At 67.5% G+C, this 47,917-nt stretch carries 5 protein-coding genes and 2 pseudogenes (1 of these 7 running past the window's edge); 5 read left to right on the forward strand and 2 right to left on the reverse strand.

Annotation, left to right across the window (positions count from 1 at the left end; all coding sequences use genetic code 11):
- A protein-coding gene (locus EV191_RS30695) for a type I polyketide synthase (protein ID WP_243659241.1) crosses the window boundary here: on the forward strand, positions 1-10,363 show its 3' portion. The gene continues 5,348 nt to the left of window position 1, outside the view; only the last 10,363 of its 15,711 coding nucleotides appear in the window; its start codon lies off the left edge, out of view; the stop codon is at positions 10,361-10,363.
- Positions 10,364-10,464: 101 nt separating this feature from the next.
- Positions 10,465-17,523: pseudogene (locus EV191_RS26250) on the forward strand (SDR family NAD(P)-dependent oxidoreductase); the annotation flags it as partial.
- Between the two features lie 62 nt (positions 17,524-17,585).
- Here the strand turns inward: EV191_RS26250 and EV191_RS26255 are convergent.
- On the reverse strand, positions 17,586-18,779 hold the full coding sequence (locus EV191_RS26255; protein WP_132880316.1) for a cytochrome P450: 1,194 nt from the start codon (positions 18,777-18,779) through the stop codon (positions 17,586-17,588).
- A gap of 59 nt (positions 18,780-18,838) precedes the next feature.
- The gene (locus EV191_RS26260; RefSeq protein WP_132880318.1) at positions 18,839-19,171 is read right to left on the reverse strand and encodes a hypothetical protein; all 333 of its coding nucleotides are present in this window, start codon (positions 19,169-19,171) and stop codon (positions 18,839-18,841) included.
- 218 nt (positions 19,172-19,389) lie between these two features.
- Here EV191_RS26260 and EV191_RS31045 point away from each other — a divergent pair.
- The 3 genes and pseudogenes from EV191_RS31045 to EV191_RS26270 form a co-directional block, all read left to right on the forward strand.
- Positions 19,390-19,464, forward strand: a pseudogene (locus EV191_RS31045) (polyketide synthase docking domain-containing protein); the annotation flags it as partial.
- A 30-nt stretch (positions 19,465-19,494) separates the two neighbouring features.
- Entirely contained in the window at positions 19,495-37,194 is a 17,700-nt protein-coding gene (locus EV191_RS26265) for a type I polyketide synthase (protein WP_481557253.1), read from the forward strand.
- Positions 37,195-37,214: 20 nt separating this feature from the next.
- The coding region (locus EV191_RS26270) for a type I polyketide synthase (RefSeq protein WP_132880321.1) at positions 37,215-47,917 on the forward strand (10,703 nt) is incomplete at its 3' end.

Below are 47,917 nucleotides of genomic sequence, written 5' to 3' on the forward strand. Positions count from 1 at the left end.
GGTCATCCACGCGGCGGGGGTCCTCGACGACGGCATACTCCCGGCGATGACGCCGGATCGGGTGGACCAGGTATTCGCCCCGAAGGTGGCCGCGGCCCAGCATCTCGACGAGTTGACTCGTACGGCCGACCTTGCCGCCTTCCTGCTGTACTCCTCGGTCGCCGGCATCATGGGAAGCGCGGGCCAGTCGAACTACGCCGCCGCCAACGCGTACCTGGACGCGCTTGCCACTCGGCGTCGTGCCGAGGGCCTACCTGGCACGGCACTCGCCTGGGGCGCTTGGGATCCCGCGGCGGGCGGCATGACCGCCGCGCTTGCCAGGGCTGCCAGGGAACGGACCGAGGAGGTGATCCTGCCGGCGCTGACGGTGTCCCAAGGGCTCGCCTTGTTCGATGCGGCGCTAGGGGCGGAGAAGGCCGTACTGGTGCCGGTTGCGACCCGAACTGGCCGGCCTAGTGAGCCGGTACCGCCGATCCTGCGGGGCATCTTCGGAGCCGGCCGGCGTTTTGCCGCGACCCGCGGTGCGGATTCGACGGATCTCGCCACACGGCTGAGCGCCCTTGCCGACGGTGAACCATTGCGGTTCCTGGTCGACTTGGTCCGAGGCGAAACCGCGACCGTACTTGGACATGACTCCACGGAAGGAGTCGCGGGGGACCGCGAATTCCGCCAGCTGGGTATCGATTCGTTGACCGCGGTCGAGCTGTACAACCGGCTCAAAGCGCGCACCGGACTGCGGTTGAGCGCGACCGTGGTCTACGACTATCCGACACCCATGGCGCTCGCCGAGTCGCTGCTGACCGAATTGCTTGGTGACGAGGTGCCGACCCAAGTCGGCGGGCAGGCGCGTACCGCCGACGATGAGCAGATCGCGATCGTTGGTATCGGCTGCCGGTTCCCCGGCGGCATCGCATCCCCGGACGATCTGTGGCAACTCCTCACCGAGGGGCGCGATACGCTCAGTCAGTTCCCTACCGACCGGAACTGGGCCGAACTGTGGTACGACGGCCAGCAGCCACCGGCGGACGCGCGGGCCGGATTCCTCCACGACGCGGCCATGTTCGACGCCGCCTTCTTCGGCATCTCACCGCGCGAAGCGGTAGCCATGGACCCGCAACAACGAGTGTTGCTCGAGATCGCCTGGGAAGCGCTCGAGCGGGCGCGGATCAACCCAACCTCACTGCGCGGCAGCAGGACCGGCGTGTACATCGGCTCTAACAGTCAGGACTACAGCCACGTCATCGTCCGAGCTACCGAGGACGTGGAGGGGCACGCCAGCACCGGGCTGCCGGGCTCGATCGTGTCCGGCAGGATCGCCTATACCTTTGGCCTGGAAGGTCCGGCGATGACCGTCGATACGGCCTGTTCCTCCTCGCTGGTGTCAATGCATATGGCCGCGAACGCGCTGCGCGCGGGGGAGTGCACGCTCGCGCTTGCCGGCGGCGTGACCATCATGGCGACCCCGATGACGTTCGGTGGCTTTGACCGGCAGGGCGGGCTTGCGGCCGACGGCCGGTGTAAGGCGTTCTCCGATGCGGCCGACGGCACCAACTGGTCGGAGGGTGCCGCGGTTTTCGTCCTGGAACGCCTGTCCGACGCGGTGGCCAACGGACACGAGGTTCTTGCCACCGTGCGCGGTTCGGCGGTGAACTCCGATGGCGCGTCGAACGGTCTTTCCGCGCCGAATGGTCCCTCGCAGCAGCGGGTGATTCGAGCGGCGCTCGCAGACGCCGGACTGTCTACACAGGACGTATCGGTAGTCGAGGCACACGGTACCGGTACGACCTTGGGTGATCCGATCGAGGCCACAGCACTCCTTGCCACATACGGGCAGGATCGTGACCGGCCAGTGCTGCTTGGGTCGGTGAAGTCCAACCTGGGGCATACTCAGGCCGCGGCGGGTGCGGCCGGCGTCATCAAATCAATCTTGGCGATGCGGCATGGCACCGTGCCGCGCACCCTGCACGTCGGCACGCCCTCCTCGCATGTGGATTGGGCAGCGGGTTCGGTTGAGCTGGTCACCGAGGCAACGGACTGGCCGACCGTGGATGGGCCGCGCCGGGCCGGCATCTCGTCCTTCGGTATCAGCGGCACAAACGCGCATGTGATCATCGAACAGGGCACGATGATCACGACTGATGAGCAGACCGAGCCCACTGGTGCGTTGCCATGGGTGGTATCAGCATCCGATCCAGCCGCGCTGGACGCGCATATCGCACGGTTGAACGCGGCGGAAACGCCGTCCTCGCAGGTAGCCCGCGCCCTGTTGAACCGAGCGACGCTGGACCATCGCGCGGTTCTGTTGTGTACGGCGGATGGTGTAGGCGAGTTGGCTCGTGGTGTTGTTGGCGAGCCTGGCCGGTTGGTGTTGGTGTTTGCGGGTCAGGGTGCGCAGCGGCTTGGTATGGGTCGTGGGTTGTATGGGCGTTTCCCGGTGTTTGCGGCCGCGTTTGATGACGTTGTCAGTCGGTTTGATGGTTTGCGTGGGGTGGTGTGGGGTTCGGATGAAGAGGTACTAGCTGAGACTGGGTGGGCGCAGCCGGCGTTGTTTGCGTTGGAAGTGGCGTTGTTCCGGCTGGTGGAGTCCTTCGGTGTTCGGCCGAGTGTGTTGGTGGGTCATTCGATCGGTGAGATCGCGGCCGCGCATGTGGCGGGTGTGTTCTCGCTCGACGATGCCTGCACTCTGGTGGGGGCGCGGGCTCGGTTGATGCAGGCGTTGCCTGAGGGTGGTGCGATGGTCGCCGTACGCGCCACCGAGGATGAGTTGATGCTCTCGGAGGGTGTGTCGGTTGCTGCGGTGAACGGTCCGGACAGTGTGGTGCTGTCGGGTGTGGAGGAGGAAGTGTTTGCTGTGGTGGGGGAGCGCAAGTACACGCGGCTGAAGGTGTCGCATGCGTTTCATTCCCCGTTGATGGACCCGATGCTGGATGAGTTCCGCGAGGCTATTGCTGGGATCGAGTTCGGTGAGCCGACGATTCCGTTGGTGAAGGATGTTGGTTCGGTTGACTATTGGGTGAATCATGTGCGGGATACGGTGCGGTTCGCCGACGACATTGCCGCTTCTGATGCCGATAGGTTCCTCGAGATCGGACCAGACGGCACCCTCTCCGCACTGGTAGACGGAATCCCGACACTGCGCAAAGACCAAGACGAAGAAACCGCTCTACTGACCGCCTTGGCCCGCCTGCACGTCACCGGCGTCACCATCAACTGGCACGAGCTGATCCCCGTCGGGCAGGCCGCCGACATCCCTACCTACCCGTTCCAACGTGAGCGCTACTGGCCACGTACCGGCGACACCGCCGCGATCACCGGCGATCCCGCCGACGACGAGTTCTGGCAGGCGGTCGACAGGGACGACACCGCGGACCTCGCCGCCACGCTCGGTCTGGAAGCCTCCGCACTCGAGAACGTCCTTCCCGCGCTATCCGCATGGCGAAACCGCCGCCGCGCGCAGTCCACAATAGAATCCTGGCGCTACCGGGAGGACTGGGTCGGCCTGCAACCACCAGCCGCCACGCTCACCGGAAGCTGGCTGGTGGCCATCCCGGACGAGCTGGCCAACCAAGAATGGCTGAACTCGCTGATCACGGCGCTCGGTCCAGCCGTGATACCCGTCGAAATGCCATGTACCGCGGCGACTCTCGCCTGGGCGAACCCGGTACTGCGCGACCTGATGGTCGGAGAAGGCGAACCGCTGCGGTCGTTGCACGCCGAACGCCTTGCTGGCTTGCCTCGGCCGATCACCGGCGTCCTGTCGCTGCTCGGTCTCGTGCAGACCATCGCCGGAGCCGTCCCCACCGGACTCGACGCCAGCCTGGCGCTCACCCAGGCACTCGGTGACGCCGGAATCGACGCGCCACTCTGGACAGTGACAAGCGGGGCGGTGTGTGTTGGCGATGACCAGGCAGCCGACCCGACGCAAGCGGCCGTATGGGGTATGGGCCGGGTGGCGGCAATGGAACAGCCGCACCGCTGGGGCGGACTGGTTGATCTGCCTACCGAACTGGACGAACTCGCGATCCGCCGGCTGGTCTCCGTGCTCGCGAACGGCAACGAAGACCAGGTGGCGATCCGCCGCACCGGAGTATTCGGCCGACGCCTCGTACCGGCGCCGCCCGCGCCGAGCGAACCGTGGCAGTCACACGGCACGGTGCTCATCACCGGCGGAACCGGAGCACTCGGCCGCCACCTAGCCCGCGATATCGCCAAGCGCGGCGCCGCGCGCATCGTGCTGGTCAGCCGGTCCGGGCAGCACGCCGAGGGCGCGGTCGAACTGCGCGACGAACTCACCGCGCTCGGTGCGACGGTGATCATCGAAGCTGCCGACGTGGCCGACCGGGACGCGATATCCGCCGTGCTCGCCACCATCCCGGAGGAGAGCCCGCTCACCGCCGTCGTGCACGCCGCGGGGGTACTGGACGACGGCGTACTCGACAACCTGACACCCGAACGGTTCCAAGAAGTCTTCCGGACCAAGGTCACCTCCGCACGGGTTCTCGACGAGCTGACCGCCGGCCGCGACCTGGACGTCTTCGCCCTGTTTGCCTCCACCGCGGGCGCGGTAGGAAACCCAGGGCAGGCAAGCTATGCGGCCGCCAATGCGGCACTGGACGCGCTGGCGCAGCGCCGGGCCGCGCGTGGTGACCGGGCCACCTCCATCGCCTGGGGCGCCTGGGCAGGCGAGGGCATGGCCGCCGGTGTTCGGGCCGCTGGCGGCGGGCGCACCGCGATGCTCGACCCCGCGCTCGCCGTTGCCGCCCTATGGCAGGTGGTCACCGAACCAAATCCCACGGTGGTGCTCGCCGACCTGCAACAACCGCACCTGCTGACCTCCTTACTCACCTTGCGGCCCAGTCCGCTGCTCTCCGCCCTCCCCGCTGCGGCTGAAGCGGCCGAACGTGCCGCCGAGGCACGGGAAGAATCCGCATCCGCGGCGGCGGATCTGGTGGCGCGGATGCGCGCGCTACCCGAAACCGAACGCGCCGAGGCACTACTGGCCCGCGTGCGCGACGAAGCCGCCGCCGTCCTCGGGCACAGCTCCCGAGATGTCGTCTCCGCGGGGAAAGCCTTCCGCGAACTCGGCTTTGACTCACTGACCGCGGTTGAGCTTCGCGACAAGCTGTACGCGGCGACCGGTCTGACACTGCCAGCGTCACTGGTATTCGACTACCCGACGCCACAGGCGCTTGCCGAACACCTGTCCGACGTGTTGTACGGCGCCGGCGGCCCCGTCGAGGCGGGCGGCGTGACCGCCGTGGATACTGAGGACCCCATCGTCATCGTCGGGATGAGCTGCCGATTCCCCGGCGGGGTGAACTCGGTCAGCGAGCTGTGGTCGCTGCTCGCCGACGGCCGGCACGCCATCGGCACGTTTCCCACGGATCGCGGTTGGGACCTCGAAGGGCTCGCCGGCGACGGGCCCGGCCGCAGCGCTACCCGGCACGGCGGATTCCTCGACGGCGCCGCCGAGTTCGACGCGACACTCTTCGGTATCTCGCCGCGCGAGGCACTCGCGATGGATCCCCAGCAGCGCCTCCTACTGGAAACCTCGTGGGAGGCGGTGGAGAGCGCGGGCATCAACCCCGAATCGCTGCGCGGCAGTAAGACCGGCGTGTTCGTCGGTACCAACGGCCAGGACTACCAGCACCTCGTGCTGGAGGCGGGCACGGACGTAGCTGGCCACGCCGGCACCGGACTGGCTGCCAGCGTCATCTCCGGCCGGTTGTCCTACACCTTCGGGCTGGAAGGCCCCTCGGCCACGGTGGACACCGCCTGCTCGTCCTCGCTCGTCGCGATGCACTGGGCGGCCCAAGCGCTACGCGGCGGTGAATGTGACTATGCGCTCGTAGGTGCCGCGACCGTCATGGCCACGCCCATGAACTTCGCTGGCTTCACCATCCAAGGTGGACTCGCGCCCGACGGGCTGTGCAAGGCTTTCGGTGATGACGCGGACGGCACCGGCTGGTCCGAAGGGGCCGGTATGTTGCTGCTCGCGCGGCGCTCCGACGCCGAGCGCGACGGGCGCCCGATTCTGGCGGTACTGCGCGGTTCCGCGGTGAACTCCGACGGCGCGTCCAACGGGCTCACCGCGCCGAACGGGCCTTCCCAGCAGCGAGTGATCCGGGCCGCGCTCACCGCGGCCGGACTGTCTACACAGGACGTTGACCTGGTGGAGGCGCACGGTACTGGGACACCCTTGGGTGATCCGATCGAGGCGCAGGCGTTGCTGGCAACCTATGGTCAGGACAGGGAGTCGCCGCTACTGCTTGGTTCGGTCAAATCGAACCTGGGGCACACACAGGCCGCTGCTGGCGTCGCGGGGCTACTCAAGGCCATCCTCGCGCTGCGCCACGCCGAGACACCGCGCACTCTGCACGTCGCCGAGCCGTCCTCGCAGGTGGACTGGAGCAGTGGCGATATTCGCCTGCTCACCGAGCACGGAGCCTGGCCGACCACGAACCACCCGCGCCGAGCCGGTGTGTCATCGTTCGGAATCAGTGGTACGAACGCGCATGTCATCCTCGAGCAGGCTCCCGAACCGGCGAACCCGACCGAATCCGCCGAACCAGCTCAGTCCAGCCCGCCTGCCATCGTGGCCCTGCCGGTATCCGCCGCCAGCCCAGCGGCACTGGACGGACAGCTGGGCCGGCTACGCGATTTCCTTGCCGACAACCCGGAGACCACCCGGGCAGCCATCGCGCGCACCCTGGTCACCGGCCGCGCGGCACTGGAACATCGCGCGGTGCTCCTCGCCGACGACGACGGGCTCACCGAAATCGCCCGCGGTCAGGTCGGCGAACACGGAGTCGCGGTCCTATTCGCGGGGCAGGGTTCCCAGCGACTCGGGATGGGCCGCGAGCTCTACCACCGGTTCCCGGTATTCGCCGCCGCTTTTGACGAGACAGCGGCACGCTTTCCCGGGCTGCGCGACGTTGTCTGGGGCGCGGACCAGACCGAGCTGGATCGGACCGGCTGGGCACAGCCAGCACTGTTCACCCTCGAGGTAGCGCTGTTCCGACTGCTCGAATCGACCGGTACGAGGGTGGATTTCCTCGCGGGACACTCCATCGGCGAGATCGCGGCGGCCCATGTGGCCGGGGTGCTGTCCCTGGACGATGCCGGCACCCTCGTCGCCGCGCGGGCCCGACTGATGCAGGCACTCCCCGAGGGCGGCGCGATGGTCGCGCTTCGGGTCAGCGAGTCGGAGATAGCGCCACTGCTCACCGACGGCGTGTCCGTTGCCGCGGTGAACGGGCCGGAGTCAGTGGTCATCGCCGGCGTCGAGGACGAGGTGATGGCGGTGGTCGGGCAGCGGGAGCACACCCGGCTGCGCGTTTCGCACGCGTTCCACTCGCCGCTGATGGAACCCATGCTGGACGAGTTCCGCGTGGCCATCGCGAACCTCAATTACCAGAAGCCGACCATCCCGATGTTCGGCGAAGTGACCGATCCCGAGTACTGGGTGGCGCACGTCCGGAACACCGTGCGGTTCGCCGATACGGTCAGCGGCCTGCGCGCCGGTGGTACCAATGTGTTCCTCGAACTCGGCCCGGATGGCACGCTGTCCGCGCTCACCGGCGCGATAGCCGAGGAAGCCGTGACCATACCGGTGCTCCGCAAGGAACGCGCCGAAGAGGCCACCTTCCTGACCGCCCTTGCCCAGCTGCACACCATCGGCTCCCGGGTGGACTGGACCACGCTGCTCGAGGGCGCCGACGCGCGGCAGGTCGAGCTGCCAACCTACGCGTTCGCCAGGCAACGCTACTGGCCCACGGCGGTAGCGCCCGCGGCGGATGCCTCGGCGCTGGGCATGACAGGTACCGGTCATCCGGTGCTTGGCGTGGCGGTACCGGTCGCCGGAGTCGACGAGGTGCTCTCGCTTGGATCGCTTTCGGCGGCCACCCAACCGTGGTGGGACACCCAGGCGGTGCTCCCTGCCGCCGTGCTCGTCGAAATCGCCACACATATCGCTGATCAAGCCGGTTGCGCGGAGATCGCCGAGTTGACGATCGAACGGTCGTTCGCCGCCACCGATGGCGAACTACGGCTACAGGTTCGAGCGGGGGAACCGGACGCGGACGGCAACCGCGCCATCGACGTGCATGCTCGCGCCGCGTCATCCGAACAGGACTGGCATCGGCACGCCACCGGGGTGCTTGCCGCCATGTCCACGGACTTCGACATGGACCCAATAGGACAGTGGCCGCCGGCAGAAGCCACCGCCGACGGCGATGGTCGATGGGTACGGGGCAGCGAAATCTTCGTCGCCGTGGCACTCGACCCAGCCACCTCGGACACTGACGACAGTCGCTTCGCGCTGCACCCAGAGCTACTGACCGCCGTGTTCGCCAAGGCGGGACTCGCCGGTCAACCGATATCCGCGCGCGGCTGGCGACTGTATGCCACTGGTGCCAACGCGCTACGGGCACGGCTGACCCGTACCGGCCCCGATACCGTCGCGCTCACCGCCGTCGACCTCGCCGACGAACCGGTGTTGACCGTCGACGCGATCACCATTGGAGAACTCGACGACACCCCCGAGCAGCGGACGGCGTCGTTGCTCGGGCTGGACTGGGTCGCGATACCTGACCTGAATCCGACGAACGACCAGCTGCCCGTGTTGCGGACCGTGCCGGAACTGGCCGCAGCGCCACCGCCACTGGTGATCGTCCCGATCAGCTCCGAAGGGCCACTGGTGCAAGCCGTGGGCGATGTGCTCGAGCTACTGCAGTGGCTGCTCGCCGAACCCGCGTTGGCGGACACGCGGTTCGTCCTGCACACCAATGGTGCGACCACCGGCGCCGATCTTTCCGCCGCGGCGGCCTGGGGCATCGCTCGGTCGGCGCAGGCGGAGAACCCGGACCGCATCCTGCTGGTTGACACCGAAGCAGGCGGTGATCCCGGTGCCTACGCCGAGGCACTGTTTGACGCGGGCGAAACCCAGGTGCGCATCGTGGACGGAGTACCGCTGGCGCCCCGGCTCGCGAACCTGAACCCGGGCTTCGGCAGCAGCTGGAACCCGGCGGGCACCGTGCTGATCACCGGCGGGACGGGTGGCCTTGGCGGGCAACTGGCCCGGCACCTGGTCGCCGAGCACGGCGTGCGGCACCTGGTGTTGACCAGCCGCCGCGGCCCCGAGGCTGCTGGCGCGGACGAACTGCGCGCCGAACTGGTCGCGGCCGGGGCATCAGTAGACGTGCTTGCCTGCGATATCGCGGTGCGCGAGCAGGCGGCTGAACTCCTTGCCGGCATCTCGCCGGAACACCCACTCACCGCCGTGGTGCACGCCGCCGGCGTCCTCGACGACGGCGTGCTCAGTTCGCTCACCCGCGCCCGACTGCGTGCGGTGCTCGAACCCAAGGCGCTCGGCGCGTGGCACCTGCACGAGCTGACGCTGGACACCGAACTTGCCGCGTTCGTGCTGTACTCCTCGGTATCCGGGATCGGTGGAACACCAGGTCAGGCCAACTACGCCGCGGCGAACACGTATCTGGACGCGCTCGCCGCGCACCGGGTATCGCGTGGCCTGCCAGCCCAATCGTTGGCCTGGGGCCCGTGGGCCGAGGGCGGCGGCATGACCGGCACCCTGACCGATGAGCAGCTGGCCAGGATTACCCGGGGCGGGATGCCTCCGCTGTCGCTCACCGAAGGGCTCACCCTGTTCGACGCGGCGATAGCCAGCGACGCGAACTATGTCTACGCCGCTCGGCTCGCCGGGACCGGCAGCACCGCCCGACCCGGGCCCGTAGCCCCTGCCGAGGAAGTACCGCCACTGCTCCGCGGAATGATCCGGGTCGGCCGCCGCCGTTCGACCGGGGCGCCTGCCGCGGTGGGGTTGGTCGAACAGCTCGCAAGGTTGGATCCGACCGGTCGGGATCGGCTGCTACTCGACCTGGTGCGCGACACCGCTGCGACCGTACTCGGGCATCCGAGCACCGAGGCGATCACCGCCGATCGAGAGTTTCGCCAGGTCGGCTTCGATTCGCTGACCGCGGTGGAGATGCGCAACCGACTGGTCGGCACTACGGGACTGAAGCTTCCGGCGACACTGGTGTTCGACTATCCGACCCCGAAGGTGCTTGCCGACTATCTTGGCGTCGAACTACAGGGCGAAGCCAGCGCCGCGGCCAGTACGGCGTTGTTCGCGGATCTGGACCGGATCGAGGCGGCGGTCACGTCTGGTGAACCGGATGAAGCCACCAAGGCGGGACTTGCTACGCGGCTGCGGACCCTGCTTGCCGCGGTGACCGCGGCGGAGGCAACGGGAGACACCGGGCTCGCGGATCGGCTCAGCTCGGCAAGCGCGGACGAAGTCCTCGCGTTTATCGACAACGAGCTCGGTCGGCGGCCAGACCGCTGATCCGCCGAGGTAACCAACGCCGGAGGCCGTAGGCCGGACAGTAAGCCACATAGTTTGTGATCCCCGAGAAAGGCTGGTTGATCGAGGTGCCGGAGGAAGGCGAACTCGTCGAATACCTCAAGTGGGTGACGGCTGACCTGCACCGGACCCGACAGCGTCTGGAAGATCTCGAGTCAGGTAGGCAAGAGCCAGTCGCCATTGTCGGTATGGGCTGCCGGTTCCCTGGCGGTGTGCGCACTCCCCGAGAGCTGTGGCAGCTGCTCTCCCAGGGGCAGCACGGGATCGGCGCCTTTCCCACCGACCGGGGCTGGGATCTGGACACGCTGGCCGGTGATGGTGCCGGGCACAGCGCCAGTGTGCGCGGTGGCTTCCTGACCGACGCCGCCGAGTTCGACCCCGGATTCTTCGGCGTATCGCCCCGTGAGGCGGTGGCGATGGATCCACAGCAGCGGTTGCTGCTCACCACATCCTGGGAGGCGATGGAGCGCGCCCATATCGACCCGCGTTCGTTGCGCGGCAGCCGGACCGGGGTGTTCGTCGGTACCAACGGCCAGGACTACGTACACCTGCTGCTGAAATCCGGCGAACATCGGGAAGCACATGCCGGAACCGGGGTGGCGGCCAGCGTGATCTCTGGCCGGCTGTCGTACACGTTTGGTCTTGAGGGTCCCTCGGTCACGGTGGACACCGCATGCTCAGCTTCGCTGGTGACCCTGCATCTGGCGGCCAAGGCGTTGCGGGACGGGGAATGCACGCTGGCATTGGCCGGCGGTGCGACGGTGATGGCCACCTCGGCCGCGTTCTCCGGGTTCACGCAGCAGGGCGGTCTCGCACCTGACGGGTTGTGCAAGGCCTTTTCCGCCGATGCGGACGGCACCAGCTGGTCGGAAGGCGCTGGGGTGCTCGTCCTGGAAAAGCTTTCCGACGCGCGGCGCCATGGGCATCCGGTGCTCGCCGTGCTGCGCGGCTCAGCGGTGAACTCGGACGGCGCGTCCAACGGGCTCACCGCGCCCAACGGGCCTTCCCAGCAGCGCGTGATTCGCGCGGCGCTGGCCGGTGCTGGACTGGCCGGTGCCGATGTGGACTTGGTCGAAGCCCATGGCACCGGTACCACTCTGGGTGATCCGATCGAGGCGCAGGCTCTGCTGGCCACCTATGGCCAGGATCGCGCGGCGCCGGTATTGGTCGGCTCGGTCAAGTCGAACCTCGGCCACACCCAGGCGGCCGCAGGTGTCGCAGGCGTGATGAAGGCGGTACTGGCGATCGAAGCCGGCATCGTGCCGCCCACGCTGCATGTGACCAGCCCGTCCAGCCATGTCGATTGGCAGGCCGGCGCGGTAACCCTGGCGACCGAGCGCACCAGCTGGCCGGCGGCGGACAGACCACGCAGGGCAGCGGTATCGGCCTTCGGAATCAGCGGCACCAACGCGCACGTGATCCTGGAACAGGCGCCGGAAGTCGAAGCGGCTGAGCAACCGCCGGCCGTACTCGCACCCTCGGTCATCCCGTTCGTGGTATCCGGTCGTAGCGCCCGTGCCCTGGACGCGCAGCTCGATCGGCTGCTCGAGTTCGCGGCAGCCGAGCCAGCACATCCATCGCTGGATCTTGGCGCCTCGCTCGCCGGGACACGCTCGGCGTTCGAACACCGCGCGGTGCTCTACCCAACCCACGATGGCTACACCGAGATCGCCCGCGGGCAGGCAACACCGCGTTCGCTCGCGATCCTCTTCTCCGGCCAGGGCAGCCAGCACCTCGGGATGGGCCGCGAACTGGCCACGCGCTTCCCGGTGTTCACGGCGGCACTCGACGAGGTCATGGCGCATTTCCCCGGGCTGCGCGCGGTGATGTGGGGGCAGGACCAGGAACTGCTCAACCGCACTGGTAATGCCCAGCCGGCGCTGTTCGCCACCGAAATCGCGCTGTACCGGCTACTCGAGTCATGTGGGCTGCGTGCCGAGCAGCTGGCCGGGCACTCCATCGGCGAGGTGACCGCCGCCGCGCTCGCCGGGGTCCTCTCGCTCGACGACGCCTGTCGACTGGTTGCCGCGCGAGCACGACTGATGGACGCGTTACCGCCAGGCGGGGCGATGATCGCGGTCAACGCGTCCGAAGTGGAGGTTGAGCCACTACTGGCCGGCCAGGAAACCACCGTGTCAATCGCGGCGGTCAACGGGCCGTCCTCGGTCGTGGTCTCCGGTGCCGAGTCCGCTGTCCTGGCCGTTGCCGAGCACTTTGCCGCGTTGGGCCGTAAAACTGCTCGCCTGCCGGTATCGCATGCCTTTCACTCGCCATTGGTCGAGCCGATCCTCGAGGAGTTCCGTGCCGTCGTCGCCGGGCTGACCTTCGCCCCACCCAGAATCCCGATTGTGTCCACCGTGACCGGTTCGCTGGCCAGCCCGGAGGAGTTGGCCGAACCCGACTACTGGGTACGGCAGTTGCGCCAGCCGGTTCGGTTTGCCCAAGGAGTCGCCGCGCTACACGAGGCGGGCGCGAACACCTTTCTCGAAGTCGGCCCGGAGGCATCACTGGTTGCCGCCGTACCGGATGTCCTCGACGAAACGCGGGATGCCGCGACTCCGGTGATCGCGGTCGGTGCCCAGCGACGGGGGAGAGGTGAGGAGCTGGCGTTCATCACCGCACTTGCCCGAATGCATACCGCCGGTCTCAATGTCGACTGGGCGGGCGTGTTCGCCGATACCGGTGCGCGGATCGTGGAACTACCTACCTACGCGTTCCAGAACGAGCGCAACTGGCCGGCCGTCGAAGACGGCGGACTGCCCGACCCCGCGGCGCTCGGGCTCCGAGCCACCGAGCACCCGTTGCTACACGCCGCGGTCGCGGTGGCCGGCACCGATCGAGTAGTGCTTTCCGGACAGATCTCCCCGGGAACCAGTGCGTGGCTAGCCGAACATCGGGTTGGCGGTGCCGTCCTGTTTCCCGGTACCGGGTTCCTCGAGCTTGCCGTGCTCGCCGGGGACCACGTCGGCTACGCCACCGTGGAGGAGCTGACGTTGCTCGTGCCACTGGTGTTCACCGGTACCGAATCCGTCACGGTGCAGACGGTCGTCGGCGAACCAGCCGACGACGGACGTCGCTCGGTGGACGTGTACTCGCGCCCGAGCAATGACCAGGACGCCGCGTGGACCCAGCACGCCACCGGCTCGTTGACCGCCGCCCCAACCGAGCCCGTGCTGTCCGTCGCCGAATGGCCGCCGGCCGGCGCCGAGCCCATCGACCTCACCGATTTCTACCCTCGTCTCACCGAGCGCGGATTGGCCTACGGGACGGTGTTTCAGGGATTGCGGGCCGCGTGGCGGCTCGACGACGCGGTCTATGCGGAAGTGGTGCTTCCCGAGCAGGCCGAGGACACCGAATGGTTCGGCCTGCACCCGGCGCTGCTGGATGCCGCGCTACACGCCTCGGTGTTCGTGCCGGACCTGTCCGGTGGGCTACTGCCGTTCGAATGGGCAGGGATGTCCCTACACGCCTCGGGCGCGCGAGCGCTGCGGGTGCGGCTTGCCAGCGTGGGCACCGATACGGTGTCGGTCGCGGCGAGCGACGTGGCGGGGAAGCCAGTCGCCACGGTGACCGCGTTGTCGTTGCGTGGCGCGAACTCCGAAGCATCGACCGTTACCAGGCAGGCCCCGAGCAGCGCGGAGTCGCCGTTTCTGCCCACGTGGGTGCCCGTCCAGATCGAGGCCCCGGCCAGCGGACTACGCTGGGCGGTCGTCGGCGGTGATCAGTTCGACCTTGCCAACCTCCTGCACCTGTACGGCGAACAGCTCGCCGGCTACGTGGACGAGCTGGCTCAGCCAAGCACCGCGCCGGACGTTTACCTGGTTCCGCTCGCCACCGAGATGCAGGGGCCAGAGCAGGTACGCGAGCTCACCGAACGCGCCCTGAAGCTGGTCACGGATCTGCTTGCCGATCCGGAACTGGCCGCCTCCCGGATCCTGTTCGTGACCAGTGGCGCGGTGTCCGTGGCGGGTGAACCGGTACGCGACCTGGCCGCGGCCGCGGCCGCGGGGCTGATTCGCTCCGCACAGGCGGAAAACCCGGAGCGCATGGTGCTGCTGGACCTCGATGCCGCGGCCGCCGCACCGGATGCGCTGCTTGCGGCGCTGGACGCGGCGGAACAGCAGCTGGCGCTACGCGACGGTGTGCTCTACAGCCCACGGCTCACGAAGGAGGGATCCCGGGGTCTCGTCCCGCCCATTGGCCAACCGTGGCGGCTGGACTCCGCTCGCCGAGGCAGCTTGGCTGCCTTGGCGCTGACGCCTTGCCCCGAGGTGACCGAACCGCCCAGGGGCCGCGACGTGCGGATCGCGGTCCGTGCTGGTGGGCTGACCTTTCGAGATGTGCTTTCCGCGCTGGACATGTATCCGGGCGAGCCGTTCCCGTTCGGTGCCGAGGCGACCGGAGAAGTCGCCGAGATCGGGCCCGATGTCGTGGATCTGGCCGTAGGGGACCGGGTAATGGGCATCGTGTACGGCGCCTTCGGCCAGTTCGCGGTCACGGACGAGCGATACCTGGTGCGGGTCCCGGATGGCTGGTCCGACGAGATCGCTGCTTCGGTTCCGCAGGCCTTCCTGACCGCCTACTACGCGCTCGTCGAGCTGGCCGGGGTAAGCAGGGGAGAGCGGGTGCTCGTCCATGCCGGAGCCGGAGGCGTTGGGATGGCGGCGATCCAGCTGGCCCAGCACCTCGGCGCCGAAGTGTTTGCCACCGCCAGTGAGTCGAAGTGGGACACACTGCGCGAGTTGGGTGTGGGGCAATACCAGGTTGCCTCCTCCCGCGAACTCACCTTCGAACGGCATTTCGGTTATGTCACCGAAGACGAGGGTGTTGACGTCGTACTCAACTCGCTTACCGGTGAATTCGTCGACGCATCGCTACGGTTGTTGCGCCCGGGCGGTCGATTCCTCGAGATGGGTAAAACCGACCCACGTGACCAGGACGGTATCCCGGACCGGGTTCGTTACCTGCCATTTGACCTTGGTGACCTGCCACCCGAGCGAATCCAGTCGATGCTTGTCGAGTTGCTGAAACTGTTCGACGAGAACACATTGCGGCCCCTGCCGGTGCGCAGCTGGGACGTGCGTCGGGCCGGCGAGGCGTTCCAGCACATGCGGCAGGCCGAGCACACCGGAAAGATCGTGCTCACCGTGCCGCGTTCCGTTGAACCCACGGGCACGGTACTGATCACCGGCGGAGGTGGGCTTGCCGGTCATCTCGCGCGACATCTGGTGACGGCCAAGGGCCGCCGGCGACTCGTGATCGCCTCCCGGCGCGGAGCTAATGCTCCAGGAGCGGCCGAGTTGCGCGCCGAGCTCAGCCAACTCGGCGCGACGGTGGAGTTCAGCGCCTGTGACCTCACCGACCGGGCCGCGCTGGCGCGGCTGCTCTCCGGTATCAACGATCTCACGTCAGTGGTACATACCGCAGGGGTACTCGATGACGGGCTGGTGACGTCACTGACGGCGGACCGGCTGAACGCGGTGCTGGCGCCCAAAGTGGACGCGGCGTGGCATCTGCACGAACTGACCAGGGACAGGGACGTCACCGAGTTCGTGCTGTTCTCCTCGGTAGCCGGACTGCTTGGTAGTCCCGGCCAAGGCAACTATGCGGCGGCGAATTCCTTTTTGGACGCCTTGGCGAGCCACAGGCGGGTACTCGGGTTGCCGGCGACGGCGCTGGCCTGGGGCTCCTGGGATGCGGCAGCGGGGATGACCGGCGAGCTCAGCGAGGTGGAACGCAAGCGGCTCGGCCGATCCGGCCTACCGCCACTGACTCCCGAGCAGGGCATGGAGCTGTTCGACATCGCGCTCGCCACCGATGCCCCGGTGCTTGCCCCGGTGCGGGTGCTTGCCTCCGCGTTCGGCCCGCAGGTGCCGCCACTGTTGCGCGAACTCAGCCCCACCGTGCAGCGTCGGGCGAACGCGGCAACCGGAGCCGAGCGGGCGGACCAGTCGCTTTCGGAACGGCTGCGCGCGATGACGGAAGGGGAGCGGACCGCGCTGCTGCTGGATATTGTGGTCAACAACGTGGCAGGGCTACTCGGCCATGACGATACCAGCGAGATCGATCCGAACCGTTCGTTCCTGGAGCTCGGCTTCGACTCGTTGATCGCGGTGGAACTACGCAACCAACTGTCCGAAATGGTCGACCTGCGGCTGCAGACGGCGGTGATCTTCGATGCTCGAACTTCGGCGGGTCTCGTCGCGGAACTGAGTACTCAGCTCGCCGCGCAAGGGCCGGCAACCGAGGGGGCCGTGGCCGGCGGGGCGCGGGGACCGGCGACCTCGGCCGAAGGCGAAACCCTCCGCGACATCTTCTTCGGTGCCGTACGGGCTAAGCGACTCCCGCAGGCGATGCGGATGCTCGGTGCCGCCGCGTTGACCAGGCCGATGTTTCACAATCCGGCAGAACTACCGGAGCTGTCCGAACCGGTCATCCTCGCGGAAGGCCCCCGGACACCCCGGTTGATCTGCATCGCCGCGCCGGGGGCAACTGGTGGCGCGCACCAGTACGCGCGGCTGAGCGCGCATTTCCGCGCGGACCGGACGGTGAGTGCGCTGCCACTGATGGGGTTCGCCAGCGGGGAAGCGCTGCCCGCGACAGCGGACGCGGCGATCCGCGTGGTGGCCGAGAGCGCCTTGCATGCCAGCGAAGGCGAGCCGTTTGTCCTTGTCGGGCACTCCTCGGCTGGCGCGCTCGCCTACCTGGCGGCCAACAAGCTGACCAACACCTGGGGGATCCGGCCGGAGGCGGTGATCATGCTCGACACACTCGGGTTCAGCTACGGGCAACCGGGTGATGGTGGGGCGGACGCGTTGAACTTCGCGGATATCGGCGACTTCTACTTCGCCGATATCGACACCCCGACCGTGTCCCTGGACACCGCCCGGCTGACCGCCATGGCGCACTGGCAGTACCGGATCGAGGAGATCACGCCGGAAGATCCGGTGGTACCGACGCTGCTGTTGCAGTGCTCGCGGCTCGCGGATGGCACCAAACTGGATATCTCGGAAGCGCCGGTACCCGCGGATACCGTGATCGTGATGGACACCGACCATATGGGTCTGGCCCAACAGGACTCGGCCACCACGGCAGAGACCATTGTGGACTGGCTCGGCACGGTGGTGCCGGCGGCGCGCTGAGTGCCATCCGGCGGGTTGTCGCCGCTGACCGCCCGTAGGGAGCGGTGGTCAGCAGTGATGCCTCAGTGCGCGGTTTCGGCTGCGCGCCAGCGCACCGGAAGGCCTTCCAACCCGAAGATCACGCCGTCGTAGCGGAACGGCAGCTCGGCTGCCGGCACGGCAAGTTCCAGGTCGGGCAGGCGTTCGAAGAGCGAGCGGTATGCGATATCCAGCTCGGCGCGGACCAGGTTCTGCCCGAGGCACTGGTGAACTCCAAAACCGAAGGCGACATGGTGCCGCGCGGACCGGGTCGGATCGAACGCATGTGGACATTCGAACGTCGAGTCGTCATGGTTCGCCGAGGCGAGCAGTGGCACGATCCCGTCGCCGGCTTTGATCTGCTGGCCGCCGATCTCCAGGTCCTCCGTCGCGACGCGCAGTGCCACGATGTTCGCCACCGAGTAGTAGCGCAGCACTTCCTCGACTACTCGATCGTCACCGATCCACTGCCGGTTGAGCAGCAGCGTGGTCATCCCGAGCGCCATATTGTTCGCGGTGGTTTCCTGGCCGGCGATGAGCAGCAGCAACGCCGCGCCGGACATTTCGATCACGGAGAGGGTGCCTGCTTTGATCAGCACGCTGAGCAGGTCGTCACCTGGGCGGTGTTGTTTGATCTTGATGAGCCGGTTGAGGTAGCGCAGCAGGTATTTGGTGCTGTTCTCACGTTCGTCGTGCGTGGCCGACATGCTGACCAGCGCCCGAATGTGCTCTTCGAAAAAAGGCCGGTCAACCTTGGGCACGCCCAGTAGCGCGGCGATCACGAGCGAGGGCACCGGCCCGGTGAAGTCGCGAACCAGATCGGCCTCGCCGCCCTTGGCCGCCAGGTTGTCCAGCACGTCGTCGACGACTTCCTGAATGGCCGGCCGCAGCTCCCGGATGCGGCGAATAGTGAACTCCGGGATCAGGGCCTTGCGGAACCGGTCGTGTTCGGGTGGGTCGAGCGCGACGAACCAGCCGGGTATCTCGTCCTGCCCTGGTACCCCGCCGGTCCGGCCGGCCGAGGGAAAGCCCTCGTGCTTCGGGTTGGAACTGATTCGCTTGTCGGTAAGGACGGTGCGCACGTCCGCGTAGCGCGTCGCCAGCCACACCTTCGAGCCGGTCGGCATGATCGAGTAGACCATGCCGTTCGCGGAACGGTAGTCCGCGTACTGCGGCGGAGGGAACGGCTCACCTGGCCGCCGCACTGGGAATTCGACAAGCTCCGAGCCGATAGCCATGGGCGTCAGGCTTGCACGGCTCGGTCAGAGTATTCCCTAGTCCTGCCAGAGCCACACCGCTAGGAACGGCCGCGTACGGTGCGGAGCTCCGGGCGCTCACAGGGGCAGCGGTCTTCGGGTATGGGCACGGCCATGAGCGTCGGCCCGGTTTGCAGACCGGTTGTGATGGGCTCGCGCTCGGTAGCGAACTGGTGCCACAGCTGGCCCTCGTCCACCAGCGACATGTCAGGGTTGCTTGCGGCCTTGCGCAGTTCGGATGACAGCCATTCGACGACCTCGTCGGGCCCGTTGAGCGCCGCTTGGAAGTTGGACCGCTGTGCTTCCGAGTCGGCTAGTCGCGCGGCGTCCACATGCCCGTGGTAGTGCGGTTCTTCGGTCTGCTTTCGGGCCACGGTCTCTCCTCATTCTGGCTGTACGCGGTGCCGGAGCTGACGGTCCACGGTACCGCTCGATGGCTTGTGACAGTCCAGTGACTCAGCGCCGTGGTGCGGCGCAGCCGCTCGCCATGGATGACGTCCAGCATCAACCTTCTAGGGGAAACCTCAGCGCGGTCGATCATATGTTTGCCGCGATAACCCTGGTCCGGTGACAGCTTGGGAGCAGAACGAGCATGGCCGACGAGGAAAAGCTGCGGGATTACCTCAGACGTGCCATCGCCGAGGCGCACGAGAGCAAGACACGTCTCCAGGAGGTCACCAGTCGCGCTAGTGAGCCGATCGCGGTAATCGGCATGAGCTGCCGGTTTCCCGGCGGCGCGGACACGCCGGAAGACCTCTGGCGGATCCTCGCCGACGGCGTGGACACCGTCACCGACCCACCGGCGGACCGCGGCTGGGACACCGACGCCCTCCAACACCCCGATCCGGACCACCCCGGCACCGCTTACACCCTGCAAGGCGCCTTCCTCGACCGGGCCGCCGCCTTTGACGCCGACTTCTTCGGTATCTCACCTCGCGAGGCGGTGGCCACCGATCCGCAACAGCGGCTGATGCTGGAGATCGCCTGGGAGGCAGCCGAACGCGCGGGTATCGATCCTCGATCGTTGCACGGCGGCGACACCGGCACCTTCATCGGCGGCTACGACGCCCAGTACGGCGAGGCCCTTGGGCGCCAGCAGCGACTCGAAGGACACGCGGTCACCGGCCTTTCGCCCAGCGTGCTCTCCGGGCGAATCGCTTACCAGCTCGGCCTCGAAGGCCCCAGCGTCACCATCGATTCGGCCTGCTCCTCCTCGCTGGTTGCCATCCACCTGGCGGTACAGGCACTACGCAGGGGCGAATGCGGTCTGGCCTACGCCGGCGGGGTCGCACTACTGCTCAGCCCCGATCTGTTCGTGATGTTCTCCCGGCAACGCGGCATGGCCGCGGACGGCCGGTCCAAGGCGTTCGCGGACGCCGCGGACGGTGTCGGCTGGGGCGAAGGCGCCGGCATGCTCATGCTGGAACGGCTCTCCGACGCGCGGCGCAACAATCACCCTGTATTGGCGGTTGTTCGCGGCAGCGCACTCAACTCGGACGGCGCGTCCAACGGACTCACGGCGCCGAACGGCCCCTCCCAGCAACGGATGATCAGTGCCGCACTGGCTGACGCGGGCCTCAGTCCACGAGAGGTGGACGCGGTCGAGGCGCACGGTACCGGCACCACACTCGGTGACCCGATCGAAGCGCAGGCGCTGCTGGAAACCTACGGCCAGGACCGCACCGAGCCGCTGTACGTCGGCTCGATCAAGTCGAATATCGGCCATACCCAGAACGCCGGTGGTGTCGCGGGCGTCATCAAGATGATCTTGGCGATGCGCAGCGGCGTGCTGCCACCGACCCTGCATGTGGACATGCCGAGCACTCATGTCGACTGGACAGCCGGTTCGGTTTCGCTGCTTACCGAAGCACGGCCGTGGCCGGAAACCGGACGCCCGATGCGCGCCGGGGTATCGGCGTTCGGAATCAGCGGGACCAATGCGCACATCCTTCTCGAGCAGGCGCCTGAGGAAGAGCCAGCCACCGAGCCGGACGAGCCGGTAGCAAGGCCAGAGCCCAGCGTGCTGCCCATTCCACTGTCCGGTCGCACGCCGGAGGTGTTGCGCGCGGTCGCCGCGCGCGCCACCCAACTCGAATCCGATTCCCTCGCCGATGTCGCGTACTCCTACGCGACCACACGGTCGGACTTCGCGCATCGGGCCGTCGTACTTGCGGCCGATATGACCGAGGCGCGGACCGGTATCGCCGCGCTCGCCGCGGGTACGCCCCACTCGACGGTGCTCACCGGCGTCGCGGACGGCGGGCGAACCGCGGCCCTGTTCAGCGGCCAGGGCGCACAGCGGATCGGGATGGGGCGGGAGCTGTACGAGCGTTTCCCGCTCTTTGCCGAAGCGCTTGACGCGGTGCTCGCCGAGTTTCCCGGGTTGCGCGAGGTGATGTGGGGCACCGACGAGACCGCGCTGCACCAGACCGGCTGGGCCCAGCCGGCCCTGTTCGCGGTGGAAGTCGCGCTATACCAGTTACTGACCTCATGGGGTGTCGTTCCCGATCAGCTTGCCGGACATTCCATCGGTGAACTGGCCGCGGCGTACGTCGCTGGCGTGTTCTCGCTGCCGGATGCCTGCCAGCTTGTCGGCGCGCGCGCCCGGCTGATGCAGCAACTGCCCGAGGGCGGCGCGATGGTGGCGGTTCGCGCCACCGAAGACGAAGTGGTGCCGCTCCTTGCCGACCCGCGGTTGCGCGACGGCGTTGCACTGGCCGCCGTGAACGGACCAGAATCTGTGGTGCTGTCCGGCACCGAAGACGCGGTGGCCGAGGTACTCGCAGCCTTCCCAGACCGCAAGACCACCCGACTGCGGGTGAGCCACGCGTTCCACTCGCCACTGATGGACCCGATGCTGGCGGAGTTCCGCCAGGTCGCCGAGGGCATCAGCTACCACCCGCCAGCCATCCCGCTGGTGTCTACCCGTACCGGTGGGCCAGTCTCCGAGGAGATCTGCTCGGCCGAATACTGGGTGAGCCAGGTACGGGACACTGTCCGGTTCGCCGATGCGGTGACCGCGCTACGCGCCGCGGGGACCACGAGGTTCGTGGAAGTCGGCCCAGACGCAGCCTTGTGCGCCTTGTTGCCGGACGATGTACTCGCCGTCGCGCTGCTACGCCGCGACCGCGATGAGGAGCGGACCGCGATCACCGGTCTCGCGCGGTTGTACGTGGCGGGCCTACCGATCCGCGCTGGCCTGTTCGCCGGCCTCGGCGCGCGGACGGTCGAGCTGCCGACCTATCCCTTCCAACACCAGGATTTCTGGCCCGAACCAGTCCGTGCGGCCAGTGCGACACTGACCGGCGACAGCGCCTTCTGGCAGCTCGTTGACGGCAATGTGGAAGCCTTCGCGGACGCCCTAGAACTCAGCTCGACCGCTGCCGCCGAAGTGCTCCCCGCGCTCACCAGCTGGCGCGAGCGACAGCAGGCCGCCGCCCGCACCGACTCGTGGCGCTACCGGGTTGACTGGACCCCGCTGCGAGGCACGACGAGAGCCGAACTCACCGGTCACTGGCTGCTGGTTCATCCGGACAACGAACTCCAGGTCAGTGTCGCGTTGGCAGCCGCGTTGCGTGCTGCCGGCGCCGAGGTGCGGCTGCTCCCGGTGGCGTGTGCTGCCGAGATCATCGCGTCTGATGTGGACGTATCCACTGTGGACGTGGTCGTGTCGTTGCTCGCCCTGGACGCGCGGGCCGAGGAGGGGACCGCGGCGGTTCCCGCCGGCCTCGCGGGCACCGTCCGGTTGCTGCGCGCGTTGGACGCCGAGGTACCGGTGTGGGCGCTCACCACGGGCGCGGTGACGACGGGCAGCCGGGACGTGGTGAGCCAACCGCTACAAGCCACGCTGTGGGGACTTGGCCGGGTCGCGGCGATCGAGCGACCAGCGGCCTGGGCGGGACTGGTCGACCTGCCCGAGACGGTGGACGAGCGCACCATGGAGCGACTGATCGCCGTGCTCGCCGGCGAATTCGCTCCCGAGGACCAACTCGCGGTCCGCTCCTGGGGGGTTTTCGGACGCAGACTGGTGCGTGCGCCAAGCGGTAAGCCGGGTGCGCCGTCGCGAACGCGACTGCGAGGCACCGTCCTGATCACGGGTGGTTCCGGTGGCCTTGGCGGTGTCGTCGCGCGCTGGGCTGCCGATTCCGGAGCGCAGCGTCTGGTGCTGCTCAGCCGGAGCGGCTGTGAACCGCCTGCGAGTATCGACATTCCGGTCTCAATAGTGCGCTGCGATGTGACCGACCGAGAAGCGCTGGCCTCGGTGCTCGATGAGTATCGCCCCAACGCCGTCGTGCACGCCGCCGGCACGGTACTCGGGGATGGCCCGGCCGCCGAGGTCACCCCCGCGCAGCTGGACGAACTGCTCGCCGCCAAGCTCGCCGCGCGGCATCTGCACGAATTGACCGAAGATCTGGACGCGTTCGTACTCTTCGGCTCCGCCGCGGGCGTGTGGGGCTCGGCGGGCATGGCCGGGTACTCCGCCGGCAACGCGTACCTGGACGCGCTCGCCGAGCACCGGGCTGCCGCTGGCCTACCAGCAACCTCGGTTGGCTGGGGCACCTGGGCCGACGTCGGACTGGCGGCCGAACATCGCGACGCATCCCGAAAACTGGACCGGTTCGGTGTCCGCGAGCTGGACCCTGCGGGCGCGATCGAGGTGCTTGACCAGGTGGTCGTCGAGGGACGACCAACTCTGGTGGTCGCGGAGATCGACTGGACGCGGTTCGCGCCGAGCTTCACCGCACGCCGACCAAGCCCGTTACTCGACGTCCTGTCGGGACCGCAGGAACCGGCTGAGCGTGTCTCGGCGCGGCCGACCCTGCCCGCCGACCCGGACGCGGTGCTGGAGCTGGTTCGCGGGGAAATCGCGGCGGTACTCGGCCACGCGGACACCGAGGCGATCACCCCGAATCGCGCGCTCGCGGAACTCGGTTTCGACTCGTTGACGGCGGTCGAACTGCGCGACCGCCTGGCCGCCACCGTGGGCGCCGCATTGCCCTCGACCATGGTGTTCGACTATCCGAATGCCGGGGCGCTGGCCGCTTTCCTGACCGAAACCCAGGATGACGGGACATCCGCCGAAACCCCGCGGGCGACGCGCCACACCGAGGATCCGGTAGTCATCGTCGGCATGAGCTGCCGCCTGCCAGGCGATATCACGTCGCCAGCAGAACTGTGGCGGATGCTGCTCGCCGAGGAAACCGGGGTGAGCGCGTTCCCCACGGATCGCGGCTGGGACCTGGCCGGGTTGGCCGCGAAGAGCTCTACTACCCAAGGCGGATTTCTCGCCGGCGCGGCGAACTTTGACGCTGAGTTCTTCGGTATCTCACCGCGCGAGGCGATCGCAACCGACCCGCAGCAGCGGTTACTGCTGGAAACAACCTGGGAAGCCATCGAAGCCGCGGGCATCGATCCCACGGAACTACGGGGCACTCGCACCGGCGTGTTCGTCGGCGGCAGCGGCCAGGACTATCTGTCGCTGCTCGGGATGAGCGAGGAGGAGACGGCCGGGCACGCGGGTATCGGTAACGCGGCAAGCGTCCTCTCCGGACGGATCGCCTACCTGCTCGGGCTCGAGGGGCCCGCGGTTACGGTGGACACCGCCTGCTCGTCCTCGCTGGTCGCCTTGCATCTCGCGGCTAGGGCGTTGCGCGACGGTGAATGCGATCGCGCGCTGGTCGGCGGTGTCACCGTAATGTCCACGGCGAACACCTTCGTCGAATTCTCTGTCCAGGGCGGACTAGCCGCGGACGGTCTATGCAAGGCGTTCTCCGACGATGCGGACGGAACCGGCTGGTCCGAAGGTGTCGGCGCGCTGATGCTTACCCGCCGCTCGGACGCGGAACGTGCGGGTTATCCGGTACTCGCGGTTGTTCGCGGCTCGGCGATGAACTCGGACGGCGCATCGAACGGCTTGACCGCGCCGAACGGCCCTTCGCAGCAGCGGGTGATTCGCGCTGCGCTTGCCTCAGCTGGACTGTCCGCGTCGGATGTGGACGTGGTCGAGGCGCATGGCACCGGGACGACGCTGGGCGATCCGATCGAAGCACAGGCGCTGCTGGCGACCTACGGACAGGATCGGGAGATCCCGCTGCTGCTCGGTTCGGTGAAGTCCAATCTCGGGCACACCCAAGCCGCCGCCGGGGTGACCGGCGTGATCAAGGCGGTACTGGCGCTGCGCTCGGGAACCGTGCCAGCCTCACTGCACGCCGCGACCCCGTCCTCGCATGTGGACTGGAACACGGGCGACGTCGAACTTGTCACCACCGCTACACCATGGCCAGCGACTGGCCGGGTCCGCCGCGCGGGCGTTTCCGCCTTTGGGGTAAGCGGCACCAACGCGCATGTGTTGCTCGAACAGGCCACCGATCTCGTGGTCGAGCACGAAGCCTCGCGGCCAACGCTGGTTCCCTGGGTACTGTCCGGGCATACCGCCTCGGCGCTCGCCGACCGGGAGCGGCAGCTCACGACCGTGGCCGCGCCGCCAGCTGAGGTCGGTGCCGCACTCGTGAAGCGGGCCGCCCTCGCGCATCGGTCGGTATTGTTGTCCACATCGGATAGTGTCGTTGCGGCCGCACGGGGTGTTGCCGGCGATCCTGGCCGGTTGGCGCTGCTGTTTGCCGGCCAAGGCGCGCAGCGGCTCGGTATGGGGCGCGAGTTGTATGAGCGATTCCCGGTGTTCGCGACCGCGTTTGACGATGTGGTTGATGCGCTTGACGCGCGGTCGACCGGCTCAGTGCGTGAGATCCTGTGGGGTTCGGACGAGGCTGAGTTGACCAAGACCGGCTGGGCCCAGCCGGCGTTGTTCGCGCTGGAAGTGGCGTTGTTCCGGCTGGTCGAGTCGTTCGGGGTCAGACCAAGTGTGCTGGCGGGGCATTCGATCGGGGAGATCGCCGCCGCTCACGTCGCGGGTGTTTTCTCGCTGGATGACGCTTGCACGCTGGTGTCGGCTCGTGCGCGGTTGATGCAGGCTTTGCCGGACGGCGGCGCGATGGTCGCCGTGCGCGCCGCCGAGGATGAGCTCACGCTGACCGATGGTGTCGCGATAGCGGCGGTGAACGACTCGGACAGTGTGGTGTTGTCCGGTGTGGCGGACGAGGTTCTGACGGCAGTAGGGGAGCGGAAGTACACACGGCTGCGGGTGTCACATGCGTTCCACTCGCCGTTGATGGATCCGATGCTGGACGAGTTCCGCGAGGCTATTACCGGAATCGAGTTCGGCGAGCCGACGATCCAGCTGGTCAAGGATGTTGGTTCGGTCGACTACTGGGTGAACCATGTGCGCGATACCGTGCGGTTCGCCGACGACCTTGCCGCGACCGAAGCCGATACGTTCCTGGAAATCGGACCAGACGCCACACTCTCGGCACTTGCCGATGGAATCCCGACACTCCGCAAGGACCAGGGCGAAGAAACCGCACTGCTCACGGCGCTTGCTCGGCTGCACGTTACCGGCGTGCAAGTCAACTGGAAAGCACTGTTCACCGGTATCCCACCGGCCGAACTACCGCCGTACCCGTTCCAACATCAGCGCTACTGGCCGACCCTGCCAACCACCGAACAGCCCATTGCGTCCTGGACGTACCAGGAAGTCTGGCGCCCGCATCCTGAGCTCGCCGCTGCCCAGCCTGCTGGCACCGCGGTCACGATCGCCGCGGCTGATCACCGGTGGCTCGCCGTCGTGCCGCCCGAGCCAGACGCTTGGACCAGCGCCGTCGCCACGGCACTCGGCGCGGAAACCGTCACTGTCCACGCCGACATGGACCACGCGGAACTGACCGCGGCACTCGCCGCAGCCGCGCCCACGGGCGTGCTCTCGCTACTGGCGACCGGGAGCAGTTCGACAGCCACCCCGTTTGGCGTCACGGCCACCGTGCGTCTGCTGCGCGCGCTCGCCGAAACCAGTTTGGACGCTCCGCTGTGGACACTCACCCGAGCCGCGGTGGCGACCACCCACGGTGAGGTGCCCGGCGAAAACCAGGCCGCCGTACTGGGACTCGGCCGTACCGCGGCGCTCGAATATCCCGTCGAATGGGGTGGCCTCCTCGACCTTCCTGCCGAGCTCACCGCGGGCGCGCTGGCCAACGCGACCGCCGTACTCGCCTCCGGCGGTGCGGAAGACCAGCTGGCAGTGCGCGAATCCGGGGTGTACGTCCGCCGGCTCGTCCCAGCCGAGCTGCCCAGCCCGGAACACTGGCGGCCGGCCGGCACGGTCCTGATTACCGGCGGGACCGGAGCGCTCGGCCGTCGCATCGCCCTTCGGCTCGCCGAACTGGGCGCCGAACATCTGGTACTGGTGAGCCGCAGCGGCCACGGAGCTCCCGGTTCGGCGGAACTACAAGCCGAGTTGGCCGAAACAGGAGTCCAGGTAACCTTGCGTGCCGCCGATGCCGCCGACCGGGAGCAGATGGCGGAGATTCTGGCGGAGCATCCGGTGGACGCAGTCGTGCACGCCGCCGGGGTAGTGCACGACGGCATTATCGACGGCCTCGAGGATGCCGACGTCGAGGCCATGTTCCACGCCAAGGTCAGCGCCGCGCGAGTGCTCGACGAACTCACCGCCGACCGCGATCTCGACGCCTTCGTGCTCTTCTCTTCGGCGGCAGGCATCCTCGGCAAGCTCGGCCAGGCCGGCTACGCCGCGGCTAACGCCGAGCTGTGCGCACTGGCCGCCCGGCGAAGGGCTGCCGGCCGGCCAGCAATCGCGCTTGGCTGGGGCGCCTGGTCCGGTGACGGGATGGCCGCTCACCTGTACGCTGACCTCCCCCTGCTCGACCCCGAAGCGGCCGTCGGCTTCCTCACCGTCGCGGCGCTCGCCGCGCAGCCGGCACTACTGGTACTCGACCTGACCGATCGACGACTGCTCGCGGGTCACCGCCACCACCCACAGTTCGCCGAACTGCCGGACGTGGCCGAGGCGCCACCCGCACCGGTCGCCACCCTGCGCGACCCCGCGGTGCTGCTCGATGCCGTACGGGGCGCGGTGACCCATGTCCTCGGGCACGCCAGCAGCGCCGATATCGACGTCGACAGGCCGTTCCGGGACCTCGGTTTCGACTCACTGACGGCAGTCGAACTACGCAACCAGCTGACCGCCTTGACCGGCATATCGCTCCCAGCAGGGACAGCGTTCGACTTCCCCACCGTGCGCCAGCTGACGGATCACTTGACCGCCCAGCTCAGCGGCGAGGACACGGACACAGCGGTCGCCGCCGCAACCGTGGACGAGCCGATCGCGATCATCGCGATGGCATGCCGGTTCCCCGGTGGCGTCGACAGTCCCGCGCGGTTGTGGCAGCTCCTCGCGGACGGGGTCGACGCGACCGGCCCGTTGCCCACCGACCGCGGCTGGGACCATGCCGAACTGGCCACCGGTGCCGGAGGTTTCCTGGCCGACGTAGCCGGTTTCGACGCTGGCTTCTTCGGTATCTCCCCGCGCGAGGCACTGGCGATGGACCCGCAGCAACGGCTCCTGCTGGAGACCACTTGGGAAGGCTTCGAACGGGCCGGTATTGACCCCGCGGCGGTGCGTGGCAGCCGAACCGGCGTATTCGTCGGAACCAATGGCCAGGACTACTTCGAGCTACTCCGCGCCAGCCCGGACGACACCGATGGGCACGCCGGCACCGGCATGGCAACCAGCGTGCTCGCCGGCCGGATCGCCTACACCTTCGGGCTGGAAGGCCCGGCGATGACGGTCGATACCGCCTGTTCATCATCGCTCGTGGCGCTACACCTGGCCGCCGAATCGCTGCGTCGTGGTGAATGCGACCTGGCCTTCGCCGGCGGTGTCACGGTCATGAGCACCGCGGGACCGCTGACCGAACTCGGCCGGCAGGGCGCGCTGTCCCCAGACGGCCGCTGCAAAGCCTTCGCGGACGGCGCGGACGGTGCCGGATTCGCCGAAGGCATCGGCATGTTGCTGGTGACCCGGCTCTCCGTAGCCCGTCGCGCGGGGTACCCGGTCGCCGCGATCGTCAAAGGCTCAGCCGTCAACCAGGACGGCGCATCCAACGGCCTCACCGCGCCGAACGGTCCCGCGCAGCAGCGGGTGATCAACCAGGCGCTCGCCAACGCCGGATTGTCCGGTTCGGACATTGATGTAGTGGAGGCGCACGGCACCGGAACCGCCCTCGGTGATCCCATCGAGGCCGAAGCCGTACTCAACGCCTACGGCCAGGGGCGGGAAACCCCGCTGTGGCTCGGCTCGGTGAAGTCCAATCTCGGGCACACGCAGGCCGCCGCGGGCGTTGCCGGGGTACTGAAGATCGTACTGGCCATGCGGCACCGGCTGATCCCGCGCACCCTGCATGTGGCCGAGCCGAGCTCGCATGTGGACTGGTCGGCCGGCACGGTCTCCGTGCTCGGCGAGGCCGTGCCATGGGGAACCGCCGACCGGCCGATGCGCGCCGGCGTGTCCTCGTTCGGTATCAGCGGTACCAACGCGCACGTCGTGCTCGAGGAGCCACCACCAGTGGCGAGCACGGAGCAGCCGGTAGATCCGCCCGCCGTGCCGTATCTGCTTTCCGCCCGAACACCCGCCGCGCTGAGCGACCTGGCCGAGCGGCTGTCCGATGTCGCCGAGGACCCGGTTGCGGTTGCCGCCGCACTGGGCAGCCGGACCCAGTTCAGCCACCGAGCGGTGGTGTTGGGTAAAGATACCGCCGAGCTGACCGATGGCCTGCGCGCCCTCGCCGAAGAACGACCCATGAGCGCGGTGGTCACCGGCGAAGCGGTCCCCGAACGTCGGGTGGTACTCGTGTTCCCCGGGCAGGGCGCGCAATGGGCGGGTATGGGTGCGGCGCTGCTCGACCAGGAGCCAGTGTTCGCTGAGGCGATCGAGGAATGCGCCGCGGCCCTCGAACCGTATATCGACTGGTCGCTGCACGGCGCACTTCGCGCCGATGGTGACCTGGATCGAGTGGACGTGGTGCAGCCGGCTTCCTGGGCGATGATGATCGCATTGGCCCGGCTGTGGGCCGCCTATGGCGTGCACCCGGACGCCGTCATCGGTCACTCGCAAGGGGAGATCGCCGCGGCGGTGCTCGCTGGCTCGCTGTCCATCCAGGACGCCGCGCGCGTCGTGGCGCTGCGCAGCAAGGCGATCGCGCGACACCTCGCCGGTCGTGGCGCGATGATATCGATCGCCGAGCCGGTAGAGGCGGTCATCGCACGGCTGAGTCGCTTCGGTGAGCGCGCTTCGATCGCCGCGATCAACGGCCCCACCTCCGTGGTGGTCTCCGGTGAGCCGAGTGCGCTCGCCGAACTGGTAGCCGAATGCGTCGAATCCGGGGTGCGCGCCAAAACCATTCCGGTCGACTATGCCTCCCATTCGGTACACGTCGAAGACATCCGCGACGTACTGCTGGCCGAACTCGCCGACATCACCCCACACGCCGCCGTCGTACCGTTCCGGTCCACGCGAACCGGAGATTGGAACCCAACCGCCGACGCCGAGTACTGGTACGACAACCTGCGCGGCACCGTTGGCCTGCACGACGCGGTCCGCGCGCTGGTCAAGGCCGGGCACGACACCTTCATCGAGGTGAGCCCGCATCCGGTGTTGACCCTGCCGATACAGGACAGCGCGGGTCCAGACGCCGCGGTGTTCGGCACTCTCCGCCGCGACGACGGCGGTGCCGATCGAATGCTGCGCGCACTCGCGGAGGCGCATACACGCGGTGTGCGGGTGGACTGGCCCACGATGCCGGGCGGCGCCAGCGTCATTGGCGACCTACCGACCTACCCGTTCCAGCGGGAGCGGTACTGGCCAACGGCGCCCACGCCAGCGCGGGAACCGGTCGATGGCCTGTGGGCCGCGTTGGACGATCCGACCACTTTCGCTACCGACCTGGGACTTCCCGCCGAGCTGATCACCGAACTGGCGCCCGCGTTGCGGTCCTGGCGAACTCGCCAGCACGCCGAATCCACCGTGAACGACTGGCGCTACCGGGCCGAATGGCGCCCGATCGCCGACACTCGTGCCCAGGTGCCGGATGGCACCTGGCTACTGGTCACCACCGAGTCGCTGGCCGAGGCGGCCGAGGGAACCGAGGTTGTCTCGAGCTTCGCCGACGCGGACGTTCCGCTGCGGGTGCTGCGGCTGGACGAAGCCGACCTCGACCGAACAGCGCTGGCTGACCGACTGCCGCCCCCAGAGGAGATCGCTGGCGTCGTATCCGTGCTCGCCGCCGCCGAGGAACCGAGCACGACCCATCCCGACCTCGCCCTCGGCTTGGCGCTGACCATCACGCTGATCCAGGCGTTCGGCGATGCCGGCTGGGACGCGCCCGTGTGGGCACTCACCCGAGGTGCGGTGTCCACAGGCGACACTGATCCGCTCACCAATCCAATACAGGCGCAGGTACTCGGGGTTGGCTGGACCGCGGCGCTGGAACACCCTCATCGCTGGGGTGGTGTGATCGACCTGCCAGCCGAACTCGACGACCGAGCCGCCAGCCGGCTACTTACCAGCCTTGCCGGCGGAGCCGATGCGGACCAGCTCGCTATTCGCGCAACCGGAATCCACGCTCGCCGCGTGGTGCGCGCTCCGGCAACCGGCGCGCCGCGGGAACGGTGGAGTCCGCAGGGAACGGTGCTGGTCACCGGTGGTACCGGCCAGCTGGGCCCATCGGTGGTGCGCTGGCTACTCGACAATGGCGCCAAGGACATCGTGCTCACCAGCCGCGCGGAACGGGAAGCCGGCTTCGACGAGCGGGTCGAGCTGATTCGTTGTGATATCACTGATCGCGCCGCACTCGCCGAGCTGATCACCGAGCTGGCCGAAACCGGCCGGCCGGTACGCACGGTGGTACACGCCGCCGCGGTGATCGAGCTCGCCGGGTTGGCCGAGACGACCCTGACGGATTTTGCCAGGGTCGTGGCCCCGAAAGTCAGTGGGGCACGAAACCTGCACGAGCTCGCCACCGACGCCGAGACGTTCCTGCTCTACTCGTCCAACGCCGGGCTATGGGGTAGTGGCGAGCATGCCGCGTACGTGGCCGGTAACGCCTACCTGAGCGCGCTGGCACAACACCGGCGGTCGGCCGACCTACCAGCTACCGCGATCCACTGGGGAAAATGGCCGGACAGTCGCGAAGTGCTCGAACAGTTCGGATCGGCCGATCCGTTTGGGGCGCGGCGCACCGGGCTGCGGCATCTGGACACCGAGCTGGCCATGACCGCGCTGCAGCGGGCACTGGACGACCGCGAGACGGCGCTGGCACTGGTCGATGTGGACTGGGCGCGCTACTACCCGGTGTTCAGTTCCGGGCGCTCGACCACGCTCTTCGCGGAGATTCCCGAGGTCGCCGAGCTGGCACGGGAACAGGCGAGCGCCACGCTCACCACGGAACTCGTCGATCGGCTCAGGCCGGTGGGTCCCGCTGAGCGGCGCCAGTTACTGCTCGGCGTGGTTCGGGCGGAAGCGATCGCGGTGCTGGGCTATACCAGTGTGGATGCGCTACCGGAGCGCACCGCCTTCCGAGAGGTCGGGTTCGATTCGGTTACCGCGATCGACCTGCGCAACCGGCTCACCGCGGCGACCGGCGTGCCGCTGCCCGCGACGCTGGTCTTCGATCACCCCAATCCGCTTGCGCTGGCCGACTACCTGTGCGATGAACTGCTTGGCACGACCGAACTCGGTGTCGAGGAGACCACGGGGACGACGCGAGCCGAAGAGTCCGACCCGATCGTCATCGTCTCCACCGCATGCCGCTTTCCCGGCGGTGTCAGCTCCGCCGAGGAGCTGTGGCGGCTCGTTGCCGATGGGGTGGATGCGGTCGGACCAGCCCCGGTCGACCGTGGTTGGGACACGCCCGCCGTCGGCGGTTTCCTCACCGACATCGCTGGTTTCGACGCCACGTTCTTCGGCATCTCGCCCCGCGAAGCACTCGCGATGGACCCGCAGCAGCGGCTGCTGCTGGAGACCACCTGGGAAGCCGTGGAACTGGCCGGGATCGATATGGGCACGCTGCGCGGTACCGCGACCGGCGTGTTCTTCGGGGGCAGCTACCAGGAATACGGTGAGATCGACGCCGACGTGCACTCGGTAACCGGCGTGTCGCCGGCCCTGATGTCGGGCCGAGTTGCCTACCTGTTCGGGCTGGAGGGCCCAGCGGTCACGTTGGACACGGGGTGCTCCTCGGCGCTGACCGCGTTACACCTTGCCTGCCAGTCGCTGCGTTCGGGCGAGAGTTCGCTCGCCCTCGCCGGCGGCGTCACCGTGATGGCCAGCCCGGTCGAGTTCGGTGGCTTCGGCGAGTTGGGCGCGCTCTCCGCGGAAGGCAGGTGCAAGGCCTTTGGCGCGGGCGCGGACGGGATGGGGCTCTCCGAAGGTGTGGGTGTGCTCCTGCTCGAGCGACTGTCCGACGCGCGCCGCAACGGACACCCGGTTCGCGCGGTCGTGCGGGGCAGCGCGATGAACCAGGATGGCGCGTCCAACGGCCTGACCGCGCCGAACGGCCCCTCGCAACAGCGGGTGATCCGGGCAGCGCTCGGCGCCGCCGGACTGTCCGGTTCGGACATTGACGTGGTCGAAGCGCACGGTACCGGAACCGCGCTCGGCGATCCGATCGAGGCGGGCGCGCTTCTCGCCACCTACGGCAGAGACCGCGCCACCCCGCTGTACCTAGGATCGGTGAAATCCAACATCGGACACGCCCAGCTCGCCTCGGGTGCCGCGAGTTTGATCAAGATGATCGAGTCGCTGCGCCATGCCGTGCTACCCCGAACCCTGCACGCCGAGCAGCCGTCACCGCATATCGACTGGTCAACCGGCGCGCTCCAGTTGCTCACCGAGAACACGGCGTGGCCCGACATGGACCGGCCACGCCGGGCAGCCGTTTCCTCGTTCGGGATCAGTGGCACCAATGTGCATGTGATCCTGGAACAGGCCGAGGTCCTGCCTCACACCGAGCCGCCTACCGTGCACACCCCGATACCATGGCCGTTGTCCGGGCATACTGAGGAAGCGATGCGGGCGGTAGCCGCCCTTCTTGCCGACATCGACCAGTCTTGCCCTGCCGATGTCGGCTGGTCACTGGTCACCGGTCGGCAGGACCTCGACCATCGCGCGGTAGTGATTCCAGCAGCCGGAGCCGACATCGACTCGGCAGAGGCCCATACCACCGGATTGCATGCCGTGGCCGAGGGAAAACCCGCGCATGGCGTGGTCACCGGCGCGGCGTTGCCAGGGTCAGCAGGGCCAGTATTCGTCTTTCCCGGCCAGGGCACGCAATGGTGGGGGATGGGGGTGGGTCTGCTGGAGAACTCCCCAGTATTCCGCGAGACGATGACCGAATGCGCCGAGGCGCTGGCACCGTATGTCGACTGGTCCTTGCTCGACGTGGTGACCGGAACTGGTGACGACGATCTACTGTCCAGAGTAGACGTCGTACAGCCGGCGCTGTTCGCCATGATGGTCTCCCTCGCCGCGGTATGGCGCGCTCATGGCGTCGAGCCAGCCGCCGTGGTTGGGCACTCTCAGGGCGAGATCGCGGCCGCCTATGTGGCTGGTGCGCTTTCTCTTGCCGATGCCGCGGCGATCGTGGCACTGCGCAGCAAGGCGTTGTTGCCGCTGTGTGGCCGTGGTGGCATGGTCTCGCTGTCCTGCGGTGTGGACCGTGCCGGCGAGCTGATCGCGCCGTGGGGTAGCGATATCTCCGTGGCCGCCGTCAATGGTCCACAGACCGTGGTGGTCGCCGGCGCCGCGACCGCGCTGGACGAACTCGTACCCGCCTGCGTACGCGCAGGGGTGCGCGCGCGGCGGATCGCGGTGGATTACGCCTCGCACTCCACTCAGGTGGCGGAGATCCACGCCGAACTCGCCGAGGCGCTAGGACGCGTATCGGCAAAAACGGCTGATGTTCCGTTCTACTCCACCGTGCGCGGGGAACGGATCGATACCACGATACTGGACGCCGAATACTGGTACCAGAACCTGCGTTCCGCGGTGCGCTTCGAGGACGCGGTGTCGGCGCTGGTCGTCGCTGGGCACCACACGTTTATCGAAACAAGCCCGCATCCGGTGTTGACCGCGGCGGTCGGCGAGACCCTTGAAGTGACGGGTACCGCGGGCACCACCGTGGGCACCCTTCGCAGGGACCAGGGTGGCCAGGAACGGCTGCTGACCTCGTTCGCCGAGGCATGGGTCAGCGGGGTAGACGTTGACTGGACGTCGGTATACGGCAACGGGCGGCGCCGGATCGACCTGCCGACCTACCCGTTCCAGCGGCGCCGGTACTGGTGGGAGCGTGGCACCACGGAAACCGCCGCACCCGGGGACACCGCGTTCTGGGACCTGGTATCAGCCGCGGATGTGGAATCGCTGGCCACCGCGCTTGACGTGGACATCGAGGTGGCAAGCCAGGTGGCGCCGGGCCTTGCCGCCTGGCGCGACCGCGCGGCCGAACGGGAACTGGTGGACTCCTGGCGCTACCAGGTTCGCTGGACCCAACTGGGCGAACCGACCGGCGGAGAGGACGGGGCCTGGCTAGTCGTACTGCCCGAGGGGCATAGCACCGATGAGTGGGTCTCGTCGGTGCTGGCCGCACTCGGCGACCGGGTGCGGCCGGTAGTAGCCAGTCCGTTGGACCGCGCTGAGTTGACCGCACGGATCGCCGCTGCGGCAGAGGAACTGGCCAGCGCGGACGCGGAAAACCAGCCCAAGGGCGTGGTTTCGCTGCTTGGGATCCAGACGGAGCCGGCCTCCGACGCTGCTGACGTGCCAGTCGGACTGCTCGGCACCCTTGCCGTCATTCAGTCCATGGTGGACGTGGGACTGGCCGCGCCACTGTGGTGTCTCACCCGATGCGCGGTATCCACCGGCGAGCATGATCCGCTACAGAACCCGGTACAGGCCAGCGTATGGGGACTGGGTCGAGTTGCCGGACTGGAACTGCCGTCCTCCTGGGGAGGTCTGATCGACCTACCGGAGACGATCGACGACCGGATCGCCGGTCAGCTGCGCGGTGTCCTTGGTGGCACCGAAGACCAGGTAGCGGTGCGCCCCTCCGGAGCATTCGGCCGGCGGCTCACGCGCGCGCCAGCCGGGCAGACCGAAACAATCCGTACTACTGGAACAATGTTGATCACCGGCGGCACCGGCGGTGTTGGCGGTGAGGTGGCTCGCTGGGCCGCGAAACACGGTGCCGAGCACCTGCTGCTCACCAGCCGACGTGGCCCGGACGCGCCCGGGGCGAGCGAACTAGCCGAGGAGTTGCGCGCCGCCGGCACCCGGGTCACCGTCACGGCCTGCGATATCGCCGATCGTGCCGACGTGACCAGGTTGCTCGCCGCTATCCCCGACGAACTCCCGCTGACGTCGGTGTTCCACGCCGCGGGCGGGGTCGGCCAAGACGCCGAGGTTCGGCAGCTGGGCACCGAAGGTCTCGCTGCGCTGTTCGGCCCGAAGGTCGCGGGCGCGCGGCACCTGCATGAACTGACGAGAGATCTGGCGCACTTCGTACTGTTCTCCTCTGGCGCGGCCGTCTGGGGCAGCGGGCATCAGCCGGGGTATGCGGCAGCCAACGCGTACCTTGATGCTCTCGCCGAATACCGGAACGCGCAGGGTCAGCCAGCTACCTCGGTCGCTTGGGGCGCCTGGGGCAAAGTAGGTATCGCGGCCCGGGCCGAGAACGACGAGCAACTCAGTCGGCGCGGTGTACTCGCGATGGACCCCGCGCACGCGGTGACCGCACTACGTCTCGCGATCGAAGATGGCGCGCCGACCTGTGCGGTTTCCAGTATGGACTGGTCGCGATTCGCGCCCAGTTTCACGGCGCTGCGGTCAAGTCCGCTGCTCGCCGAGCTACCCGAAGTGCGGGCGCTCACCGATCCGATAGCAGATCCGGTGGAAAGCTCCACGGATCGGCACGCGCTGCTCGCCCGGCTCGACGAGCTGTCCATAGCGGAACGTGAACGCGAGCTGCTGGAGATCGTCCGCGCTGAAGCGGGAGTAGTTCTTGGTTTCGCGGCTGGCGATACATTGCCCACATCCCGCCCGTTCCGCGACTTTGGGCTTGACTCGGTGACGGCGGTCGAGCTGCGCAACCGGCTGGGTTCAGTGACCGGGCTGACGCTGCCGGGGGGTGTGGTCTTCGACTACCCGACGGCAAACGCGCTCGCCACACATCTGTGCGGGGAGCTTTACCCCGACGTGACTGGCGAAGCTGACGCGGCCGACCCAGACGCGCACATCCGGTCGTTGCTCACGTCGATCCCGATCAGCAGGCTACGCCAAGCCGGTGTGCTTGATCTGGTGCTGAGCTTGGTACCGGAGGATGGCCAGGCGTCCGAAGGAGACGCCGAGGATGACGATGTCGCGCAGAACGGCGACTCCTTGGACGAACTGGACGGTGAGGACCTGCTGCGCCTCGCCGACGAGATCACGAACTGAAGCTGGAGCCCGGAGCACCTATGACCAACGATCGCTACGTCGAAGCTCTTCGCACCTCGTTGCGGAGGATCGAGCAGCTGGAGCAGCAGAACCAGCAGCTGGTCGCGAGCGCGGTAGAGCCGATCGCGGTGGTCGGGATGGGCTGCCGTTTTCCCGGCGGGGTAGGGACTCCTGAGCAGCTATGGGATCTGGTCGCGGGCGGGCATGATGCGGTGGGCTCGTTTCCTGCCGACCGTGGCTGGGACCTTGATGCGCTCTCGGCGGGCGGAAGCCTGACTGTCGAGGGCGGCTTCATGCCCGAGGCACTGGATTTCGATCCCGGGTTCTTCAATATCTCGCCGCGTGAGGCGACGGCGATGGACCCACAGCAGCGGCTGCTGTTGGAGGTCACCTGGGAAGCGCTGGAGCGGGCCGGCATCGATCCGGATTCGCTACTGGGCAGTCGGACGGGCGTCTTTGCCGGAACTACCGGCGCGGACTACATGACGGTGGTAACGGACACCGACGACGACCTCAAGGTGTACGGCAGCACCGCCTTCGCCGCGAGTGTGATGTCCGGCAGGATCGCCTATGTTCTCGGTCTCGAGGGGCCCGCAGTCACAGTGGACACCGGGTGCTCGTCGTCGCTGGTGGCTATTCACTGGGCGATTCAGGCGTTGCGCTCCGGCGAGTGCTCGGTGGCGCTCGCCGGGGGCGCCACGGTGATGACGACACCTGCCGCTTTCGAAGCGTTTACCACACAAGGAAACGGTCTCGCGGCGGACGGCCGGTGCAAGGCGTTCGCGGAATCCGCCGATGGCACCGGCTGGGGCGAAGGCGCCGGCATGCTGGTGCTTGAAAGGCTCTCCGACGCGCAACGAAACGGGCATCCCGTGGTCGCCGTACTGCGTGGCTCCGCACTGAACTCCGATGGCGCATCCAATGGGCTCACCGCGCCGAACGGGCCCTCCCAGCAGCGAGTTATCCGGGCGGCGCTCGACTCCTGTGGATTGTCCACCCAGGACGTCGACCTGGTTGAGGCACACGGCACCGGTACCACCCTGGGTGATCCGATCGAGGCACAGGCATTGCTGGCGACCTACGGCCAGGACCGCAGTAACCCGCTGCTGCTCGGCACGATCAAGTCCAACATCGGGCACACACAGGCGGCTGCCGGGGTCGCCGGTGTCATCAAGATGATCATGTCCATCCGGCATGGCTTCGCGCCACCCACCCTGCATGTCGACGAGCTGTCTTCGCATGTGGACTGGACCGCTGGTTCGGTTGAGCTGCTACGTTCCGGAATGGATTGGCCAGGTGTCGATCGACCTCGACGCGCCGGTGTCTCGGCGTTCGGGATCAGCGGCACCAATGCGCATGTGATCGTAGAGCAGGCGCCAGAGGCGATTGTGGAGCCGGTTGAGGCCGCCGTGACACCAGCGGTCGTGCCATGGGTGCTCTCCGGGCGGACGGCGAGCGCGCTGGACGTTCAGCGTTCCAGAGTGGAGCGCGCTGCCGTCGATCAGTCCAGTGTAGACGTCGCGGCCTCCCTCGCGGATCGCGCCAAACTGCCACACCGTGCGGTGGTGGTGGATGGCGTTGAGATCGCTCGTGGTGTTGCGCGTGATGGTTCGTTGGCGTTGGTGTTTGCGGGTCAGGGTGCGCAGCGGCTGGGTATGGGTCGTGGGTTGTATGGGCGTTTTCCGGTGTTTGCCGCGGCGTTTGATGAGGTGGCCAGTAGGTTCGATGGGCTAGTTGAGGTGGTGTGGGGTTCGGATGAGGATGTTTTAGCTGAGACTGGGTGGGCGCAGCTGGCGTTGTTTGCGTTGGAAGTGGCGTTGTTCCGGCTGGTGGAGTCCTTCGGTGTTCGGCCGAGTGTGTTGGTGGGTCATTCGATCGGTGAGATCGCGGCCGCGCATGTGGCGGGTGTGTTCTCGCTCGACGATGCCTGCACTCTGGTGGGGGCGCGGGCTCGGTTGATGCAGGCGTTGCCGGAGGGTGGTGCGATGGTCGCCGTACGCGCCACCGAGGACGAGTTTACTCTCACGGATGGTGTGTCGATCGCTGCGGTGAACGGCCCGGACAGTGTGGTGCTCTCAGGCGTCGAAGAGGAAGTGCTTGCGGCGGTCGGGGAGCGCAAGCACACACGGCTGAAAGTGTCGCATGCGTTTCATTCCCCGTTGATGGACCCGATGCTCGACGAGTTCCGGGAAGCCATCGCTGGGATCGAGTTCGGCGAGCCGGTGATTCCGTTGGTGAAGGATGTTGGCAGTGTTGACTATTGGGTGAATCATGTGCGGGATACGGTGCGGTTCGCCGACGACATTGCCGCTTCTGATGCCGATAGGTTCCTCGAGATCGGACCAGACGGCACCCTCTCCGCCCTGGTAGACGGGATCCCCCTCCAACGCAAAGACCGCAACGAGGAAGAAGCCCTTGTCCACGGCCTCGCGAACGCGCACGTACGCGGCGTTCCCATGCGGTGGAAGACCTTGTTCGACGGCACCGGGGCGCGCCGGATCGACCTTCCCACCTACCCATTCGAACACGCCCGCTACTGGCCGAGTAACCCGAAGCGAACCAGTGATCCAGCAGGACTCGGGCAGCGCGCCGCGGGTCATCCGCTGCTCGGTGCCGTTGTCGAACTAGCTGATGACGGCGGCGCGGTGTTCACCAGCCGAATCTCGATCGCCACACACCCGTGGTTGGTGGATCATCTGGTCCTCGGCCAGACCATGTTTCCCGGCACCGGTTTCCTCGAACTCGCCATTCGTGCCGGCGACGAACTTGGCTGCGGACGAGTCGAGGAGCTGACCCTGGCCGCGCCGCTGGTGCTGGACAGCCCCATTCGGCTGCAAGTCCGGGTCGGCGCGGATGACGGAACCGGCCGCCGCACGATCAGCGTGCACAGCCACGCCGAGGACGCCGGCGAAGGAAACTGGATACGGCATGCGGCCGGCACTCTGACCATGGCCGAAACCGATGGAACCGCGCTCAGCGAATGGCCGCCACCAGGTACCGAACGGGTCGAGATCGGCGACCTTTACCAGGACCTGATCTCCGGCGGCCGGACGTTCGGGCCCACCTTCCAAGGACTGCGGGCGGTATGGCGCGACACCGACACCGTGTACGCGGAAGCCGTCCTGCCCGATACGGCACTTGGCGCCTCATTCGGCCTGCATCCCGCACTGCTCGACGCCGCCTTGCATTCCGTCGCGCTCACCGACTTGGGGACCATCAGCCGGGGCGGACTACCCTTCAGCTGGGAAGGCGTGTCCCTACACGCCGTCGGAGCCACCGCCCTTCGGGTTCGACTAACCCGAACCGGCGAGGACTCGGTCTCCGTCGTGGTCGCCGATCTGGAAGGAAATCCGGTAGCCACCGCGGACTCGCTCGTCGTACGCGAGGTATCCAGCGAACAACTCGGCACCGCGGGACTCCTCGACAGGGACGCACTGTTTCATGTGGACTGGTTTCCCGCTACGGCTACCACCTCCGGGTTCGTCGCCGCGCACCACCTCGGCGAAGAACCAAACGCACTAGCCGAGCTGGCCGAGGCGCCGGCACCGCAACTCGTTGTCGCGCCCGTCGCCGCCGCCGGCGAAGCGCTGAACGCGACACACGAGTTGACCGCGTCGGTATTGACGCTGCTACAAGACTGGCTCGCCGAACCGGCGTTCGCCGAATCCTGCCTGGTTATCCATACGGTAGGCGCAACAACTGGTGCGAGCCTCGCCGCCGCGGCCGTCTGGGGCTTGGTGCGCAGCGCCCAAGTTGAACATCCCGGCCGCTTCCGCCTCATCGATTCGGATGGCGACACGTCAGCTGGGACGACCCTCGACCAAGCACTCGCGGTCGACGAACCACAAGTCGCCATCCGGGGCGGCGAACTGACGGTGCCTCGACTGACCCGCACGAGTCGCGGCGCGACCGGACCCACCATCACCGGTACCGTGCTGATCACCGGCGGTACCGGCGGGCTCGGTAAACGGATAGCCCGGCACCTCGTTGCCAGCTACGGCGTCACCGACCTACTGCTGCTTTCCCGCACCGGCGGCGCGGCAGCCGGTGACCTGGTCACGGAGCTTGCCGAAGCCGGCGCACGGGCGGAGATCGTATCCTGCGACGTGACCGACCGCGCCGCGCTCGCCGGCGTACTCGACGGCCGCGCTATCGGTGCCGTCATCCATACCGCTGGTGTCATCGACGACAGCATGCTCGAACGGCAGAACGCCGAGCGTCTGGCCACGGTCCTTGGGCCCAAAGCGGACGCCGCCTGGCACCTCCACGAACTCGTCGGTGACGCCACACCTTTCGTGCTGTTCTCCTCCACAGCGGGCACCCTCGGCAGCGCAGGGCAAGCAAACTATGCCGCGGCGAACGCCTTCCTCGACGCCCTGGCCGTGTACCGGCGCGCGCACGGATTACCAACCACCGCGCTCGCGTGGGGACCGTGGGACGAATCCGCTGGAATGACCAGAGAGCTCGGTGCTGCCGGTACGGCACGCCTTGCGCGCTCGGGGATGCCGCCACTCACAGCTGAACAGGGACTTCGACTGTTCGACGAAGCGCTGGCCGCCGACGCCGCGACGCTTGCGCCCGTTCATCTCGACCTGGCGACACTGCGTGCCGCGGACGAAGTGCCGCCGTTGCTGCGCAGACTGATCCGAAGCCGTGGTCGGCGTGCGGTTGCCGTGGTCTCCGCCGCCGTCGACGGGCTGGTCCAACGCCTTACCGGCCTGCCGGCCGAGGACCGCTACGAGTCTGTTCTGGATATCACGCGTGGCGCGATCGCGGGCGTGCTCGGACATGTCGACGCCGCCGCGGTCGAGCCGCAGCTCACGTTCACGGAACTCGGCTTCGACTCGATGACCGGCGTCGAACTGCGCAACCGGCTGACCGCGGAAACCGGATTGCGGCTACCGGCGACACTGGTATTCGACTATCCAACCGCTGCCGTACTGACGGAGTTCCTACTCACTGAGCTGTTTGGGGTGGAGGCCGACGTCCCCGAACCGCCACGCAACACAGCGGCTGTCGCCGACGACCCGGTAGTGCTGGTCGGCATGGCCTGCCGATACCCGGGCGGGGTTGGCACGCCGGAGGAACTCTGGGATCTAGTGGCGAACGGCGGCGATGCGATCACCGGCTTTCCGGATAATCGTGGGTGGGACCTGTCCGCCCTTTACCACCCCGACCCCGCTGAACCTGGCCGCACGCATGTGACCGACGGCGGTTTCCTGCACGACGCCGGGTTCTTCGACGCGGACTTCTTCGGGATGAGCCCACGCGAAGCCCTTGCGACCGATGCCCAGCAACGGCAACTGCTGGAAGTGTGCTGGGAAGCTATGGAGCGTTCCGGCATCGACCCCGCCACACTGCGGGGTAGCCGGACTGGTGTGTTCGCTGGTGTCATGTACGCGGATTACGTGAGCTTGCTCAGCGACGACGAGTTCGAAGGCTTTCGCGGCGCCGGCAGCTCACCTGCAGTCCTGTCCGGCCGGATTTCCTACACCTTCGGATTCGAAGGGCCGGCGGTGACAGTCGACACCGCCTGTTCCTCGTCGTTGGTGTCACTGCATCTGGCCGCACAAGCCTTGCGTGCGGGCGACTGTTCGCTGGCACTTGCCGGCGGCGTGACCGTCATGTCCACACCGTCGCCATATATCGAGTTCTCCCGGCAAGGCGGACTGGCCGCTGATGGCCGTTGCAAGGCGTTTGGCGATGGCGCGGACGGTGTGGGCTGGTCGGAAGGCGTGGGGGTGCTCGTACTCGAGCGGATGTCTGATGCCAAACGCCACGGGCACCAGATACTAGCCGTGCTCAAGGGGTCAGCGATCAACCAGGACGGTGCCTCGAACGGGCTCGCCGCGCCAAACGGCCCTTCGCAGCAGCGGGTGATTCGCGCGGCACTCGCCTCTGCTGGACTGTCCACGTCGGATGTTGATGTGGTTGAGGCGCACGGGACCGGTACCACGCTGGGCGATCCAATCGAGGCGCAGGCACTCCTCGCCACCTACGGACAGGGCCGTGAGTCGCCACTGCTACTCGGCGCGGTGAAGTCCAATATCGGACATACACAGGCCGCGGCGGGTGTCGCCGGGGTGATCAAGATGGTCACCGCTATGCGACAGGGAACGGTACCACCAACGCTGCACGCCGATGCAGCATCATCGCATGTCGATTGGGAGTCCGGCGCGGTCGAGTTGGCCACCGACACCGTTCCGTGGCCGGAAACGAACCATGTCCGCCGTGCCGCCATATCGTCGTTCGGTATCAGCGGTACGAACGCGCATGTGATCGTGGAGTCGGTGCCGGTCGAGCCGACTCCGGCAGCCGAACTACTTCCGGTGGTGCCGTGGGTGGTGTCGGCGAAGTCGGCTGAAGCTCTGGATGGTCAGCTGGCGCGTCTTTCGGCTGTGGATGCGCCGGCTGTTGATGTGGGTTTTTCGCTGCTGTCGCGGAGTTCGTTCGACCATCGTGCGGTGGTGGTGGATGGTGTTGAGTTGGCTCGTGGTGTTTCAGGCGAGTCTGGTGTGTTGGTGTTGGTGTTTGCGGGTCAGGGTGCGCAGCGGCTTGGTATGGGTCGTGGGTTGTATGGGCGTTTCCCGGTGTTTGCGGCCGCGTTTGATGAGGTGGCCAGTAGGTTCGATGGGCTAGTTGAGGTGGTGTGGGGTTCGGATGAGTCGGAGTTAGCGAGGACGGGTTGGGCGCAGCCGGCGTTGTTTGCGTTTGAGGTTGCGTTGTTTCGGCTGGTTGAGTCGTTTGGTATTCGGCCGAGTGTGTTGGTGGGTCATTCGGTTGGTGAGATCGCGGCCGCGCATGTGGCGGGTGTGTTCTCGCTCGACGATGCCTGCACTCTGGTGGGGGCGCGGGCTCGGTTGATGCAGGCGTTGCCTGAGGGTGGTGCGATGGTCGCCGTACGCGCCACCGAGGACGAGTTTACTCTCACGGATGGTGTGTCGATCGCTGCGGTGAACGGTCCGGACAGTGTGGTGCTCTCAGGCGTCGAGGACGAAGTGCTTGCGGCTGTAGGGGAGCGCAAGCACACGCGACTCAAGGTGTCGCATGCGTTTCATTCGCCGTTGATGGACCCGATGCTCGACGAATTCCGAGAAGCCATCGCCGGCATCGAGTTCGGCAAACCGACGATCCCGCTGGTCAAGGATGTTGGCAGTGTCGACTATTGGGTGAATCATGTGCGCGATACCGTGCGGTTCGCCGACGACATTGCCGCCACCGGAGCCGATACCTTCCTCGAGATCGGACCAGACGGCACCCTCTCCGCACAGGTAGACGGAATCCCGACACTGCGCAAAGACCAAGACGAAGAAACCGCGTTCCTCACCGCCCTGGCCCGCCTGCACGTCACCGGCACCACAGTCGACTGGCAGCCACTATTCGCAGGCACCGGGGCAACTTTCGTGGATCTGCCCACCTACGCCTTCCAGCACGAGTGGTACTGGCCCCGGCCGGCTGGCTCGCCGGGCGACGCATCCGGCCTCGGCCTCATTCCCGCCACCCATCCACTACTCGGCGCCGGTCTACCGCTCGCCGACACCGACGGCCTGCTGTTCACCGCACGGCTATCCACACACACCCACCCGTGGCTTGCCGAACACACCATTGGCGGTCAAGCCATCCTGCCGGGTACCGCCCTACTCGAAATCGCCGTCCGGGCCGGTGACGAGATCGGCTGTGCCACGGTTGACGAGCTCACCCTCGGCGAACCACTCGCGTTACCCGCGCAGGGCGCCGTCGTACTACAGGTGACGATCGGCGAAGCCGACGGCGCTGGAAAACACGCGTTAGCGATCTACTCGCGCGCGGAGGGTCAAGCAGCCGAGCCATGGACACGTCACGCGACCGGACTCCTCGGCGCCGACACAGCGCAATCCAAACTCGACCTGACCACATGGCCGCCAGTCGGCGCCGAGCCAGTGGACCTCGAAGGCAGCTACGACCACCTTTCCGCCGGCGGCTTCGACTACGGCCCTACGTTTCGCGGGCTGCGCGCCGTCTGGCAGCGAGACGAGGAAGTATTCGCCGAAGCCGCCCTACCCGAATCGGCAGGCGATGCCGATCGCTACGGGCTGCACCCAGCACTGTTCGACGCCGCGCTGCACGCGATAGGCGTCGCCGACCTGAACATGCCGACCGGAGCGGTACCGTTCAGCTGGGAAGGCGTCACGCTGCGCGCCAGCGGCGCCACAGCGGTCCGCGCGATCATCAGCCGAACCGGCGAAGACAGTGTCACGCTGGAAATCGCCGATGCCGCCGGTAGTCCGGTCGCCACGGTTGAGGCGCTTGCACTGCGCCCAGCCGATCCGACTACAGCACTGATCGGCGACGCACTGCATGGCGTTACCTGGGCACCAATCCCGCTTCCGGACACTGCCACGAGCGCCGCCATCCTCGGAGCGGATCCGCACGGGATCGGCCTACCGGCGCTTGCCGACGGCGATGCGGTCCCGCCGAACATAGTGGTTTGCCTCAGCGCGACCGAAACCGACGATGCGGACATCCCAGCCGCCGCACACACCTTGACCAGGCGCGCACTCGATTTGATCCACACCTGGCTGACCGACGAGCGATACGCCAACGCGCGATTGGTGTTCGTTAGCCGCGCGGACGACCTACCGACCGCGGCGGCGTTCGGACTGGTGCGCTCCGCCTGCACCGAGCACCCCGGTCGATTCGGCACGATCCAACTATCCGCAGGCTGGACCCGCGAACAACTCCTACGCTCGCTCACCAGCGACGAACCGCAGCTGCGCCTGGGCGAACAAGCCTCCGCAGCCCGGCTGACGCGGATCGCCGCAAGCGACCACCAGCCAAACTGGACTGGCACGGTACTCGTGACCGGCGGCAGCGGTAGCCTCGGCGCGCTGATCGCACGACATCTGATCGAGGTGCACGACGTCCCAGACGTGCTACTCCTCAGCCGATCCGGCAACCTGCCCGCATCGCTATCTGATGTAGACGGAGTACGGGCGGTCGGCTGTGACGCCGCCGACCGGCAGGCGTTGCAAGCAGCGCTCGCCGGCGAGTCGGTCTCTGCGGTCGTGCATGCCGCAGGGGTACTCGACGACGGTGTACTGGAATCGTTGACGCCGGAGCGCGTGGCCGCGGTACTACAGCCGAAGGTCGACGCCGCATGGTATCTGCGAGAACTGCTGCCGGGAGCCAGCCTCGTACTGTTCTCCTCAGCGGCGGGGGTGTTTGGCGCGGCAGGGCAAGCCAGCTACGCGGCCGGCAACGCTTTCCTCGACGCGCTCGCCGAAACACATCCGCATACCGTTTCCCTCGCGTGGGGACCGTGGGCAGCGGGAATGGCGGGAGACGTCGACGACGAGCGGTTGGTCCGTTCCGGGATGCCGGCGCTGAGCACCGAGCAGGGCCTCGCCTTGTTCGATGCCTCGCTCGGCACTGGCCGGTCCACCGTGGTCCCAGTACGCCTGGACCTGTCAGTCCGCGCCCGAGGCGAGGTGCCGCCGCTACTGCGTGGCATGGTGCGAACCCGTACCCAGCGCGGCACGGCCCGCGTTACCGAAGCTGCGCCGGAACTGGTGCGCCGGTTGAGTTCAATACCCGAAACGGACCGGTTGCCCGTTCTGGTTGAGGTGGTCCGGACCCAAGTAGCCGCAGTACTCGGTCACCACAGTAGTGAGCGGATCGACCCTGGCCGTTCCTTCCACGAACTGGGTTTCGACTCGCTGACCGCGGTCGAGCTGCGCAACCAGCTGACCACCGAGACCGGGCTACGCTTACCCGCGACCCTGGTGTTCGACCACCCAACGGGGACGGCGCTTGCCGAGTACCTGCTGGCCGAACTACTCGGCTCGGTACCCGTCACCGAGGTGGTAGCGCCAGCCGCCCTGTCCGAGGATCCCGTCGTGGTCGTTGGCATGGCCTGCCGCTATCCCGGCGGAATTACCACTCCGGACGACCTGTGGCAGCTCGTGCACGATGGCGTGGACGCCATCGGTTCACTGCCGGCAAACCGTGGCTGGGACCTGGACACACTGTTCGACGGCGACCCGGAGCATGCGGGTACCTCCTATACCCGCTCGGGCGGATTCCTCTACGACGCGGGCGAGTTCGATCCAGCCTTCTTCGGGATGAGCCCCCGCGAGGCCGTCACCACCGACGCGCAACAACGACTGCTCCTGCAGGCGTGCTGGGAGGCGTTGGAGCGTTCCGGGGTTGATCCGGTGTCGTTGCGGGGTAGTCGAACGGGTGTGTTCGCCGGCGTGATGTACAACGATTATGCCGCCCTGCTCACCGGTGAGGAACACGAGGGCTACCAGGGGCAGAGCAGCGCCGCGAGCATCGCATCCGGCCGGGTCGCCTATACGTTTGGTTTCGAGGGCCCCACGATGACGGTGGACACCGCCTGCTCGTCCTCTCTGGTGTCGATGCATCTGGCTGCGCAGGCACTACGGTCCGGAGAATGTTCGCTGGCATTGGCCGGCGGTGTCACTGTCATGTCCACGCCGAACCCCTTCGTCGAGTTCTCCCGGCAGCGTGGTCTCGCGCCGGATGGGCGCTGTAAGGCGTTCGCTGACTCGGCCGATGGTGTGGGTTGGTCTGAGGGTGTGGGCATGGTGGTGTTGGCGCGCCTGTCGGACGCGGAGCGGGCGGGTTATCCGGTCTTGGCGGTTGTTCGTGGTTCGGCGGTGAATTCGGATGGTGCGTCGAATGGGTTGACGGCGCCGAATGGTCCTTCGCAGCAGCGGGTGAT

The organism is Tamaricihabitans halophyticus, from assembly GCF_004340875.1.
Taxonomy (GTDB): domain Bacteria; phylum Actinomycetota; class Actinomycetes; order Mycobacteriales; family Pseudonocardiaceae; genus Tamaricihabitans; species Tamaricihabitans halophyticus.

Bases quoted from the DNA above. Each gene is read 5' to 3' on its own strand.
- EV191_RS26255 (WP_132880316.1), bottom strand. From the start codon at position 18,779: ATGGCTATCGGCTCGGAGCTTGTCGAATTCCCAGTGCGGCGGCCAGGT.